The organism is Streptomyces sp. NPDC002520 (genome assembly GCF_053595235.1).
In genome coordinates this window covers 1-57,671 of sequence record NZ_JBSFXG010000023.1, presented here as the reverse complement: position 1 = coordinate 57,671, position 57,671 = coordinate 1, and the positions used below count along the sequence as shown (strand labels likewise).

The following is a 57,671-nucleotide window of genomic DNA, read 5'->3' as shown; positions in this document are numbered from 1 at the left end:
CACGTGCCGGCCGATGGCCGCGAGGCGCGTGTAGGCGACGAGGTCGAAGGTCGAGTAGTGCCAGCTGCGGGTGCGCGCGAGTTCCTGCGGCTGGCTGCCGTCGGCCGCGATCTGCGGGGCGATCCGCTTCGCCCGCGCGTCCAGCACGGTCCGCCGGGCCAGGGCGGTGTCGCCGGTGGCGTAGGCGAGGGCGGCGAACTGCATGTCGTAGAAGGTGCCGTGGTTGTTCGCTGCGGCACCCTCCTGCTTGCCGAAGTCGCTGTTCCTCAGCCAGCCGAGGAAGTCGGCGTTCCACGTGCCCATCGCGGTCCGGTCCTTCGCGCTCCAGCCGGGGGCGCCGGTGGCGAGGATCGCCTGGGCGTCGAGCACGCTCGTGTACGACTGAGAGAAGTCGATGATGCCGATGGCCCGGCCGTCGTACTTGCAGGGGATGAACTGGGCGTGGTCCAGGTCGGGGTTCATCCTGGTGGCCGGGTCCAGGAACCAGGTGCGCAGGATCTGCCCGGCCTTCTCGGCGTAGCTCCGCCTGCCCGTGTAGTACCAGGCGAGCGAGAGGTCGTACGCCGAGTCGAAGACCTTCTCGGCGTCCTGCCGGTCGGTGCCGCTGTCGACCTCGGGATTGCGCTGTCCGTCGCGCTGAACGTACGGGCAGCCCCAGGGATTGTCGGCGGTCGGGGTTGTGGTGGGCCACCAGTAGGGGGCCTGGCTCAGGTACTCGTGGACGTCGCCGCCGGGGGCGGGCTTCGGCTTGTCGACGACCGTCCACGGCCCCTGGTCCAGCCAGGCGTCCGCGCGGGCGGTCAAGCCCTGGACGGCGCGCCGCAGTCGAGCGTCGCCGTGATCGAGGCGGGCGCGGGTCTGCTGGAGGCGGACGCCGTCCAGGACGGCCGTCCGCGGGGCCGCGGGCGCCGCGTGCGCGGAGGGGACGAGCAGGGCTGCGAGGGTCACCACCGCGGCCAGCAGTCCGGCCGCACGGGATCTTCCACTCATCGGGCACTCCGATCGGATCCACTCGATCCAGATCCACCCGGCTCGGATCCACGAGGTGCGGATCTGCTCGGTGCGGATCTGCTCGATGTTGTCAGATATGTGAATGCTGTTCACGAGAGAGACCGTGTGAGCGTAGGGCCGCCAGGTAACCGTGACAATGGTCCGGACCGTCTTCACGTACAGAGAAAGCGAAACCCCACCATGGACCTCGGCGTGCGCTGGAATCTGCACGGTGGCGGGCGCACGCCCGCACCCGGAGCGGTGGTACGCCCCGACGAACGACTCTCCTGGCCGCGCACGATGGGCCTGGGCGCCCAGCACGTCGTGGCGATGTTCGGAGCCTCCTTCATAGCTCGGAGCTAACATCACTGGCATGCCGCAACCTGCGGGAGTCCCTGCAGCACCTCGACATCCTCACCAACTACGGCATCGAGGTCCGTGCCGCACGTGAGGACTTCGACGGCAAGACGACGATCGGCAAGTTCGCGATCGCCCAGATGCTGAATATCGCCGAGTTGGAGTCCAACCAGAAGTCCGACTCGTGGAAGGACACCATCGAGCGGCGCCGCCGGGCCGGCCTGGCGCACGGCTCCCGCGGCCGGTTCGGATACTTCCGCTGTGACGTCTGTCCTCCCCCGGAGCGCGGCAAGACGCTCCTCACATGCCCACGCTGCAAGGACGGGATCCTGAAGATCGACCCGGTGACGGGACCGATCCTGGCGTCCCTCTACCGGCGGTACGCGGCCGGTGAGTCGGTACGCGGAATGGTGCTGTGGCTGAAGGAGCAGGGTGTGAAGCACTACACCGGCACGGATATCGATGCCGGAGCCCTTTACCACATCCTCGACTCCGGCTTCGGTCTCGGCTTCGTCCGCTTTCACCGCCAACTCGGCCGCGATCAAGCAGAACTCGTCGAGGCAGTGTTGCCTGGTCCGGACGGTGGTCCGGCGGCCGTACCGGCGGACCACTGCCCTGTGGATCCTCTGCGGCTGCGGCTGACTGTCTTGACTCCGCTCAGATCCCAGGTGCATTCAGGTACTCCTCAACGATCGGCGCAAACTCGCCAGTCAGTGAGCCTTTCCCAGTAATGGATCACGACGGTGCGTGATCGTTCAGATGGTGCGGTCGTACTCGAGTTGGAGCAGGACGAGGGCTGCGGCGGCGATCTTCGTGATGCGGCTGGGGTCGAGGCTGACCCTGCGCAGGGCCTTGAAAGTCGTCTTGAGCAGGGAGTTGGCGCGCTCACAGACGCCGTGGATGCCGCGGATGACCTTGTTGTACGTCTGTTGCTCCTCGGTCGGCTCGCCTCCGGAGGGCTTCTTGTGCGGGTGGCGGAAGCCGTCGCCGACGTTCTCGTGGCCGAGGTCGACCAGGGTCGGCATGTCCAGCTCGGCCGCGATGCGGTTGAGTGCCTCGACCAGCCCGTGGTGGCGGGCGCAGGTGGTGTCGTGCTCCCGGCCCGGCCGTGCTGGCGAGACCCAGATGGGCCAGCCGTCCGGGGCGGCGATGACCTGTACGTTTCCGCCATGGTGCTTGTGTTTTCCGGACCACCAGAGGTCTGCGCCGTTGGGGCCCGGGGCGGCGACGCGGTCGGTGCGGATGACCGTTCCGTCGAGGTTCAGATGCCTCAGCCCGGCCGCCTTCGCACGCTCCAGCGCGCTGGACAGGTCCGGTGCTCCGGCGGCCAGGACGGCCAGTCCTTCATGGAGGTAGCGGTAGGAGGTCGAGGCCGACAGGCCGTTGTCACGGGCGAGTTGGGCCAGTCGGGTGCCGTCGATGAACCAGCGCAGCACGAGCACTGCCTGCTTGAAGCAGCTCAGCGCACGTCGCCCCTTGCGGGTCCCGGCCACGATCCGGTGGTCGCGCAGGAGGCCGGCCAGGTGCTCGGCGGTGGACCGCTTCACATCGAGCACAGCGGTGTATGTGACACTGGTCGGCACGTGAGGCCCCTCGGTCGGATCTTTCTGTCGCAAGATCGTTCCTACCAGGGGCCTTACGTCTGCCAGGACTTGGGGATGCCGCAGACCGCGCGACGCGCCTCGCGCTCACAGACGGTGGCGGACGGTTACTGGGAACAGCTCACTGTGACCTGCTAGGACTTCACACAAACTCCTGCCCCCTGAACGCGCTTACCCCCATGAACGACGAGGCCCTGGCTCACCGACACCAATGGGCCCGGTCCACCAATGGAGATGGTCTCTTAGCCAGCGGCACAGCAGTCCGTCCACAATCCGGTCCAGCCTCGGCGCCGGGGGTCCCGACTCTGCGGTCTGGTTGTGTCGGAGTCAATCGCCGGCGGGAATGGCCGACGGGAACAGCTCGCGCGGGAGCCCGGTTGCCGTCGTCGGGTTGGAGGGAAGGTTTGTGCACACTGTGCTGAAAGGAATGCTGGGCGCAACGTCCGCCCACTGCTCCTTGGTGGGGTTGGTCCCGGCCAGATGGCAAGCACGGCCATCCGGGTCGCGAACGGCTGCGCCGAGCGGGGCGATTCGCCATCTCGTGACGGTTTGCGTGTCGTAGGTCATCAGGTTGGAACTGTCGGCGGAGAAGGCGATTTCTCTCAGCCCTTCGCCGAGATCGACGTGGGCAAGCGTGTGCGGATTCGACGGTATGCCGACATCCCACAGCATTGCCTGGTTCTTGGAGCCGGGTCCTGCGATCATGCGGCTGTCGGGACTGAATGCGAATTGGCCGTCCTCTTCGGTGTCAGGCAATCGGCTCAGATAGCGCGGCTTGCTCGGCGACGAGATGTCGAACAATTGGATACCGCGGCCTATCGAGTCGAACAGCAGCAGTCGGCTGTCTGGACTGACGGCGACGGCGTTCCCCATGAGTCGCGAGTAGTCACCATCCGGGTCGGGAAGCGTTGCCAACCGTCGGGGAGCAAGCGGATCCGTCACACTGTACAAGTCCGTACCGATGGCGAGCAGTTTACCTCCGGGAATGAAGAGCGGGTCTCCGCCGTGGAGTTCTGCCTGTTTGATCCGGGTCATACGCACCGGGTTACCGCGACGGGAGATGTTCCACAGGGTGGTGGGGTGATGGAGGACGTTCGCGGCCATGAGCGTACCGTCAGGCGAGAACGCCAAGCCTGGCGCGGCGGCTTCCTCTGTGTCGATGTGAACCCGCGCCCACTGCTTCGGGTTGCCGGGGTCGGATACGTTCCAGACGGTTGTGGTCCCGGTCTGTTCAGTGATCGCCAAGAGATGGCCATCGGGCGAGAAAATACCCTGAGCCTCGAGGCGGTCCCAGTCGCCGACGCGAATCGTCGCGACGGTGTGGCTCGCCTGAGGGCCGTTCAGCGAGATGAGGTTCATCTGCTTTTCCCCGGTGGCCAGGGCCAGCAGTCTGCCGCGCGGGTGCAATGCGTGCGGGAGTACGGGCATGATCTGGCTGACGTACTTTACGGGTGTGCCGGGTGCCACCTGCCCGGTCCTCTGTGGGGTGAGCCGGTCCGTGATCGTCCAGAAGTAGAGCTGGCCGGCCGGGTCTGCGGTGACCACGGTGCTGCCGTCGGGAGAAAAGGCGGCGCTTTGAGCCTGCTGGCCGCTGAAGACGGCTGCTCTCGCCGGCTCCTGCCGGGCCGAGACGTCCCACAGGATTGCGGTGCGGTCCGTACTCGCGGTGACCAGGTAGCGTCCGGCCGTGTCGAAGGCAACCGACGTCACCGGCCCGCCGTGTGCGCTGAGGACGGCCACTCGGCTGGGATGAGCGGGATCTGAGAGGTCCCACAGGCGTGTCTGCGCGTCCTGTGAGCCGACCGCCAGCCTCGTTCCGTCCGCGCTGAAGGCGGCAGTCTGCGGAGCGTCGCCGGTGCCGGGAAGCCGTCCCAGCCTATGCGGTGCGGAGGGGTTGGCCACGTCCCACAGCTCCACTATGCCGTCCTGCCATCCCAAGGCCAGCAGATGGTGTCTGGCTGAGAAGGCGATCGTCTGGATGCTGCTCGGGCGGGTCGGGAAGGACGCCACCGAGCGGGCCTGGCCGGAGCCGTGACCGGTGGCCCACAAAGTGGCCGGCCCGAATCCGACCGGTGCTGTCACCAGCAGTGTGCCGTCGGTACTGAACCCCGCGGCTTCCAGGCCCCGCGCCAGGCGCTGATAACCTCGCGGCTTGGGTTCCGACCGGTCGGTGAGGGAGAATCGGCCCAGGATGCCGTTGCCCGCGATGAGCATCATGGAGTGATCGGAGACCCAGGTCCAGGGGAGTCCGAAGCCTTCCGTGTACGGACTCGGCGCCACGTCCGCGACGCGCCGCACCTGGCTGGAACCGGTCACTCTGAAGATCTCCGCGGTACCGATTCCCGTACCCATCACCAGTGTCCGCCCGTCCGGGCTATACGAAATCGGCGCTCCCCCGGTCATCCCCGCCTGTGCCGAGCCGGAGAACTGCGTTCCGATGAGCACATCGAGCAGTGTCGCGCGGCTTGTCCCGTCTCCGCCCGTACGGTGGTAGGCGGCGACTGCCAGCCACAGCGCGGCCCGGGGGTCCGAAGAGATCTCAGCGCGTGCCGCCGCCTCCAGCTGCCGCGTCTGCGCCTCCATCTGTCGTGTCTGCGCCGTCTCCCTGTTGTGCTGGGCGACGGCGTTGCGCTGCAGCGCGATCCCTCCCGCCACCAGCGCCATGACCAAAGCGATGACAACAGCACCCAGTGACTGCTTCAGCCTGCGGGTACGAGTGAGTTCCCGGGTTCGCTCGGCGTCCTCCGCGTCACGGCTGGCCGCGAGGAACTCGGCGTCCAGCGGACGCAGCGGCCTGCGCCTGCCCTCCTTGCGTGTCCAGTCCTCCGCATTGGCCAGTCGGACGCCTCGATAGCAGTAGGCCTGTTGACGCTCTGCGCGCTGCCACTCGTCCGCGGCATCCGCCAATTGCTGGCGGGTCACAAGCCCGGCTCGGTCCTCGGCTATCCACTGACGCAGTCTTGGCCACGCCCGCAGCAGGGCTTCGTGGGAGATCTGCGCGCCCGTCCGATCCTGGGTGATCAGACGGACGTGCACCAACCGGTCACCCACCAGACGCACCAACTGGCTCTCCAGGACGGAGCGACCGTGCGTGAGCTCGTCGAAGCCCGCCCGACGGCGTACCGCCTCTCCACTGCCGGCGCGTACGAGCACCATACTGAGCAGGAGATCACGCAGGACCTCGCGGCCCGGCTCGGCCAGTTCCTGGTAGATCCCCTCTGCGGTCTCGGTGACCGAGTCCCAGATCCCGCCCGTATCCGCGTAACCGGCCAGCGTCAGTGTCCCAGCGCTGCGCCGGAGCCATGTCTCGCGCAACACGTGGGCGAGAAAGGGAAGTGCGGAGCCCAGATCGCGGTGCCCGCCTTCCCTCAGGTCCCGCAGCAACAGATCGGTCAGACCGTGTTCGAGCCGCAGCCCTGCGACACGGGCAGGCTGCTCGATGGCGGCCCGCACGCCGTCCTCGTCCAACGGGGGCACGATGACCGACCGGTCGCGCAGCGCTTTGACCAGCGCGGGGTGAGACAAACAGTTCCCGTAGTGGTCGGCACGCAGCCCGAGGACAACGCGGGGCCCGTGCTCACCGCGGTCAGCGCACAGAAGCCGGATGAAGCGCTCCCGTTCGGATGCGTCCTGGCATTGTGTGAAGACCTCTTCGAACTGGTCGACCACCAGCACCTGGCACCGGGGACGTCCCGCGACAGGACTCGGTAACCGTCCGGCCGCCAGCTCCGGTTCGACCTCGGCATACGACCGGCCCGTGGCCTGTCCCCATCGCTCCCCGAATGCGCGCATCGGCTCCTGGCCCGGAGAAGCGATCAGTACGGCGGGCCAGGGCGTGGACGGATCGGCCTCGTACTTGCGTTCGAGACCGGCCAGCAGGCCGGCGCGCAGCACGGACGACTTGCCCACTCCGGAGGGGCCCAGCAAAATCAGCGGCGAAGCACCGGGGGGGCTCGCAGACCTTGTCGAGGAGATCGGCGACCAGATCGTCCCGGCCGAAGAACCGGTCGCTGTCCTCGGCCTGGAAGGGCTCCATGCCTGGATACGGGCAAGGAAGGTCGTCCGTCGGGTGAGGAGAGTTGCTGGATGTCCGCAGTGGCCTGCGATAGGCACGGTTGGCGGCGATGACGAGTTCGCCGGCGCGATCCTCGCTCAGTCGGTGCGGGCGCACGGCCGCATCCTGAAACCTGCGGTCCAGCGCCGCGTACAGGTAGTCCAGGGTCATCCAGGCGGGTGCTGCCGGATCCCCGTGTTCGAGCAGTTCCAGCACTGCCCCGGAGAACACTGTGAAGCGTTCGCTCGCGGGAGCGAACGACAGGGCGTAGTCGGAGGCAGAACTGAGCAGATAGCTGCCCTGGGGGCGGGCACTGGCAAGAGCTTCGTTCCGGCGGCCGCGCAAGGCTGCTTCCGCGAGCCCGGAGAAGCAGCAGTCCAGGACGACAACGGCACGAGCTGGACAGGTGCTGAGCAGGTTCCGGATCGACCGATACGGCACCGAGTGGGCGACCCGCTCGTAGGACGGGCTGGAATGTGTGGCCAGGTACAGCTCGTCTTGCGGGCCGAGCAGGCCGTGTCCGATGAAGTAGAACAGCAGCAGCCCTCGCGCGGTGGACGCCGCGTGTTCCACGGCTTCGACGACGACTCCGTCGTCCTCCGGATCGAGCAGCAAGGTGATACGCGAGGTGTCCATGCCGCATACCTCGTGCAGGACTCGGGCCACGTTCAGCGCCGTGTCACCCACGCTCGGCAGGTCCTCCAGGTCGGAGGCATTTTTGTGACGGCTCGTCCCGACCACGACGGCATACGCCGACTCGCCGGAAAAGTCGCTGGTATGGCGCATCGGGTGCGGATTCATCCTTCCCGGGTCCCGGTGTCCTGCCGCGTGCCTTCCTCGGTGCTCTGCTGAAGTTCCAGCGACGAAGCGACTTTCAGCACGAATTCGGATACCTGGCTGGCTGTCAGGTCCTTGACGCCCTCGGTGGTGACGGTGAACTGCGCACCGTCGGGCCGGGTGAAGGTCACCGTCTGCTTGCCTACACGGCTGCGCACCCAGGCCACGACCGCACTCGCCAGTACGGTGGCCACTCCACCCGGAATCAACAGAGCCGTGATGACTTCAGTCGACGCACCCATGGCGCCCGGGCTCGGCGTCCCTCCGGCACGAGTGATCACCCCGCGCAGATCACGCTGCCGACCCAGCCACGCCCTGAGGTCATGCGTGGCTGCGGCACTCGCTCCCGGCTGCTCCTCCTGAGCAGTGATCGTCAGCAACATCAGCAGCCCCCGCCTGTGCCAGCTCCGAAAACGCTCCCATGATAGGCGCGGGGAACACGAGAAGCATGACTTCACGGCATCGTAGGGCAGGGACCATCTCTGCGGGCCCGGGCAGCACCGGGTGCTCTGCCGCTCGGCGTCCGCGGCCCTGCGGAAGACCCGGCAGGGCCCGCTCGATCATCTGCTCCACCATACGGGGCTTGGTCTGGAAGCCCACCGTGTCGGGGACATGCGCGGCCCGGCACCGCTCCCGGTCCTCGGTCCACTCGCGAGGCAGTCAGGAGAGCTTCGCGCGATGCACCCCCGGCTCGCCGCCGCCCGCGCGGAATGGTCCACGCTGACTGACACGACGGCCAACACCGAGGCCGCGTAATCCCGCCGCGCCAAGACCACTCCGCAGCCGACGGCTCCAGCGCCATGCTCCGGCGGCTGCCGCGAACGCCCTGCTCATGGGCCCCAGTCGCCCCTCCGCCCCAGGGATTTTTCAGGGACTTTCAGTGCCGTCCGAGGGACTTCCGAGGGACTTTCCGCTGCCTGACGCGGCAAGCCCCCGAAAGACCAGAAAGAGCCTCCGACGCAGGTCAGAGGCCCTCTCCCAGGCAAAGCCGCAGGTAGGGGCAGACGAGTCAGGCTGTACGCCGGGTTCTGTGACCAGTACCCCCAGCGGCCCCGAGTCCGCATGTCAAACAGGTCACCCATCTCCCTGACAGCCCGCCAACCCTCAAGTACCGTTCCTCTTATGGATCATGAAGGTCCGTGGCGGTTCCCGCGGCCGCGTGCTCTGCCGGGGTCGGCACGTAAGGAACCATCGGTCAGCAGCAGTGACCGGTTCTTCCTCAACACCCTGGCGATCATGGGGATGCACCGAATCGAGAGCGCAGCCGAGCAAGCGGAGTCGCCCCGTGACGCGCTGATCGAAGTCGCGCTTACACCACGCCAGTGGCAGCACATCCTCCTTGTGCTGTCTCAGGACGGCAGCGACCGGTCCCGGGGCCTGCTCGAGGTCCTCTTGGGTGAGATGCTCCAAACGCGACCCCAGAAACAAAAACGGCAACGGGCGCGAACGGCGACTGAAACAGCCCCGCCCGCGCCCGGCACGTCTCCGTCAGCGCGCGTTCCCCTCCCTACGCAGCCGAGTCGTCGTACCTCGTCGTGCCCGCATCCAGCAGCGCTCCCTGCGGCGTACCTCCAACCTTGGAGAGCCAACGGAGGGCGTGATAGCCCGTGAGCACCAGGAGGGTGCCGAGGGCGATGCCGCTGAGCTCGAAGTTGCCGGTGATCTTCAGCGAAACGCCACCGATGCCGACGATGACACCGGCGGCGGCCGGCACCAGGTTGAGCGGTTGGCTGAAGTCAACCTTGTTGCGGACCCAGATCTGAGCACCGAGCAAGCCGATCATGCCGTAGAGGATGACAGTGATGCCCCCCAGCACACCGCCCGGGATGGCCGCGACGAACGCCCCGAACTTCGGGCACAGACCGAAGAGAAGCGCGAAGAACGCGGCACACATGTAAGCGGCGGTCGAGTAGACGCGGGTCGCGGCCATGACGCCGATGTTCTCGGCGTACGTGGTCGTGGCCGGGCCACCCGCAACCGTGGAGAGCATGGTGGCCGCACCGTCCGCGGCAATGGCGGTACCAAGCTTGTCGTCGAGGGGATCGCCGGTCATCTCGCCGACCGCCTTGATGTGGCCGGTGTTCTCAGCTACCAGAGCGATCAGGACAGGGAGGGCCACGATGATCGCCGACCCGCTGAACGAAGGCGCGTGCATGTCGGGGAAGCCGATCCAGGCGGCTTCCTTGACCGAGCTCAGGTCGAGACGCCAGTGGTCCACGACCTTGCCGCTGCCGTCAGCGGAGTGGATCTTGCCCAGGGCCAGGTCAAGGATCCAGGAAAGCGCGTAACCGAAGACCAACCCCAGGAAAATGGCGATACGTGACCAGAAACCACGCAGGACGACGAGCGCGAGGCCGGTGAACAGCATCGTGGCGAGCGCCGTCCACTGGTCTTGCGGCCAGTAGGTTCCCGCAGCCACCGGAGCGAGGTTGAAGCCGATCAGCATGACGACGGCGCCCGTCACCGCCGGAGGCAACACCGCGTGGATGACCTTCGCGCCCAGGAACTGGACCACGACACCGACCACGGCCAGGGCAAGGCCCACCACGAACAGCGCGCCGGTGATTTCCGCCGGCCCACCACCCTGGCTTCCGATGACAGCGGCGACACCGACGAAGGAGAGCGACGATCCCAGGTAGCTGGGGACTCGGCCGCGCGTGATGACCAGGAACAGCAGGGTCGCTACGCCCGAGGCCATGAGACCAAGACTCGGGTTGAGCCCCATGAGTACCGGGGCAACAAAACAGGCACCGATCATCGAGACGACATGCTGCGCGCCCAACCCGATCGTCCGGGTCCAGGTGAGCCGCTCGTTGGGCTTGACGACCTCACCTGGTTTCAGATGCCGGCCATCTCCATGCAGCTTCCACCCGAAACCTGACATTCAGCACTCTCCATTCGTGTACTTACCGAACGGAAAGTACAAGATCAACCGTCAACCATTCGCACCAGCCTGGTGCCGACCCCACCCGGACCCCCAGTCGCGTGACCTGGCCCGCTTGTCGCGGACCCGCCGGGTTCCACGTCGACAATGGTACGAGGGCTCGTTCGCGCACCCAATTCAGTGATGCAAACAGGTTGCGACGTTCGTGGCCCCCGTGCTCATGGGCCTGGACCCGAACCTGGCGATCATGATGTCGGGCGTGGCGACCGTGATCTTCCTGCTCGCCGCCCGCGCCGGGGGTTCCCTCGTTCCGGCGAAGCCCCGGGCCGGTCGGCGCGCGGGCCGGGGCAGGGCTGGGACGCTTCCCCCATGGCGCAGTTGGAGCACTTCACCACGCCCGTCGACGCCGTCCTCGCCCGGATGCGCGCGCTCGACGCGGAGCTGCCCGAGCGGGACGGCCTCGCCGTGTTCAACCGTGTCTACCTCGCCGTCACGGAGGAGGTCGACCGGCACCTGGCGGGCGGGGACTTCCCCGACCCCCGGGCGGCCTCGGCGCTGGACGTCCGGTTCGCCGGGCGGTACCTGGCGGCGGTGGACGCGGCCGCCCGGGACCACCGTCCGCCCGCCTGCTGGCGGCCCCTGTTCCAGTTACGCCGCCATCCCGGGGTACGGCCGCTGCAGTTCGCCCTGGCGGGTATCAACGCGCACATCGGGCACGACCTGGCGCTCGCCGTCGTCGACACCTGCGACGCGCTCGGCTGCGAACCGGCCGATCTGGAGGACGAATTCGACCGCGTCGGCGAGCTGCTCGTCGCGTTGGAGGAACGCGTCCGCGAGGATCTGATGCCGGGCCCCGACCTGCTCCAGATCGCCGACCCGCTCACGCATCTGGTGGGGTCCTGGAGCCTGGAGCGGGCCCGGGACGCGACCTGGGCGACGGCCAGGGCGCTGTGGGCGCTGCGCCGGTTCGAGGACGTCGTCGAGGAGTTCACCGAGCGGCTGGACGCCGCGGTCGGTCTCGCCGGCCGGATGCTGCTCACCCCACTCACCGACTGAACCGCCCGAGGTGGCCGGAAGCGGCCTGCGCGCGCCGTCCGCGGAACTACCCCGCGACGACCGTACGTTGATCGTCCACCAACCGATCGCAGAGGAGCAACGGAATGGCGACCCGGCTCGGCCTCAGTCTTCCCCAGATGCGGCAGTATTCCGTCGGCAGGGACGTGCCCGACGTGGCACGGGCCGCCGAAGAGATCGGCTACGACAGCCTGTGGGTCTTCGAGCGCGCCCTGTTCCCCGAGCCCGCCACCCAGGGCCTGTACGGCATCGAGGGCCTCCCCTGGCCCGACCAGTACCGCGGCGTGGCGGACCCGCTGGTCACCCTCACGCTGGCCGCCGCGGCGACCGAGCGGGTCCGGCTGGGCTCCAGCGTCCTGGTGGCCCCGCTGCACGTCCCGTTCCAGCTTGCCAAGTCCCTGGCCACGCTGGACGCGGCGAGCGGCGGCCGGGTGATCGCGGGCTTCGGCACGGGTTGGTCCCTCGACGAGTACGCGGCCTCGGCCGTCCGGCCCTTCGAGGAGCGCGGGGCGGTACTGGACGAGACCATCGAGGTGTGCCGGGCCGTCTGGGGTCCGGATCCGGTCAGCTTCGACGGGCGGATCGCCAAGATCGCTTCGGCGGTGGTCGGGCCCAAGCCCGCGCGGCCGATCCCGATCCTGCTGGCCGCGGGCAACCGCCGGGCCTGGCGCCGCCTGGTGGACCACGCCGACGGCTGGCTGCCCGTGGGCATGGGCGCCGAGCAGGTCGCCGACCAGTGGCGGCAACTGCGGGAGCTGGCCGAGGAACGCGGTCGCACGGAGCCGATCCAGACGGTTCTGCGGGTCAACACCGCCCTCCTGCCCAAGGCGTACGAGGGCGCGGACCGCCGGCCCTTCCAGGGCAGCGTGGACCAGATCGTCGAGGACCTGGTGGCGCACGCGCAGATCGGCCTGGACGAGATCCTCGTCGACCTCGCGGGCAGCACACGGGACGCCCAGGAGCTGAAGGACCGGGCCGCCGAGGTGTTCGAGAAGGCACGGGCCGCCGGGGTCTGAGGCCTGACCGCAAGGGCCTGGGCCCGGATCGGGCCCCGTGTCACCAGGGGCGGATCGGGTGCATCCCGGTCCGCCTGCCCTCCTCGTCCAGCAGATGCCCCATGCGCTTGACCGTGTGCAGGCCCACGATCCGGTCGGTCACCGTCAGCGTCGGCAGCCGTGAGCACAGGGCGGCCTCACGGCGCTGGATGTCACCGAGGTCGTGCACCCACAGGGTGGCGAAGATGTTCGAGGTGCCGGTGACGGCCGCGACCAGGCGGCACTCGGGCAGCGCGGCGAGCGTGCGGTGCGCGGTGGCGATGTCCCGCGCCGGCGTCCGTCCCAGCAGCGAGACCGGGACCGGGTGGCCGCTCAGGGCGGACGCCATGTCGCAGCGGAAGGCGAGCGCACCGCAGTCGGTCAGCCGGCGCAGCCTGCGGCGTACGGTCGCGGGGCTGGTGTCCGCCTGATCGGCGAGCACGGCGAGGCCGAGCCGCCCGTCGCGCACCAGGGCGTCGAGCAACGCCCGGTCGACGGCGTCGGGTTCGACGGTGGAAGCCGGCTCGCGGGCCCCCGCCACCGTGGCGCCGAGCGCGCTCAGCTGGGTCGGAGCGAGCGACCGCAGCCGCCACCGGCTGCCCTCCACGAACAGTGACGTGGCGAAGAGGCACGTCACCGAGACGAGCCCGGGCAGCGGCTCGAGGCGGTCGGTCACGAAGCGGGTCAGCGCGGGCAGGTCGGGCGCGAGGACGTCCAGGAGCAGATCGGCGCTGCCGGGCCCGGTGAGCTGGACGGTCGCGGCCTCCTCGAACGCGCAGAGCCGTTCGGCGATCCGGGCGCGGCTGCCGGGGCGGCAGCGCAGCAGCACGAACGCGGTGCAGCGCGTGTGCACGAACTCCCTGCCGGGCACCGCGGAGACCCACGCCAGACCCTCGCCGGTGAGCCGCTCCCAGCGTCGAGCGAGGGTGCCCGCGGTGACGCCGAGCGGCGGCGCCAGCTCGGTCCACGACGCCCGGGGCCGCAGCTGGAGCGCGTTGACGAGGGCGAGGTCCAGTTCGCTGACGGTGACCGTTTCTGGCATCAGTCCCGCACCCCGCGCATGTTTCCGTCGAAATCACGGCTCGGTTCGGCCGCCGCCCGCACAGTAGCCACCACTTTCGATGCGGGCAACCAGAAGGGAATCTCCTGTGCGCACAGACGGATCGGCCGGGGGCGGCGGCGGTCTCCTCGGCACCGGCCGCGGCATGCTCGGCGCGATGGCGGTGGTCGTCGTCTTCAGCGGCGTCGTCCAGGGCTACCTCACCCCGTTGCTGCCGGAGCTCGGCGGCCGGCTCCACCTCGGCGGTGTGGGCCAGAACAACCTCTATCTGCTGTCCCAGTGCGCGTTCGCGGTGCTCACACCGCTGCTCTCGCGCCTGGGCGATCTGTACGGGCACCGCCGGCTGCTGCGTGTCGCGGTCACGATGGTGGCGGCCGGTTCGCTGCTGATGGCCGTCGCACCGACGGTGACGACGCTCGCCGTGGGAATGGTGCTCCAGGGCGCGGTCGTCGGCTTCTTCCCGCTGCTCGCGGGAATCCTGCGGTCCCGGGCGCCCGAGCGCGGCCGGATCGGCATGTCGGTGCTGGTGGGCGCGCTGCTCATCGCGATCGGCGTCGGCGGCCTGGTCGCCGGTACGCTCAGCGAACGGCATGCGGCGGCGGGACTGTGGGTGGCGGTGCCGGTGGCGGTCGTCGCCGTCGTCGCCGGGTTCGTGCTGCCGGACAGCGACACGGAGCGCGGCGGCCGGTTCCACTTCGGCGCGGCGGCGCTGCTGACCGTCGGACTCGTCGCACTGGTCCTGGTGCTGGCGCAGGGCGAGGCCTGGGGCTGGCTTTCGGCGCGCTCGCTCGGCGTCGGGGCGCTCGCGGCACTCACCCTGGTGGCCTGGGTGGCGGTCGAACGCAGAGCCACGCATCCGCTGGTCAGTGTGCGGATGCTGCGCGACCGACGGCTCGCCTTGATCAGCGCGCACACGTTCTGCGCGGCGTTCGGCACGATCGGGTTCCTCGGCGCCAACGCCCTGTTCCTGGGCGCCGATCCGGACCGCACCGGCTACGGCATGGGTCTCGGGCCGCAGGCCATCGCCACGGTCTCCCTCGCGATGGTCGTGGCCGGCTTCGCCGGGTCCACCGCGACGCCGCGCCTGGCCCGCCGGATCGGCGACCGCGCGGTCCTCGCCACCGGCGGCGCCCTGATCGCGCTCGGTTTCCTCGGCATGGTCGTGTTCCACGCCACGCTCACCCAGTACGTCGTCTCGGCGCTCGTCGTGGGCCTGGCCACGGGCCTGTTCGAGTCGATCACCAGGACGCTGTCCGCGGAGGTGGTGCCCGAGCGGCAGACCGCGCTCGCCGTGGGCCTCAACGAACTGGCGCTGTCCCTGGGCGCGGCGATCGGCGCGGCCGTCATCGGCGCCCTGTTCGCCGCGCACCAGCACGCCGGTCACATCGCCCTGTCCGGCTTCGCGTGGAGCTGGGGCGTGTGCGCCGGCGTCGCGCTTCTCGGCTCCGCCCTCGCCCTGGCCTACGGCACCGCTGCCAGGCCGTCCACCGCGCCCCGCACCGACACCGTCGTCCCGAAGGAGGGCCTCGCATGAGCACCCGTACCGATGTGACCGACGCGGTCCTGAAGTGGTCCGACCGTCTGGTCGCGCTCAGCCACAGCCTGCACGCCGAACCCGAGACGGCGCTCGACGAGCATCGCTCCGCCGCGAAGATCGCCGACCTGCTGGACGCGGCCGGGTTCACGGTGACGCGGCCCCTCGCGTCGCTGCCCACCGCGCTCGACGCGACGTACGGCAGCGGGGATCTGGTGATCGCGTTCTGTGCCGAGTACGACGCCCTGCCGGGGATCGGCCACGCCTGCGGGCACAACGTCAACGGCGCGGCGGCGGTCGGCGCCGCGCTCGCTCTCGCGGCCGTGGCCGACCGGACCGGTGTCACGGTGCGGCTGATCGGCACTCCCGCCGAGGAGGACATCGGCGGCAAGGTGCTGCTCGTCGACGCCGGGGTCTTCGACGACGTGGCCGCCGCCATGATGGTGCACGCGGCGGCCGAGGACACGGTCGGCGCGTCCTCGCTGGCGATCGGCGCCTGGGACATCACGTACCAGGGCAGCCCCGCGCACGCGGCGCTCGCTCCCTGGGACGGCATCAACGCACTCGACGCCCTGACGGTGGCGCAGACGGCGCTCGGTCTGCTCCGCCAGCATCTGCCGCCGGGTTCGCTGGTGCACGGCATCGTGACCGACGGCGGTTCGGCGCCGAACGTCGTACCGGACCTCACCCGCGCCCGCTACGAGGTGCGGGCCCCGAGCGTCGAACAGCTCAGGGCCGTGCAGGCCCGGGTCCGCGCCTGCTTCGAGGCGGGTGCCCAGGCCACCGGCGCGCGGCTCCGACTGGAGCCGCACGGGCGGGACTTCGCGGATCTGCGCCAGGACCCGTTCCTCACCCGTGCCTACACCGACGCCGCAAGCGCCCTGGGCCGCGTCCCGCAGGCCCGGCACGGACAGACCATGGCGTCCACCGACATGGGCAACGTCTCGCGCCTGGTGCCCGCGATCCACCCCACCGTCGGCTACGACACGGGCGGCGCGCTCCAGCACACGGCCGAGTTCGCGGCGTTCGGGACGTCACCGGGCGCGGATCGCGCGGTCCTGGACGGGGCGCGGGCCCTCGCCCTGACCGCGGTGGCGGCGGCCACGGATCCCGAGCAGCGCCGCCGGCTCCTCGACGGCGCGGCCGACCGCCGCGCCGCCGGCCGGCGCACCGCCGACTGCGCCTAGTCCTCGGGCAGTTCGACCAGTCCGCTGAGCCGGATCGGTGAAGTCCGGTGCGCAACCGCGCCCCGAAAGGGGCGCGGGGAACTGCGCGGCCGGCCAGAGACGGCCCGCAGCTCCCGCACCGTGCTTCCCGCGGAGCGCTCAGTCCTCGGGCAGTTCGACCGGCGCGATCTCGTCGTAGACGTCGCCGGGGCCGGGGTTCGTCGCGTCGGTGGAGCCGCCCAGCTGGTGCATCACACCCCACACCGCGTTCAGCGCCGTCTGCACCGCGCCCTCGGCCCAGCCGGCCGTCCACGAGATGTCGTCGCCGGCGAGGAAGATGCCGCGCCGGTCCTCGGGCAGCCGGTCCTGCATGAAGTGCGTGAACAGGCGGCGCTGGTAGCGGTAGTGGCCGGGCAGGTTCGCCTTGAACGCGCCCATGAAGTACGGCTCGTTCTCCCAGGACACGGTCACCGGGTTGCCGATGATGTGCTTGCGGATGTCGACGTTTGGATAGATCTCGCCGAGCGACTTCAGCATCACGTCGAGGCGCTCGTTCGCGGACAGGGGCAGCCACTTGAGGCTGTCGTCGCACCACGTGTACGAGAGGCACATGACGGCCGGCTTGTCCGGCCCGTCGTCCAGCAGGTAGGTGCCGCGCGTCATCCGGTCGGTGAGCGTCATCGACATGACGTCCCGCCCGGTCGGATTTCCCCTGTCGTCGACGGCCTTGTCGAGCCAGAACGGCCGGTCCACGGGCACGAAGAGCTTGCTGGACTCCATGTAGTGGGTCCGCTCGATGGCCGTCCAGTGGTCGATCGGGAAGAGCGCGTCGTCGCACTGCACCTTCGACAGCAGCATCCAGGACTGCGCGGTGAAGATCGCGGCCTGGTAGGTGCGGATGTCGCCCGCCGCGTCCGTCACCGTGATGCGGTTGCCCGCGGTGCGGGCGAGCCGGGTGACGGCGGGGCGCGGGGCTCCGCCCTGGTGCAGGGACTGCAGCGACGTGCCGTACGCCCAGTGCACGATCTTCTCGGGCTCGCGCTCCCACAGCCGCAGCGGCAGCTGCTGCGAGCCGCCGACGATGCCGCGGTGGTGGTCGTCGGCCTCGGTGTAGACGACGCGCAGGATCTCCAGGATGGAGTTCGGGAAGTCGGTGTCCCAGCCGCCCGTGCCGAAGCCGACCTGGCCGAAGATCTCGCGGTGCCGGAAGGACTTGAAGGCCTCGGAGTCGCAGAGGAAGCCGTAGAAGGTCTGGTTGTCGAGCTTCTCGACCAGCTTCGCCCAGATCTCGCGGATGCGCGGGACGTCCCGCTCGCGCATGGCTCGGTTCATGTCGGAGAAGTCGGCGCCCTCGTCGAGGCACTTGTTCCAGGCCTCGGCTACGTCGCGGTAGACCTGCGGCAGGTCGTCGACCGTCTCGGCGTAGTGCGACTCGCCCTTGAGGTCCACGACGGTCGAGGGGGTCGCCTCGGCCAGCGGGTTCGGGAAGGGCCTGGTCTCCAGGCCGACCAGGTCGATGTAGTGCTGGAGGGCGGTGGAGGACGGCGGGAAGCGCATGGCGCCCATCTCGGCCGTCAGCGACTCGTCACAACCGTCGAAGCCGACGGTGCGCAGCCGGCCACCGATCTGGTCGGCCTCGTAGACGACGGGCTTGAGGCCCATCTTCATCAGCTCGTAGGCGGCCACGATGCCGGACAGACCGCCGCCGATGACCGCGACCTCGGTGCCGTGTTCGGTCGCGGGGACCTGACCGAGGCCCGCCGGGTGGGCGAGGAAGTCGTCGTAGGCGTAGGGGAAGTCCGGGCCGAACATGGTGATCGGCGGCTGCTGCTCGTCGGCGTGCTCGACGGCGTTGGGCACCGTGGACGTCATGGGGTACGGACTCCTTGCGCGAAGTGAAAGAGGGGGGAAGCCGGGGAAGCCTGGGGGGAGGGAAGGTGCGGCGACAGCTCAGACGAGCGACCCGTACAGACCGGGGCGGCGGTCCTTCAGGTACGGGTTGGCCTCGCGGGAGGTGGCCAGGAAGACCGGGTCGACGTCGGCGAGCACCAGTTGTTCGGTGCGGCCGGCGCGGGCGCGGGCGACGCCGTCGGGGCCGGCGAGGGTGGACAGTCCGAAGAAGTCGAACTCTCCCTCCTGGCCGACCCGGTTGGCGTACGCGATGTACATCTGGTTCTCCCAGGCCCGCACCGGCACCAGGGACTCGGCGACGAGCTGGAACGGGTGCATGTTCGCTGTCGGCACGACGAGCAGGTCGGTGCCGGCCAGGGCATGGGCGCGGACGAGTTCCGGGAACTCGACGTCGTAGCAGATCATCAGGCCCACGGTCATGCCGTTCAGCTCGGCCTGGACGACCGGCTGCTCGCCCGGCGTGAAGTGGTCGCGCTCGAGGTCGCCGAAGAGGTGGGTCTTGCGGTAGTTCGCGAGCCGGGTGCCGTCGGCGGAGATCAGCTGGGCCGAGTTGTGGACGGTCTCGCCGTCGCGCTCCGGGTAGCCGTACGCGACGGCCAGGCCGTGCCGGCCGGCGATCTCGGCGATCGCGTCGGCGGAGTCGCCGTCGGCGGGCTCGGCGAGGCGGGCGATGTCGTCGCCGATCGCGTACCCGGTCAGGAACATCTCCGGCGCGGCCAGCAGCGCGGCACCCGCGGCGGCGGCACGGCCCGCGGCCTCGTCGAGGACCTCGAGGTTCTCGGCGACGGAGCCGGGACGGCCGGAGCTCTGGAGCAGGGCGGTGCGCATGCGTGTTCCTCACCGGACTGGAGGGGTTTTGGGGTCGTTTAGAAGGTACGGTCGGCGCGCTCGACCGGACAAGAAGGAGCCGTTGCGCGCCGGTGCGCGGTTCGTTGCGTGGGTGAGGGCTCGGACGACGATTCGTTGCGCGCCCTCACTTGCGGTTCCCGGGGGGCCTGAGGCGCAGGTCACAGGGTGGGGTGCCGGGTGTGCGGGGATGGTGGTCGCCGTTCACCGAGGGCGGTGCGGCTCACGGGCACAACGGCAGGTCAGCGGGCCTGCGCGGCCCGCCTCCCCTCGCCTACAGCTGCTTCAGCCGGTGCACGATCTCCCGCAGCAGTTCCGGATCGGCGGCGGGGCCGCCGCCGGACGCGCGGCGGGGCTCGTCGATGCGGACCAGGCCGGCCTCGGCGAGGTCGCCGAGGAGCACACGGACGACGGTCAGGGGCAAATCAGCGTCCGCCGCCAGCTCGACCACCGGGCGCGGGCCGCGCCGGACGTGGTCGAGCAGGGTCGCCCCGGCGTGGTCGAGGCCGGGGCCGGCCGCGTCCGTCTCCAGTGCCGTCACCCGGGACATCAGGTCGATGGCATGCCGGTCCGAGGGCCGGGTGCGACCCCGGGTCACGGTGTAGGGGCGCACCATGGACCCGGTCTCGTCCTCGTACCAGTGCTCGTCGTTCACCGCGGTGTCAGGGGGTCGTGCGGGTGGCGGCGTCCAGGTGGCGGCCGAGGCGGCGGACGAGCAGGGCCATCTCGTGGGCGAGCTGTCCGACGTCGGTCCGCGCCTCGCTGAGCACGGCGAGGCGGCTGCCGTGTCCGGCCGGGGTGACGAAGAGGTAGGCGTCGTCCAGCATGACCATGGTCTGCCGCACCTCCCCCGCGTCGAACCGCTCCCCCACCGAGCGGGCCAGCCCGTGGAAGCCGGAGCAGACGGCGGCCAGGTGCTCGATGTCCCGGCGGCGCATGCCCTCCGAGCAGCTCAGCGGGAGGCCGTCGGCGGTGAGGAGCACGGCTTGGCGGACGTGGTCGGTGCGCGCCACGAGGTCGTCGAGCAGCCAGCCGAGATCCGTTCCGGGCGCTCCGGCGGGCACGGCCGGGTTCTCGGGGGTGCGGTCGTCACCGTACATGGTCGGTGTCGGTCCCTTCGTCGGCGTTGGCGGTCGTGTGGTCGGCGTCGGTGGTGGAGTGGTCGGCATGGGGGCGCGCGCGGCCGGTGTCGGGGCGCGCGCCGTCGGTGTCGTCGGTGGGCGCGGGCAGGCCCCTTCGGCCGCGGTCCAGTCCGCGTTGGAAGGCGCCGAAGATCGCCCGCATCTCCTCGGGGTCGACCGCGCGTTCCGCGGCCGCGTCCCGCGGCGGCGGGTCGTCGCGCAGCTCACGGACGAGGGAGGCCTGGCGGGTCCGGGCGGGCAGGGCGGGGGCGTCCGGGGCGGCGTTGTCGTGCCTCGGGACGCCGGGCACGGCGGACATGCCGCCCGCGCCGGAACGGGGCGTCGATCGTCTCCGGGCCGGCAGCTCCATAACGGGCGCGTCCCGCTCGGCCGGCGCCGGGGCGTGCGGCACCGGCTCTCGCACCACAGCCTCGGCGTGCCGCTCGACGGCCACGGCCGGAGCCTCGACGGCCACGGCCGGAGCCTCGACGGCCACGGGCGGGGCCTCGGCGGCCACGGGCGGGGCCCCGACGACCACGGCCCGAGCCTCGACGACCACGGCCGGAGCCTCCCCGGAAAGCTCCTCGGCGGCCGTCGCCAGGACCGTCTCCGGAAGCAGCACCACCGCGGTCGTGCCGCCGTACGGCGAGTCCCCGAGGCTGACCTCGATGCCGTGGCGGGCGGCGAGGCGGCCGACGACGTAGAGGCCGAGGCGGTCGTGGCGGGTGGGGTCGAAGGCGTCGGGGTCGGTGAGGGTGCGCCGGGCCTCCTCACGCTGCTCGGCGTCCAGGCCGAGCCCCCGGTCGTCGATCTCCAGGACGAAGCCGCTGCCGACGCGTCCTGTGCGGAAGGTGACCTGGGTGTGCGGCGGCGAGAACACCGTGGCGTTCTCCAGGAGCTCGGCGAGGAGGTGCACGACGTCGGCGACGGCGTCCGCGGCGACACCGATCTCCGGCATCCGGGGCACCACCACGCGCGCGTACTCCTCGATCTCGCCCACCGCCGAGGCGACGACGTCCGCGACGGGCACGGGCCTGCGCCACCGCCGTCCGGGTGCCGAGCCGGACAGGATGATCAGGCTCTCCGCGTGCCGGCGCATCCGGGTGGTGAGGTGGTCGATGCGGAACAGCTGCCGCAGGACGTCCGGGTCCTCGGTGCGCCGCTCCAGGGTGTCGACGAGCTTCAGCTGCCGGTGCACGAGCGCCTGGTTGCGGCGCGCGATGTTGAGCAGCACCGCGAACAGGCCCCGGCGCAGGCCGGCCTGCCGGACGGCGGCCTCGACGGCGGCGAGCCGCGCGGTGTTGAAGGATCGCCTGACCTGGCCGATCTCGTCGTCACGGGCCGCGTCGGTGGCGAGCGGCGGCGCCTCGGCGAGGGCGTCCACCTCCTCACCGGCGCTCAGCCGGCGCATCACGTCCGGGAGTTGGCGGGCGGAGAGCAGGTCGGCGGCGTCGCGCAGGGCCTCCAGGCGGCGGGAGATGCGCCGGGCGCCGCGCACCGCGAACCAGAGGGACAGGGCGACGGCGGCCAGTCCGGCACCGCCGACGACGGCGGCCTTGGTCAGCTCGCGGTAGGCGAAGTCCCGCCCGCGCGCGGCCGAGTTCTCGGCCGCGCGGGTGCACAGCCGCATGTAGCGCTTGACGGCCCGGTCGCTGGTCGAGCGCCAGGTGTCCGCCGCGACGGCCTGACCGGCGCCCGCGGCACCGGCCCGCAGCAGCGCGTCCTCTCCCCCGGTGAGCGAGCGGTACAGGTCGCCGTGCTGGAACTCCTCGAACAGGCCGCGCGAGTCGGCCGGCAGGTCCGGTACGTACGTCCGCTCGAAGACGCGACGGTCCTCGATGGTCGCGGTGAGGCTGTCGTACTGCCGGTCGGTCAGGGTCCCGGCCGCCCGTGCCCCGGCGACCAGGGCGTCCTCCCGGGACACGAACTCCCGTACCCGCACCAGCTCGACGACGACCTGTGCCTCCCGGGCCAGCTGCCCGGCCTGGAGCGCGGTGAGCGTGGACTGCACGTCGAATCCGGGCTCGACGAGCGCGCTGTACGCGTCGACCGCGCGGTCCCAGGTGATGCTCCGGGACAGCACGTCCTGGCGCAGCTTCTCCAGCTTTCCGGTGGCGGCGACCACGGTGTCCAGGGCCTGCCGCTGCCGGTCCGTGAGCCGGTCGCGGTCCCCGCCCCGTACCGCCTGCCGCATGGCCTCTACGGCCCGGTCGGTACGGCGCTGCTGCCCGAGCAGGTCGCCCGCCGCGGCCGTGTCGAGCCGGGCGCCCAGGTAGGCGGCGGACAGCCGGCGTTCGATCTGGATCTGCCCGATCGCGGTGTCCACGGGGGTGCCGAAGTCCTCGTACACCCCTTGGAGCCGGATCAGGGCGCGCAGTTCGCCGGTGACGGACACCATGGCGAAGCTCCACAGGCCCATCAGCGCGACCGCGGGGGCCAGGGCGAGTGCCACGATCCGGGTGCGGACGGTGGTGGGACGGCCGACGGACCAGCGCATGGGATACCTGCCGGGTTACCAGTCAGTAGAAAGTGCGGCACAACCTACGGGATCGTCACCTGGTCCGCAATGGTGACCTGCGGTAATGCCAGGCCACCTCGGGGATCGCGGCCGCGCTCAGGGCCTCGGTGGCGCGAAGCGGGTGACGACGTCCGCGTGGTCGCAGGGCCCGTCGTCGTCCGCGACGTCGGGCCAGGGGCGCGGGGTGCCGGTGACGGGCGTGCGCGCGTCCCGCTCCTGGAGCCCGACGACGTCGGCGCCGCTCTCCGAGACGGCCTTGACCTGCTTGGCGCGATGGTCGTCGACCTCGCTGCCGCCGAGCCACAGGTTCCAGCTCATGACCGCAGTTCGGGCACGGCCATCCCCCGCAGTTCCTCGGTCGTCACCCCGACGAGGGTGTCGCGCAGGGTCCGCCCGGGTGCCGCGTCGATCGGCGCGAGGGACGGTACGGCGAGCACGGCGCACCCGGCGGCCTCGGCGGAGGCCACACCGGTCTCGGTGTCCTCGACGGCCACGCAGCCGGCCGGGTCGACGCCGAGGTCGCGGCAGGCGGCGAGGTAGGGGTCGGGCGCCGGTTTGGTGCGCTCGGTGTCGTCGGCGGTCACGGAGACCGCGAACCGGTGCGCGCCGAGGGCGTCGAGGACGACGTCGGCGACCGCGCGCGGGGACGCGGTGACCAGGGCGGTGGGGATGCCGCCGGCTGCCAGCGCGTCCAGCAGGTCGAGGGCGCCGGGGCGCGGCACGATCTCGGTGCGGACCCGGTCGGCGAACTCGCGGTGCAGTTCGGCCGCGAGGGCCGCCTCGTCCCGGCCGCTGCCGGCCGCGAGCCAGGCGGCGGTGTGCTCGACGGGACGGCCGAGCACCTCCGGCTGGTCGGCCTCGCTCAGCGGGCGCCCGGCGACCTGCTCGACCGCCTCCCACCACAGGTGCTCGGTGTCGACGAGCGTGCCGTCCATGTCGAACAGGACCGCCTGGAGCGGGAGTCGGGTGTGGGAGGTCACGTGGTTGTCTTCCTTCACTTGAGTCTTGCGAGGAGGCCCTGGCATGCAACGCCCGGAAAGATCGCGTTCTGCGAAATCCGGAGCGGAGCGCCTCGGTCTCCGCCGGGCCGGCGCGGCCGGTCCGCGAGCCCTTCGAAGGCACGAACCGGCTTGCCCGGGGACACGGTTGCGGTTGGCGTCGACCGGGCCGGCGTCACCGGGGTCCTCCCGGTGCGGGGCCTTGTCACCGGTCCCGCGCCCGTCAGGGCGGACGGGACCTCGATGCCACGGCCGGCGGCGGCCGCGGGGCGCGACGAGGTGTGATCTGCCGAGCGTGCCCGTCGGATCACGACCCAGAAGGTGACGTCCGGGTACGTTCGGCCACCAGCACCGGCCGCTCCGGCAGTGACACGCTGACGGCGGCTCCGGCGCCGAGCCCGGCGGCCTCGTGCGCGGGCAGGTCGGCCTTGGCCTCGGTGCCGTCGGCGAGCCGTACGGTGACCCGGACGACGGCGCCGAGGAAGGCGGTGGCGGCGACCCGCCCGGTGCCCCGCTCGTCGGCGCGCACCTGGACGGCCTCGGGCCGCACCAGCACGTCCACGTCCCCGTCCGGCACCTCGGCGTCGGCGGGCAGCCGCTGCCCCAGCACCTCGACGGTGCCGTCCTTCAGCTCGCCCGGGATCCGGCTCATCGTGCCGACGAACTCGGCGACGAAGGCGGTGGCGGGGCGGCCGTACAACTCGGCGGGTACGGCGCACTGTTCGAGCCGGCCGGCGCGCATGACGGCGACCCGGTCGGCGACCGAGAGGGCCTCCTCCTGGTCGTGGGTGACGAAGAGGGTGGTGATCCCGAGTTCCTGCTGGAGCCGGCGGATCTCCTCGCGCAGGGTCAGGCGCACCTTGGCGTCCAGCGCGGACAGCGGCTCGTCGAGCAGCAGGACGCGCGGGCGCAGGGCGAGGGCTCGGGCGAGGGCGACGCGCTGCTGCTGGCCGCCGGAGAGCTGGTGCGGGTAGCTCTCCCCCTTGTCGCCGAGACCGACCAGCTCCAGCAACTCGGCCGCGCGGGCGCGTCGTTCGGCCGTACGGACCTTACGCATGCGCAGCCCGAAGGCGACGTTGTCGACGGCGTTCAGGTGCGGGAAGAGGCTGTACGACTGGAAGACCATCCCGGCGTCGCGACGGTGGGCCGGGACGCGGGTGATGTCCTCCCCGTCCACCAGCACCGCACCGGAGTCGGGGTGTTCGAACCCGGCGAGCATGCGCAGCGCGGTGGTCTTGCCGCAGCCGGACGGGCCGAGCAGCGCCAGGAACTCCCCCGGGCGGACGGTCAGGTCAAGCCCGTCGAGGGCGACGGTGGCCCCGAACTCCCGGCGCAGTCCCCGGAATTCGACAGTGGCGGCCTTCTCGGCGGCGGCCTTCTCAAGCGTGGTGACGGTCATGGTTCATCCCCGGGAGGAAGCGGTTCGGGTACGGCCGCCGGCACCGGCGAGCGCGAGGAGCAGGGCCCAGGTGACGAGCAGGCTGAGCACGGACACGGCGACGGACATCTGGGCCTGCGAGCCGCCGACGTTGTAGATCCACACGGCGAAGGGCGCGTAGCCGAGCAGGTGGGAGACGGTGAACTCGCCGAGCACCAGCGCCAGCGTGAGGAAGGTCGCGTTCAGCAGTGCCCCGCGCAGGTTGGGCAGCACGGCCCGCACGAGCGCCTGCGGCCAGGAGGCGCCGCAGCTGCGGGCGGCCTCGACGAGGGTGCGCACGTCGATGGCGCGCAGGCCCGCGTCCAGGGCGCGGTACACGAACGGCAGCGCCATCACGACGTACGCGAGGACCAGCACGACGGGGAAGTTCTCGTCCTGGATCACCACGAACGTCTGGAACAGCGGTGTGCGGGAGAGATGCTCGGGGCCCCACTTCAGCACGGTCACGATGCCGGCGACGAAGGCGATCGGCGGCACCACCAGCGGCAGCGAGCAGACCACCTCGACGACGGGCCTCAGCTTGGGTGCACCGAGCCGCAGCGCGACCACGGCGGGCACCATGAGCAGCAGGACCAGCACGATGGTCGCCACGGCCAGCTCCAGCGAGAGCAGCAGGCTGGAGGTGAAGCCGGCCGTGGACAGGATCTTGGTGTAGGCGTCGAAGGTGACGCCCCGGCCCGGCACGTCGACCGTGAAGATCACGGACGCGGCGAGCGGCACCAGGAAGTACAGCGCGGCCAGGCCGAGGACGGCCCGGCGCCAGGGGGTCAGGCGTCGAGCCATCGGGCGCTCCGTCGTTGCAGGGGCAGGTACACGGCCATCACCAGGCCTGCCACCAGCACCATGTCGAGGCTGAGGGCGAGGGCGACGTTCTCCTGGCCGACGAGCACGTTGCCGGAGAGGGCGTCGGCGATCTGCAGCGTGACGAGCGGGACCGCGCTGCCCACCATCGCGGCGGCGGTGGCGTAGGCGGCGAAGGCACTGCCGAACAGCAGGACGAAGCCGCCGAGCAGGGAGGGGGCGAGGACGGGCAGGGCCACGTGGCGCCAGTACTGCACGCCGGTGGCGCCGTTGTTCAGCGCGGCCTCCCGCCACTGGACGCGCAGGCCGTCCAGGGCCGGGGTGATGGTGAGGACCATCAGCGGGATCAGGAAGTACAGGTAGACCAGGACCAGGCCCCAGAAGCTGTAGAGGTCCCAGCCCTTGTCCGTGAGGCCGAGGTGCACGGTCAGGACGCCGGCGTTGCCGAGGGTGGCGACGAAGGCGAAGGCCAGCGGGACGCCGCCGAAGTTGGCGAGCACGCCGGAGGCGGTGAGCACGGCCTCGCGCAGCGCGCGGGAGCGGGAGCTGACGACGGCCTGGGCGAGCGGCAGCCCGATGAGGGCGCCGAGCGCGGCGGAGATCGCCGACAGCTTGACGCTGCCGACCAGCGCGGTGAGGTACGGGCCCTGCAGCGAGGTCGAGAGGTTCTCGGCCGTGTAGGAGGTGGCGCCGGTCGTCTGGTCCTTGACCGTGAAGGCGCCGTTCAGGATGGCGAGGGCGGGCAGGCCGAAGGCGACTGCGGTGAACACCAGCAGCGGCACGACGGCGAGCCAGCCGGGGGCGCGGCGCCGTCGCTTCGCCGAAGCGACGGGCGCCACGTCCGCTCGCGGGAGAGCGGTGGTCATCCGGAGACGGCCTTGCCCCAGCCCTGAGCGATGACCGTCTTGGCCTTGCTCTGCTGGTCCTCGGTCGGGAAGGTGGGCGTGCCCGTGACTTTCGGCAGCTTGGCGGCGGCGTCCTTGTCGAGGGTGCCGGCCTTCTCCATGGAGGTCATCAGCGCCGGGCGGGCGAAGCCTCCCAGCCACAGGTTCTGGCCCTCGGCGCTGTACAGGTACTCCTGCCACAGGCGGGCGGCCGCCGGGTGCGGAGCGTCCTTGTTGATGGCCTGGGAGTAGTACTGGGCGTACTGGCCGTCGGCCGGGATCGCGACCTTCCAGTCGACACCCTTGGACTTGAACTCCTCGGCGTAGCCGGCGTTCAGGTAGTCCCAGTCGATACTGACGGGCGTCTCGCCCTTCTCGATGGTGGCCGGGGTGGACTCGACCGGCGTGTAGTTGCCGTTCTTCTTCAGCTTGGCGAAGAAGTCCAGGCCGGGCTGGATGTCGTCGAAGGAGCCACCGCCCGCGAGGGCCGCCGCGTAGACGCCGCCGAAGGCCGAGCCGGACTTGGTCGGGTTGCCGTTGAGGGCGACCTGGCCCTTGTACTGCGGCTTGAGCAGGTCCTTGAAGGTGGTGGGGCACACCTTGACCCGCTTGGCGTCGCAGCCGATGGAGATGTAGCCGCCGTAGTCGTTGTACCAGCGGGCCTGCGGGTCCTTCTGCCCCTCGGGGATGTCGGTGTAGGAGGCCACCTTGTAGGGCGCGAGCAGGCCCTGCTGGGCGGCGCTGAGCGCGAAGGAGCTGCCCAGGTCGAGGACGTCGGGGGCACGGTCCTGGCCCTTGCGGGAGGTGACGGCGTTGATCTCGTCCTGGCTGGAGCCGTCGGGGCTCTCGTCCTCGATCTTGATGCCGTACTTCTTCTGGAAGCCGTCGATGACGGCGCCGTAGTTGGCCCAGTCGCGGGGCACCGCGATGATGTGCAGCCCGCCCTCCTTCTTGGCCGCCTCGACCAGGGCGTCAAGACCGCCGAAGTCGGCGGCGGAGGTGGCGGTGGCGGCGTTCTTGCCGTCCTTGGTGGTCGACGCGTTGTCGGTGGCGGCGCCGCAGGCGCTCAGGGCGAGCGCGGCTACGACGGCGAGGGAGCCGCCGAGGACGGCGTTTCTCGGCAGGGACACGGTCACGGTCTCTCCAGGGGTGCGCACGGGGTTCGATGCGGTGTGAGAAGTGCGGAGAACTTGTCTGAACAAGTTGGCCTCAGTACGCCCGGTCGTGATGTCCTGTCGGTAAACGCCCGAGAAACGGCAACCCCTTATTCCCTGCACAGTTCCGGCTGACACGGATCAACGCGATTGTCGATTAGGCTGGTCACGCTGTGCACAGCAACTTGAGCAGAGGGGAAGCATGACCGCGCGACACGAGGAGATCGCCGACGAGCTGCGGCGCGCGATCGACCGCGAGGAGTACACGGTCGGCAGCCGGCTGCCCTCGGAGTCGGAACTCGCGGCCCACTACGGCGTGTCCCGCGGCACCGTCCGCCAGGCCGTCGCCGCCCTGACCGCCGAGGGCCTGATCGGCTCCCGCCAGGGCGCCCGCCGCGTGGTGCTCGCAAGCCGGCGCAGCCAGAGCTTCGAGGAACTGCGCAGCTTCGCCCAGTGGGCGCGGGCCATGGGCCGCGAGGCCACCGGCCACGTGGTGACGCAGGAGTACCTCCCGGCCACCCAGGAGGACGCCGTACGCCTTCAACTGGCGGCCGGGACACCGGTGTTGCACGTCCTGCGGGTGCGCGGGCTGGACGGCGAGCCGGTCCTGCTGGAGCGGACCGTGTACGCCGACTGGATCTCACCGGCGGTGAAGGCCATCGAGCCGGACTGCCCGTCCGTCACCCAGCGCCTGTACGACGACACGGGCCTCGTCTTCGCCTACGGCGAGCACATCATCGACGCGGTCGCCTGCGGCGCGCAGGACGCCGAGTTGCTGGGGGTGCGCCGTACGAGTCCGCTGCTGCGGGTACGACGGGTCACCACGACCCGCGAGGGGCGGCCGGTGGAGTGGTCGGACGACCGGTACCGCTCGGACGCGGTGAGTTTCAGCGTCCACAACTCGATCGGCAACAACGCGCTCGCGCGCAAGGCCCCGGAATAGAGCTCGGGGGGCTGTTCGTCGCCGGGTGCGGGTGAAGGGGCGCGGGGAACTGCGCCAACGGCCCAAGCGGACCCGCACCCGGCGACCGCCAGGACCCCCCGAGCTGGAATCCGCCCTTACCCCGGGGCCCCCGAAGAGAACCTCCGGAGCAACGGCGAAAGCACCAGCACGGACTTCGTGCGCTCGACGAACGGCTCCCCGGCGATCCGCTCCAGCACCCGCTCGAAGTGACGCATGTCGGACGCGAAGACCTGCGCGATCGCGTCCGCCTCGCCGGTGACGGTCGAGGCGGCCACGACCTCCTGGTACCGCTCCAGCCCCCGCTGGATGGTCTCCGGCGAGGTGTTGCGACGGCAGTGGATCTCGATGTAGCCCTCGGTCTCCCAGCCGAGCGCCGCCGGGTCCACGCGGACGGTGAATCCGGTGATCGCCCCGGTGGCGCGCAGCCTGTCCACGCGCCGCTTGACGGCGGGCGCGGACAGGCCGACGAGCTGCCCGATGTCCGCGTAGGAGCGGCGGGCGTCCTCGGCGAGGGCGTGCACGATGCGTTCGTCGAGATCGTTCAGCACAGGGGGCGGTTCACTTCTTCGGTTCGGTCACTTCTCTGCCGTCACCGCGAGACCCTCACCGGCCGCGAGACGGGAACGGCGATAGCCGTACACGAAGTAGAACACGAGCCCGACGGCCATCCAGACACCGAACACGATCCAGGTGACCGTCGACAGGCTGCCCATCATCCAGACGCAGAACGCGAGGCCCAGCGCGGGCAGCACCGGCGACAGCGGCACACGGAAGGTGCGCTGCATGTCCGGACGGGTCCGGCGCAGCACCACGACCGCGATGTTGACCAGCCCGAAGGCGAACAGCGTGCCGATGCTGGTGGCGTCGGCGAGCTGGCCCAGCGGGATCGCGGCGGCGAGGACACCGCAGAACAGGGACACGATCACCGTGTTGGCGCGCGGCGCACCGGTCTTCGGGTGGACCTTGGAGAAGACCTTGGGCACCAGGCCGTCGCGGGACATCGCGAAGAGGATGCGGGTCTGACCGTAGAGCACGGTCAGGACGACGCTCGCGATGGCGATGACGGCGCAGAACGCGAGCAGGGTGCCCCAGAAGCTCTGCCCGGTGACGTCCGTCATGATCTGCGCGAGCGCGGCCTCGGAGTCGTTGAACTTCCGCCATGGCTTCGCACCGACGGCGACGGCCGCGACCAGCACGTACAGGGCCGTCACGATGACGAGGGACAGCATGATCGCGCGCGGCAGGTCGCGCTGGGCGTTCTTCGCCTCCTCACCGGCGGTGGAGGCGGCGTCGAAGCCGATGTAGGAGAAGAACAGCGTGGCGCCGGCGCCGCTGACGCCCGCCATGCCGAGCGGCATGAAGTTCGCGTAGTTGCCGGACTTGAAGCCCATGAAGCCGATGGCGCAGAAGAGGATCAGCGCGCCGATCTTCACGCACACCATGACGGTGTTGGCGCGCGCCGACTCCTTGGCCCCGCCGAGCAGGAACACCATCGCGAGGACGACGACGATCAGGGCCGGCAGGTTGAAGATGCCGCCGTCGCCGGGCGGCGCGGCCAGCGCCTGCGGGATCGTCACGCCGATGGTGCCGTCCAGCAGCTCGTTGAGGTACTCGCCCCAGCCGACGGCCACGGCGGCCACCGAGACGCCGTACTCCAGGAGCAGGCACCAGCCGCAGACCCAGGCGATCAGCTCGCCCATCGTTGCGTACGCGTACGAGTACGAGGAGCCGGAGACCGGGATGGTGCCCGCCAGCTCGGCGTAGGACAGCGCGGAGAACAGCGCGGTGAGGCCGGCGATCACGAAGGAGAGGGTGACGGCCGGTCCGGCCTTGGGGACGGCCTCGCCGAGGACGACGAAGATGCCGGTGCCGAGGGTGGCACCGATGCTGATCATGGTCAGCTGCCACAGTCCGAGGGAACGCCGCAGCGTCCCTCCCTCGCCCTGGCCGCCCTCGGCGACCAGGCGTTCCACGGGCTTGCGACGCATGAGGCGCGCGGCGACGCCCGGGGACGCGGGGGCGGCCGTTCTCTCGTTGTGCGGGGGTGCGCCTTGGTCGAGCACTCGCTGGCTCCTTATCGCTGCCGGTCGGACGCGCGGGGACCGGCGGACGCCTGCCAGGGCAGGAACACCGCCGAGCGGAGTCCCCGCCACGCTATGTACAGCGCAGCACCCTACGAGGAGCGGCTTCACGCGCGTAATGCAGCAACCTTGCACATACCCGCATGATCATTGCGTTCATCGGGCCGGAATGCCCATTCATTGCGTACGGACCGCGCACTGTTGCACACCGGCCTCATCAGCCCCATTTCTCCCCCTTGTACCACCTCCCCGAGCGGGCATCTCGGAGCACCGGCCCGACAACGCCGACGGCCCCCGTCGCTCCCGGGAGCGGGATCGACGGGGGCCGTGCGGACGGGGACTCTGGCGGGTCAGTTCCAGCTGGCGTGCAGCGGCTTGCCCTCGGCGTAGCCGGCCGCGCTCTGGATGCCGACGACGGCCCTGTCGGCGAACTCCTCCAGGGAGTTGGCGCCGGCGTAGGTGCAGGAGGAGCGGACACCCGCGATGACCGAATCGATCAGGTCCTCGACACCCGGGCGGGCCGGGTCGAGGTACATGCGGGAGGTGGAGATGCCCTCCTCGAACAGCGCCTTGCGGGCCCGGTCGTACGCCGACTCCTCCGAGGTCCGGTTGGCCACCGCGCGCGCGGAGGCCATGCCGAACGACTCCTTGTAGGGGCGGCCGTCGGCGTCCTGCTGGAGGTCGCCCGGCGACTCGTAGGTGCCCGCGAACCAGGAACCGACCATCACGTTGGAGGCTCCGGCCGCGAGGGCCATGGCCACGTCGCGCGGGTGCCGGACACCGCCGTCGGCCCACACGTGCTTGCCGTACTTCTTCGCCTCGGCGGCGCACTCCAGGACCGCGGAGAACTGCGGGCGGCCCACGCCGGTCATCATGCGGGTGGTGCACATCGCGCCCGGACCGACACCGACCTTGATGATGTCCGCACCGGCGTCGACGAGGTCCTTGACGCCCTCGGCTGAGACGATGTTGCCGGCGACGATCGGCACCTGCGGGTCGAGGGCCCGCACCACCTTGATCGCGCTGATCATCGACTCCTGGTGGCCGTGCGCGGTGTCGATGACGAGCGTGTCCACGCCCGCGTCGAGCAGCTGCTTGGCCTTGCCAGCCACGTCGCCGTTGATGCCGACGGCGGCGGCGATGCGCAGCTTGCCCTGCGCGTCGGTGGCCGGGGTGTACAGCGTGGCGCGCAGGGCGCCCTTGCGGGTCAGGATGCCGGCGAGCCTGCCGTCCTTGTCGACGGCCGGGGCGTAGCGCCGGTTGTGCGTGTCGAGGGTGTGGAAGGCCTCGCGCGGGTCAATGTCCGCGTCGACCAGCAGCAGGTCCTTGGACATGACCACTTCGAGCTGGGTGAAGCGGTCGACCCCGCTCAGGTCGGCGTCGGTGACGACGCCGAGGGGCCGGCGGTCCTCGTCGACGACCACACCGGCGTTGTGCGCGCGCTTGGGCAGCAGGGCCAGGGCGTCGGCGACGGTCTGGTGCGGGGCCAGCACGATCGGGGTGTCCAGTACCAGGTGACGCCCCTTCACCCAGGAGATCACGTCGGTGACGACGTCGATCGGGATGTCCTGCGGGATGACCACCAGGCCGCCGCGGCGGGCGACGGTCTCGGCCATGCGGCGACCGGCGATCGCGGTCATGTTGGCGACGACCAGCGGGATGGTGGTCCCCGTGCCGTCCGGCGAGGAGAGGTCCACGCCCTGACGCGAGCCGACCGCGGAGCGGCTCGGCACCATGAACACGTCGTCGTACGTCAGGTCGTACGCAGGCTGGATGTCATTGAGGAAACGCACGTGCCGCACATCCCAGTCGATCAGAGGTGACCCCCCGACGGGTGCGCCAGGGGGAAAAGAGCACGTACTTCAGTGTCCCATGCCGGGGGCGCTGTCAGGCCCTGACAGAACATCCAGGCTGGTCAAAGATGCCTTAGGAGGATCCTCCAAGGGCCAGGACGACGGCCAGGGCGGGGGTGCGGTCCACCGCCTCGGCGAACACGTCCTGCGCGGTGCGCCACTCCTCCTGGTTCTCCTCGGCGAACGGCCGCCAGCCCCGTACGACGATCAGCAGCCCCTGCTCGACGGCCCTCTCGGGCCACACGGTGTGGTCGGACAGGGAGTCCACCAGCGCGTCCCAGTTGCGGCCGAACCAGTCGGGCAGCGCGAGGGCGCTCGCCACGCGGTCCATCAGGCCCGCCTTGCCGGTGACGTCCTCGAGGTCGAGTGTGACCGTGAGCCGGCCCGTCAGGTCTTCGCTCATCTCAGCACCGCCCGGAACGAGTTGTAGTGATCATCGCTGTAGTAGATCTCCCGGCCCTGTCCGGTGACGATCCGCCGCGCCCCGCGGTCGCGGGATCCCGGGGTCGGCACCGTGTACTCGTGGTAGTAGCCGCGTGGGTGTTTCGGGAGGTGCCCCTCGAAGTTCCCGAAGACGATCCCGTCCCGGGCGTACGGGAAGGGCCCGCCCTTGTCGATGAGGTCCAGGGTCGTGCGGGCCTCGGCCGGCAGCCGGGACACCTGGACGGTGGCCATCCCCTGGGCCCAGCCCGGGGCGGAGGCGTCGGCGGAAGCCGTCGGGGTGCCCGTGTGCGACGAGCACCCCGTCAGCAGGACGGAGAGACAGACGAGGAGCCCCGCGAGCGCCCGCGGGACGCGACGCAGGACCGGTCGCAGGACGGGTGGCAGAACCGGTGGCAGGACGAACCGCAGCAGCATGCCGCCGATGCTGCCACGGCCGTCCCCGCACGGTTTCACCGCGACCCGCCGCCGGACACCGCCCGCTGCGTCCGGTTCCCGCCGGAACCCCTCAGGCTCCGTCGGGGTCGGCGCGGCTGAGCGCCGGCCTCGGTGTCGGCCCCGCCGTCATCAGGGCGTCGGCGGCCGAGGTGTCGGTCACCAGGCTGGTGACCAGCCCGGAGCGCAGCACCGCGTCGATCGCCGGCGCCTTGCGCTGACCGCCCGCGATCGCCACGACCTCCGGGATGCGGCGCAGCTGGTCGGCCTTGACCGTGATGCACCGCTCCCCCAGATCCCGCCCGATCCTGCGCCCCTCGGCGTCGAAGAGGTGTGCGGACATCTCGGCGGCGACACCGAGCGAGGCGTAGTGCGCCCGCTCCTCGTCGCTGAGCATGTCGTGCACGGTCGAGATGCCCGGCTCCCACGAGCCGATCGAGACACAGGCGACCGTGACCTTGTCGAAGTACTCGAAGGCCCGGGCGATCCCGGTCTGGTTGCGCAGGGCCGCCGCGGTGGCCGCGTCCGGCAACAGCATCGGCGCGTAGATGGGGTGGGCGTCGCCGCCCGACACCTGGGCGGCGCGGCGGACCGCCTCCACCGAGCCGCGCTCGGCGGTCCCGGCGTCGTACACGCCCGTCAGCTGCACCACCGTGCACGGCGGCAGCCGGTCGAGCGCCGCAGCCATGTGGATGGTGGACCGGCCCCAGGCCAGCCCCAGCACGTCCCCCTCGTTGACGAGTTCGCCGAGCAGGTCGGCGGCGACCTCCCCGAGGTTCTCGGGGTCGGGGGTCTCCTCCGCCTCGGCCGGGGACTCGACCACGACGGCGTGCCGCAGGCCGTACCGGGCACGGAGCGCGTCGGAGCGCTCGGCGTCCAGCTCGGCCGGCACGCGGATCTCGATACGTACGAGATCCCGTTCGAGGGCGGTCTCCAGGACCCGGGCCACCTTGAAGCGGCTGACGCCGAACTCCTCCGCGATCTGGATCTTGGATTTCCCCTCGAGGTAGAAGCGGCGGGCCATGGCCGCCGCCTGCACCAGCTCAGCGGGTCCCATCCGCATGGCTGACCGGCCCGCCGACATACCCGACACGGCGATCTCCTCACTGCTGTTCACACTCTGGATTCGCCGTTCATCCTTGCAGATTCGGCGCGACTGATCTGCCCTGATGGGGGCCGTTCTCTCAACCGTTCACGTTGTCGTGGCTCAGTGGTCGCATGCCCAGGACGCCTTGGCGGTCGCCGTCTCGGCCTGAGCGCGCAGTGCCCGGACCGCCTCCGCGGGGTCCTCGGCGCCGTACACCGCCGAGCCTGCCACGAACACGTCCGCTCCGGCGTCCGCGCACCGCTCGATCGTCGACGCCGAGACACCGCCGTCGACCTGCAGCCACAGCTGGAGACCGTGCTTGCCGATCAGCTCACGGGTGCGGCGGATCTTCGGCAGCATGATGTCCAGGAACGCCTGGCCGCCGAAGCCCGGCTCGACCGTCATGACCAGCAGCATGTCGAGTTCCGGCAGCAGGTCCTCGTAGGGCTCGATCGGCGTCGCGGGCTTCAGCGCCATGGAGGCGCGGGCGCCCATGGCGCGGATCTCCCGGGCGAGACGCACGGGCGCGGCCGCCGCCTCCACGTGGAAGGTCACGGACGAGGCACCGGCCTCGACGTACCGCGGGGCCCAGCGATCGGGGTCCTCGATCATCAGGTGGCAGTCGAGCGGAGTGTTCGTGGCACGGGCCAGGGACTCCACGACCGGCACGCCGAGCGTGAGATTCGGGACGAAGTGGTTGTCCATGACGTCGACGTGGAGCCAGTCGGCTCCCTCGACCGCCTTCGCCTCGTCCGCGAGGCGGGCGAAGTCGGCGGACAGAATGCTGGGGTTGATCTGCGCGGCCATGACCCAAGCCTGCCATGCCCTGCCGGGGTAGGCCGAGTCTGGGGTGGTCGCGATCGTGCGTGAACTGCGGCGCCGTCGTGGCTGGTCGCGCCCACGCGGCGGAGCCGCATGTCGATACGGCCCCGCGCCCCTGGGTCGGCTGCCCCTGGCGGTGGTTCAGCCGGTTCGGCGGATCAGGGCCAGGTACATGGCGTCCGTGCCGTGCAGGTGGGGCCACAGTTGTATGTCGGGGCCGTCGCCGAGGTCGGGGACGCCGGGCAGCAGGGGGCGGGCGTCGACGAGTTCGGTGTCCGGGTGCTGCTTGAGCATGTCGGCGACGACCGCCCGGGTCTCCGCGAGGTGCGGTGAGCACGTGGCGTAGCCGACGATCCCGCCGACCCGCACGGAGTCCAGGGCGGTGCGCAGCAGGGCGCGCTGCAGCGGCGCGAAGTTCTCCAGGTCCTCCGGGCGCCGGCGCCACCGTGCCTCGGGGCGCCGGCGCAGCGCGCCGAGCCCGGTGCACGGCACGTCCATCAGCACCCGGTCGAAGGTGCCGGGCCGCCACGGCGGCCGGGTCCCGTCGGCGGCGATGACCTGGTACGGCCCCGGGTTGCCGGCCAGGGCCTTGGCGACGAGACCGGCCCGGTGCGGCTGCTTCTCGGAGGCGAGCAGCGTGGCCCCGCGCTCGGCGGCGAGGGCGGCCAGCAGCGCGGCCTTGCCGCCGGGACCGGCGCACCCGTCGAGCCACTTCTCGTCGGGACCGTCGAGGGGGGCGTTCGCGAGCGCGAGGGCGACCAGTTGGCTGCCCTCGTCCTGCACGCCGGCCCGTCCCTCGCGCACGGCGTCCACGGCACCCGGCTCGCCGCCCTCGGTGAGCCGCACGGCGTACGGCGACCAGCGCCCCGGCACCGCGGCGTCCTCGCGCAGCAGTTCCTCGGTGGTGGCCCGGCCCGGCCGCGCGACCAGGGTGACCTCGGGCCGCTCGTTGTCGGCCGCCAGCAGTTCCTCGACATCGGCACGGCCGCCGCCGAGGGAGTCCCAGAGCGCGGAGACGACCCAGCGGGGATGCGAGTGCACGACGGCGAGGTGGTCCTCGGGGTCCTCGTCGTAGGGCGGCGCGACCTTCTCCAGCCACCCGTCGAGGTCGTGCTGCGCGACCTTGCGGAGCACCGCGTTGACGAACTTGGCCCGTCCGTCGCCGAGCACGACCCGCGCCAGCTCGACGGAGGCGGACACGGCGGCGTGCGTCGGGATCCGGGTCCCGAGCAACTGGTGCACGCCCAGGCTCAGCACGTCGAGCACCGGCGGGTCGACCTCGCGCAGCGGCCGGTCCACGCACTTGGCGATCACGGCGTCGTAGGTGCCCTGCCGGCGCAGCGTCCCGTACACCAGCTCGGTGGCGAGGGCCGCGTCCCGCGCGTCGAATTTTTCGGGTCCCTCCTTCTCCCGGGCCTTGCGCAGCAGCGGCGGCAGCACGAGGTTGGCGTACGCGTCGCGCTCGTCCACCGCGCGCAGCGCGTCGAAGGCGAGGATGCGGACGGGGTCCTTCTGGGGACGGCGGTAGGGCTTGGCGGGCCTGCGCGGCCGACGGGACTGCTCGCTCACGAAAAAGGTGCTCCGGATGTGAAGAAGGGGATGCGCCTTCCAGCCTACGTCGGCCGCGTCGGCGCGCCCTCACCGCCGCCTCGCGGGGGCTCAGCCGCCGAGCGTCTCGCCCTCCGCGATGCGCACCCCGCGCGCCCAGTCGGCGGCCCGCATGGGCTTCTTGCCCTGCGCCTGCACCCAGAGCAGCTCGACGGCGTACGACCCGGTGCCCACGTGCACGCTGTTCTTGCCGACCGCCAGCTGTCCCACGGCGAGGTCGGTACGCTCGGGCACGGGCGTGACCTGGATGAGCTTGAGGCGCTCGCCCCGGAAGGCGGTCCAGGCGCCGGGCGCCGGCGTGCACCCGCGCACGACCCGGTCGACCCGCAGCGCGGGCGCGGCCCAGTCCACCTGGGCGTCCTCGACGGTGATCTTCGGCGCGAGGGTGATGCCGTCGGCGGGCTGTGGCACGGCCTTCACGGTGCCCTCCTCGATGCCGTCCATCGTCGCGGCGAGCAGCCCGGCACCGGCGAAGGCGAGCCTGGTGAGCAGGTCGCCGCTGGTGTCGGTGGGCCGGATCGTCTCGGTGACGGTGCCGTAGACGGGCCCGGAGTCGAGTCCCTCCTCGATGAGGAAGGTGGAGGCACCGGTGATCTCGTCCCCGCCCATGATGGCGTGCTGCACGGGCGCGGCTCCGCGCCAGGCGGGCAGCAGCGAGAAGTGCAGGTTGACCCAGCCGTGCGCGGGGATGTCCAGCGCCACCCTGGGCAGCAGCGCGCCGTAGGCGACGACGGGGCAGCAGTCCGGGGCGATCTCCGTCAGCCGCTCCAGGAACTCGGGGTCCCGCGGCCGGACCGGCTTCAAGACCTCGATCCCGGCCTCCTCCGCCCGCTCGGCCACAGGGGACGCGACCAGCCTGCGGCCCCGCCCGGCCGGCGCGTCGGGCCGCGTGACGACGGCGGCCACCTCGTGCCGCCCGGAGGCGATCAGGGCGTCCAGGGCGGGAACGGCGACCTCGGGGGTACCGGCGAAGACAAGCTTCATGGGTGGGTTGGGGCCTCTCGGGCGGGATCGGACGGGCAGCGCACAAGTCTATGACGACGTACGGAACGAGGTCCGGGCCACCGGGACCTCGCCGAGCCGCTCCGCCGGCGGGCAACGGGTGGTGTGCGACGGGGAGGACGGCGTGCGCATATGCCCGTACGCCCCCACCCCGTGACCAGCGGAGCGCAAACGCGTTGGTCAAGAAAGAGTTGACCACATCGGGCCGCTTTGGCGGCCCAATTCCTTTCAACGCCGGCTCGAGAGGCTTGTTCATGGCCGACCACGCAACCCACGACGCCCAGGCCCGGGCCAGCCTGCACTTGCTGGTGCGGGACATCGAGCGGGTCCGCCGGCAGGTGGACGCGCTGCGCACGCTCACCGCCCAGTTGGGCAACGTCTACCGCCCGCGCCGCTCCGGCCCCTCCACGGGCTTCGTCGTCTACGGACGCGCCCCCGCCCCCACGGTCCGCCTCGCCCAGGAACTCCGGGACAGTGTCGAGACCCTGGTCACGGCCGCCGTTGACTTCGACCGTTCGCTCGGCTTCTCGTGGGACGCCGTGGGCTCGGCCCTGGGGGTCACCAAGCAGGCGGTGCACCGCCGTTACGGCGCCCGCCGCGCCGCAGCCCAGGCAGCGGCCGAGACCGAGCCGTCGACCGAGCCGTCGGACACCCGCACGGCCAACGTGAACACCGGCCTGCCGACGGTGCCGACCGTCCCCTCGGCCCGCTCCATGCCGACGCAGCCGACCGCCGGCAGCACCGCGCTCCGTGACGACGCCATGCCCACCGCACTCCCCGGCCCCCGCAACGGCTGACCGCTCTCCTTCCGCCCTCCCGGAACCCGCCGGGAGGGCAGCCGTTCATCCCGCATCACACCCCGCCCCCTGACGACCGATCGCCGACTGCTGCCGCCACCACCGCCACCGCTCCCGCGGTTGCCGGCCAGGACCGGACCGCCGCCGGTCGAGACCGCACCATCGTCGTCGGCCACGGTCGGAGCACCGGCCGAAGCCGGACCACCGGCCATCAGCCGACGCCAGGCCGACAACCGATGCGGCCCGATCACCGCCGACCGCGCCGACCCACCAGCCCGAGCCGGACCACCGGCCATCAGCCGACGCCAGGTGGACAGCCGAAGTCGCGCCTGAGGGCGTCCGCAGCGGTCGTCGGCCCCTCAGCCGATGTCCGGCGGGTCGACGCGCACCCTCACCGGCTCCGCACTCCCCCGGGCCATCCGCGCGGCCTGAGCCGTTTTGAGGGCGGTGGCCAGCGCGGCGCCGCTTCCCGGGGGCACCCGGACGAGGATCCGCTCCCAGTGCTCGCCCGGCGGGGGCGCTCCGGGTCTGCGGGGGCGTCCGGGCAGGGTGGGCGGAATCGGCACCGGCCCCAACACCTCGGCGTCGGAGGGCAGTTCTACGGCTCCCAGGAACTCGGCGACGGCCTGCGCCGTCCCCGACACCGCCGCCATCCGGGACACCGGCGGGAATCCCAGTTCGGCCCGCTCGGCCAGTTCCCGCACCGCGTACCCGACGGGGTCCCACCTCACGAGTGCCTGGACCGGGCGCAGTGTCGGCTCGGCGACGACGGCGACGGTCCCCCCGTCGCCCTGGGGTCGTACGAGCGCGGCCGCCGCGATCCACCGGCGCAACGCGTCCTCGCCGGCCCTCAGGTCCGGACGCCCGAGCATGGCCCAGCCGTCGAGCAGCAGGGCGGCCGCGTAACCGCCCTCGGCCACCGGCTCGGCGCCCGGGGTGCTCACGACCAGCGCGGGGGCGTCCGGCACGGTGTCCAGCACGTGCTCGCGCCCCGACGTGCGCACCGGCACGGCCGGGAAGGCGCGGCCCAGTTCCTCGGCGGTCCGGCGCGCGCCGACGATCTGTGCCCGGAGCCGGAAGCCGCCGCACTCCGGGCAGTGCCAGGAGCCCTCCTCACGCCCGCACCAGTCGCACCGCAGCGCGCCCGCGTCCTGCGCCTGGAGCGGTCCGGAGCAGTGCCGGCACCGCGCGGGCGCCCTGCACTGGGCGCAGGCCAGGCGGGGCACGTAACCGCGCCGGGGCACCTGCACCAGCACCGGTCCGTGCCGCAGCCCCTCCCGGACCACCTGCCAGGCGAGGGTGGGCAGCCGGGCGGCGCGGGCGGCCTCGTCGCGTGCGAGGTCGTCGTCGCCGACGGTCCGCACCAGGGGCGCGGTCCGTCGTACCTGCTCCCGCCCGGCGACCAGGGGCCGCGCCCAGCCGCTCTCCACGAGCTGCGCGGCCTCCACCGTGCAGCTCCAACTCCCCAGCAGAAAGCCGCACTTGTCCAGAGCGGCCCGCAACAACAGCACATCGCGCGCATGAGGCTGAGGGGCGTGCAGCTCGCTGTGGCTGTCGTCGCCGTCGTCCCAGATGACCACAAGTCCCAGGTCGCGCACGGGCGCGAACATGGCCGCCCGGGTCCCGACGACGGCACGCACGGACCCCCTGCTGACGGCGAGCCACTGCGCGTACCGCTTCTCGGGCCCCGCGTCGGCGGTGAGCAGCGCGTGCCGGCCCTCGCCGAGCAGCGCGGTCAGCGCGGCGTCGACCCGCGCGGCGGCCCGCCCGTCCGGTACGACGACGAGCGCGCCGCGTCCCGAGGCGAGCGTGGCGGCGACGGCGCGGGCCAGTTCCTCGCTCCACTGCGGACCCGGCAGCGCGTTCCACACCGCCCTGGGCGCTCCCCCGGAGGCCAGCGACTCCAGGAAGGCGGCTCCGTGCTCGTACCGCGCCCACGACCCGGCGTCGGGCGCGGACGGCGGCGGCAGGGGCTCGGGGGACGGCCGCCGCTCGGCACGCGCGCTGCGGGGCGGCACGGCGAGCTGGAGCACATCGGCGAGGCTTCCCGCGTACCGGTCCGCGACGGCCCGCGCGAGCCCCAGCAGTTCGTCGCTCAGCACGCGCTCGGGCGACACGACCTGCGCGAGTGCGGCCAGCGGGCCCGAGTAGTCCGACTGGGCACGCCGCTCGACGAGGAACCCGTCGATGAGTCCGCCGCCCTCACGGCGGCCGTCCCGCACCCGGTGCCGCCCGGCCCCGAACCGCACCCGCACCCTGACCCCGGGCTGCGCCTCGGCGTCCAGCTCCTCGGGCACCGCGTAGTCGAAGTACCGGTCGAGATGCAGGGCACCCTTGTCGACGAGCACCCGCGCGACGGGAAGCTCCTTCGCGAGCGCGGCCCCCCGCCAGGTCCGCGGCTTGGCCCGGGGCACCTTGGCTCCCCGCACACTCTCCCGAATGAGCGCGAGCTGCTCCGGCGGCGCCCCTTCGGCCCCGCCGTCCCCTGGCACGTTCTCGCTGCTCACGCTTGCATTCTTACCAAACGGCACTGACAACCGTGCCGCCCCACCGATGCCCGCCCTGGTTCACCGGGTCCCGGACGACGCCTGCCGGCGCCTCCGTCTGCGGTCTCCCGAGATCAATTCGACAGCGGTCAGCACATTCCGGATTCACCGCACGCACAAGGCGCACTCCACCGAAGCAACGCGGTCCCGCACCGGGAGATCATCAACGTATCCTCACGCAAGCCCGCCCTGCCAGCCATTTCACCGGCCGATTCAGCCTCCCCACCCCACTCGCGCTTGCCGCCAGGGACCTGCTGGCGCTGGCGGCACGCTTCGCCGAGTTCGCGGGCTGGCCCATGAGGACGAGAGCGCGCTGATCGCCGATCAGATCGCGATGGCGGTCGCGCCCGGGACGAGGCGGCGGCCGACGAGATCCGCCGCCGCTTCGGCGTCCCGTCCACACCGCCGCAGACGAACGACACCAGCCCCGTGCCACCAGGAGACGGGGAAACAGGTGACGAACAGCACGAACAGGACGGCCCCGAGGAACCCGACGGACCCGGCCGACAGGACGGACCCGAGGAACCCGGCGGAGCGCCTCACAGACCCTGAGCAACGCCGAGGCCCGGCCCCCGCAAAGGGAGACCGGGCCTCGGCGAGTGAAGCTGCGCGGGCTTAGAGGCCCGCGGCCTCGCGCAGGGCGTCCACGCGGTCGGTGCGCTCCCAGGTGAAGTCGGGGAGCTCGCGGCCGAAGTGACCGTACGCGGCCGTCTGGGCGTAGATCGGGCGGAGCAGGTCGAGGTCGCGGATGATGGCGGCCGGGCGGAGGTCGAAGACCTGGTCGATCGCCTTCTCGATCTTCTCGGGGTCGACCTTGTGGGTGCCGAAGGTCTCGACGAAGAGACCGACGGGCTCGGCCTTGCCGATGGCGTAGGCGACCTGGACCTCGCAGCGGGCGGCCAGGCCGGCGGCGACGACGTTCTTGGCGACCCAGCGCATGGCGTAGGCGGCCGAACGGTCGACCTTGGACGGGTCCTTGCCGGAGAAGGCGCCGCCGCCGTGGCGGGCGAAGCCGCCGTAGGTGTCGATGATGATCTTGCGGCCGGTGAGGCCGGCGTCACCCATCGGGCCGCCGATCTCGAAGCGGCCGGTCGGGTTGACCAGCAGGCGGTAGCCCTCGGTGTCCAGCTTGATGCCCTCGTCCAGGAGCGCCTTCAACTCGGGCTCGACGACGAACTCGCGGATGTCGGGGGCGAGCAGGGACTCCAGGTCGATGTCGGAGGCGTGCTGCGAGGAGACGACGACCGTGTCGAGGCGGACGGCCTTGTCGCCGTCGTACTCGATGGTGACCTGCGTCTTGCCGTCCGGGCGCAGGTAGGGGATGGTGCCGTTCTTGCGGACCTCGGACAGCCGCTTCGACAGGCGGTGCGCCAGGAAGATGGGCAGCGGCATCAGGGTCGGCGTCTCGTCGGAGGCGTAGCCGAACATCAGGCCCTGGTCGCCGGCGCCCTGGCGGTCCAGCTCGTCCTCATCGCCCTCGACGCGGGACTCGTAGGCGGTGTCGACGCCCTGCGCGATGTCCGGCGACTGCGCGCCGATCGACACGGAGACGCCGCAGGAGGCGCCGTCGAAGCCCTTCTTCGAGGAGTCGTAGCCGATCTCGAGGATCTTGTTGCGGACCAGGGTCGCGATGTCCGCGTAGGCCTTGGTCGTGACCTCGCCGGCCACATGCACCAGGCCGGTGGTGATCAGCGTCTCGACGGCGACCCGGGAGGTCGGGTCCTCGCGCAGAAGCGCGTCGAGAATGGTGTCGCTGATCTGGTCAGCGATCTTGTCGGGGTGACCCTCGGTCACGGACTCCGAGGTGAACAGGCGACGGGACACAACGCTCCCTGGGGTTGCAGCGGCTGCTGGCTGATCATTTGCGGACGGACACGGGGCTGCGCCCGGCCTCGTCCGAGAACAGTTTACGGGTCGCGCTCGGCCGTCGGCCCACCCGTCTCGCCTCTCGGGAGCGCTGTGACCTGCGGCACGCGCATTCTGCAGGGTGCCTGGCGGCCTTGGCCAGACCCCGCGCGCCTCGGCGCGCATCACGGAAAAGCCGCCCAATGGCCGAATCCGACCGGCTCCAACGGCCCAACGAGGTCAGCCCAGGCGGGCGGCCACGAGGTCCCAGACCGTGTCGGCGAGGGCCTCCTTCGGACCGTGCGGTACGGGGGTCTCACTGCCGTCTGCACCCAGCACCACGGCCTCGTTCTCCTCCGAACCGAAGGTCTTGCGCTCCCCCACCTCGTTGACCACGAGCAGGTCGCACCCCTTGCGGGCGAGCTTGACGCGGCCGTTGGCGAGGACGTCGTCGGTCTCGGCGGCGAAGCCGACGACGATCTGTCCGGGCCGGGCGCGGTCGGCCGAGATCTCCGCGAGGATGTCCGGATTGCGCACCAGGACGATCGGGTCGGGGTCCTGGCCGTCCTTCTTCTTGATCTTCCCGGCCACGTAGACGGCCGGGCGGAAGTCGGCGACGGCGGCGGCCATGACCACGGCGTCGGCGTCCGCCGCGGCCTTGACGACCTCCTCGCGCAGCTGCATCGCGGTGCCGACCGGGACGACGTCGACGCCGGCCGGGTCGGGCAGAGCGGTGTTGGCCGCGATCAGGGTCACCCGGGCACCGCGCGCGGCGGCCGTGCGGGCGAGGGCGTAGCCCTGCTTGCCGGAGGAGCGGTTGCCGAGGAAGCGGACGGGGTCGAGCGGCTCGCGGGTGCCGCCGGCGGAAACGACGACGTGGCGGCCCTTCAGGTCGGGCTCGGTGACACCCCGGGCCAGCACCCGCCGGCAGGCCTCGAAGATCTCGGCCGGGTCGGGCAGCCGGCCCTTGCCGGTGTCGACACCGGTGAGCCGGCCGACGGCGGGCTCGATGACGACGGCGCCGCGGCGGCGCAGCGTGGCCACGTTCTCCTGGGTGGCCGGGTGCTCCCACATCTCGGTGTGCATCGCGGGCGCGAAGACGACGGGACAGCGGGCCGTGAGGAGGGTGTTGGTCAGCAGGTCGTCGGCGAGGCCGTGGGCGGCCTTGGCGAGCGTGTCGGCCGTGGCGGGGGCCACGACGACGAGGTCGGCGTGCTGGCCGATGCGGACGTGCGGGACCTCGTGGACGTCGTCCCAGACCTCGGTGGAGACCGGGTTGCCGGACAGGGCGGACCAGGTGGCGGCGCCGATGAAGTGCAGCGCGGAGGCGGTGGGCACCACGCGCACGTCATGGCCCGACTCCGTGAACCTCCTCAGCAGCTCACAGGCCTTGTACGCGGCGATCCCGCCACTGACCCCCAGCACGACCCTCGGCTTGTCCGCCATCTCTCGCCATCTCCCCGGCTCGGCAACGTACGAGAACATCACACACCACAGGCCCGGCAGCATGACTGCCGGGCCTGTGGATAAGTCAACCGCAATCCGAAAGTACTACTGGACCGGGCCCTCGATGGCCTCGGAGGTCAGCAGTCCGGCGTTGATCTCACGCAGGGCGATCGAGAGCGGCTTCTCGTGGACGTGGGTGTCGACGAGCGGACCGACGTACTCGAGGAGACCCTCACCGAGCTGCGAGTAGTACGCGTTGATCTGGCGGGCACGCTTGGCCGCGTAGATCACGAGGCTGTACTTCGAGTCGGTGGCCTCGAGAAGCTCGTCGATCGGCGGGTTGATGATGCCCTCGGGCGCGGTGATGGAAGAGGACACGCTCTACCTTCCGATGGATGGGAAAGATTCAGTCGGTGTGACCGGTCTGCGCACATGTACGTGCAACGGTCACGATCACACAACGTCCATCAAGGCTAGCAGCTCGCGAGCCACGTCCTTGACAGAGGTGTTGACCAGGGTCACGTCGAACTCCGGCTCGGCCGCCAGCTCGGTCCTGGCCGCCTCCAGGCGACGCTCGATGACCTCGGGCGGCTCGGTCCCCCGGCCGGTGAGCCTGCGCACGAGCTCCTCCCAGGAGGGCGGAGCCAGGAACACCAGCTGGGAGCCCCCCATGGACTCACGGACCTGCCGGGCGCCCTGGAGGTCGATCTCCAGGAGCACGGGCTTGCCGTTCTCCAGCCGCTCCTGCACGGCCGCGCGGGGCGTGCCGTACCGGTTGCCCGCGAACTCGGCCCACTCCAGCAGCTCGCCGTTGGCGATCAGCTTGTCCATCTCGTCGTCGGTGACGAAGAAGTAGTGGACCCCGTGCTGCTCACCGGGGCGGGGCTTGCGGGTGGTCGCCGAGACCGAGAGCCAGACCTCGGGGTGTTCCTTGCGCATATGGGCGACGACCGTGCTCTTGCCGACCCCTGAGGGGCCGGAGAGCACGGTCAGCCGCGGACGTTCACTCATGCAGCGATTATTCCAGTAATCCCGGGGTGCCCGGGACTCCCGGTCCGGAGGAGACCGGACTCAGGAACCGGTGCTGCCGAACTCACGCTCCAGGGAAGCGATCTGGTTGGAACCGAGACCGCGCACGCGGCGGCTCTCGGAGATGCCCAGACGCTCCATGATCTGCTTGGCGCGGACCTTGCCCACGCCGGGCAGCGACTCGAGCAGCGCGGAGACCTTCATCTTGCCGATGACGTCGTTCTCCTGGCCCTGCTTGATGACCTCGTGCAGGGAGGCGCCGGAGTGCTTGAGTCGATTCTTGACCTCGGCCCGCTCCCGGCGAGCCGCGGCGGCCTTTTCGAGCGCGGCTGCGCGCTGTTCAGGGGTAAGGGGCGGAAGAGCCACGCCTACGTCACCTCGGATGTCGAACTGTCGGATACGGACCGGTGAGGAACCTAGTCGCCCCACACCTGGGGAGCCACGAGCAACACGCTTGCCCGTTCTCCCCCACTGCTTGGAGGGCGTGGGAGGTGCCCCCACTGCTCGGAGACTAGCGGCCAAGTCCGCCAGAGTCAGCGAGAACAGCGGAAAAGTCCTGGTCAGCCTCCGCCAGCTCGGACATTTCAGACATATTGCCCTCGATTTGAGCATGTATTCACACTCAAGTCGTCCCGCCGCCGCCTGCCGGAACGCGTGCGGGCGGGATCAGGCATCCGCGACGGCGGCCCGGATCTCCTCCGCGAAGCGCTCCGTGACCGCTCGCAGCGCCGCGACGTCGGGACCGTGACGCAGAACACCCCGGCTGACGTTCGGCACCACGTTGCGCGCCGCCGACCCGAACACCCGGGGAAGGTCGGCCGCGGTCGCCCCCTGTGCCCCGACTCCGGGGGCGAGGAGCGGACCGTTGATGTCGAGGTCGTACGAGGACAGGTCGCCCACCGTGGCGCCGACGACCGCGCCGAAGGAGCCCAGCGGCTCCTCGCCAGCGTTCTCGGCGGCCAGGTGCGCGAGCATGGTCGCCCCGACGGTGCGCCCGTCGGCGCGGACCGCGTGCTGGACCTCCGGGCCCTCCGGGTTCGACGTCAGGGCCAGCACGAACAGGCCGGTACCGGTCTCCCGGGCCAGCGCCACGGCGGGGCTGAGCGATCCGTAGCCGAGGTAGGGCGAGACGGTCAGGGCGTCGGAGAACAGCGGGGCGTCCTTGTGCAGGAAGGCCTCGGCGTACCCGGCCATGGTCGAGCCGATGTCGCCGCGCTTGGCGTCCATCACGACGAGGGTGCCGGCCGCGCGGGCCTCCTGGACCGTCTTCTCCAGGACGGCGACGCCCCGGGAGCCGAACCTCTCGAAGAAGGCGCTCTGCGGCTTGACGACGGCGACCCGGTCGGCCACCGCCTCGACGACCGTGCGGCTGAACCGCTCCAGACCGGCGACGTCGTCGTTCAGACCCCACTCGGCGAGCAGGGAGGCGTGCGGGTCGATGCCGACGCACAGCGGGCCGCGCTCGTCCATCGCGCGGCGCAGCCGGGCACCGAAGGGCTCGTACGAGGTCATGCGGGCTTCCTCACGTCGGCGCCGACCGCGTCGGCGAGGGTGGCGTAGGGGCTGGTGCGCAGGCGCGCCGCGAGGCCCTTGTGGATGGCGCGGGACCAGAAGGGGCCCTCGTAGACGAAGGCGCTGTAGCCCTGGACCAGGGTGGCGCCGGCCAGGATGCGCTGCCAGGCGTCCTCGGCGGTCTCGATGCCGCCGACGCCCACCAGGGCGATCCGGTCGCCCACGCGCCCGTACAGGCGGCGCAGGACCTCCAGGGAGCGCTCCTTGAGCGGGGCGCCGGACAGGCCGCCGGTCTCCTGCACGAGCACGGGTGCGGACCGCAGGCCGAGGCCCTCGCGCGCGATGGTCGTGTTGGTGGCGATGATCCCGTCCAGGCCCAGCTCGACGGCCAGGTCGGCGACGGCGTCGATGTCCTCGTCGGCGAGGTCGGGGGCGATCTTCACCAGGAGCGGCACGCGGCGGTTCGCGACCGTGCGGTCGGCGGCCTCGCGCACGGCGCTCAGCAGCGGCCGCAGCGCCTCGGTGGCCTGGAGGTTGCGCAGGCCGGGCGTGTTCGGCGAGGAGACGTTGACGACCAGGTAGTCGGCGTACGCCGCGAGGCGCTCGGCTGACTTCACGTAGTCGGCGACGGCCTCCTCCTCCGGCACGACCTTGGTCTTGCCGATGTTGACGCCCACGACGGTCCTGAAGACGGGCTCCCGTGAGGCCAGGCGGGCGGCGACCGCGAGCGAGCCCTCGTTGTTGAAGCCCATGCGGTTGATCAGCGCCCGGTCGGCGACGAGGCGGAACAGCCGCTTCTTGGGGTTGCCGGGCTGGGCCTCACCGGTGACCGTGCCGATCTCGACGTGGTCGAAGCCGAGCATCGACATGCCGTCGATCGCGACGGCGTTCTTGTCGAAGCCGGCGGCGAGTCCGAAGGGGCCGTGCATGCGCAGGCCGAAGGCCTCGGTGCGCAGCTCCTTGTGGCGGGGCGCGAGCACGGCCGCGGCGAAGGTGCGCAAGCCGGGGATCCGCACGGCGAGGCGGATCCAGCGGAAGGCCAGGTAGTGGGCCTTCTCGGGGTCCATCCGCTTGAAGACGAGGTTGAAAAAGATCTTGTACATGCGTGTCCTCATGAAGAGGGGGACACCGTTTCCGGTGCCCCCCTCAGGGCTGCTAGTCGCGGGCCGCGGTCAGGTGTTCCGCGTGTTCCTGGAGCGAACGCACGCCCACGCCGCCGTGGTTGAGGGCGTCGATGCCCTGGACTGCCGCGGCGAGCGCCTGGACGGTCGTCAGGCACGGGACCGAGCGCGCCACCGCCGCCGTACGGATGTCGTAGCCGTCGAGGCGGCCGCCGGTGCCGTACGGGGTGTTGACGATGAGGTCGACCTCGCCGTCGTGGATCAGCTGGACGATGGTCCGCTCGCCGTTCGGGCCGGGGCCCTCGGACTGCTTGCGGACGACCGTGGCGTTGATGCCGTTGCGCTTGAGGACCTCGGCCGTGCCGGAGGTGGCCATCAGCTCGAAGCCGTGCGCGACCAGCTCACGCGCGGGGAAGATCATCGAGCGCTTGTCGCGGTTGGCGACCGAGATGAACGCGCGGCCCTTGGTGGGCAGCGGGCCGTAGGCACCCGCCTGCGACTTGGCGTAGGCCGTGCCGAAGACGGAGTCTATGCCCATGACCTCGCCGGTGGAGCGCATCTCCGGGCCGAGCACGGTGTCGACGCCGCGGCCGTGGATGTCGCGGAAGCGGGTCCACGGCATGACGGCCTCCTTGACGGAGATCGGCGCGTCCAGCGGCAGCTCGCCGCCGTCGCCGTTCGCCGGGAGCAGGCCCTCGGCGCGCAGCTCTGCGACGGTCGCGCCCAGCGAGATGCGGGCCGCGGCCTTGGCGAGCGGCACCGCGGTCGCCTTCGAGGTGAAGGGGACCGTGCGCGAGGCGCGCGGGTTGGCCTCCAGGACGTAGAGGATGTCGCCGGCCATCGCGAACTGGATGTTGATCAGGCCGCGCACGCCGACGCCCTTGGCGATCGCCTCGGTGGAGGCGCGCAGGCGCTTGATGTCGAAGCCGCCGAGGGTGATCGGGGGCAGGGCGCACGCCGAGTCGCCGGAGTGGATGCCGGCCTCCTCGATGTGTTCCATGACACCGCCGAGGTACAGCTCCTCGCCGTCGTACAGGGCGTCGACGTCGATCTCGATCGCGTCGTCCAGGAAGCGGTCGACGAGGACCGGCCGGGAGGGGCTGATCTCGGTCGACTCGGCGATGTAGGAGGCGAGGCGGGTCTCGTCGTAGACGATCTCCATGCCGCGCCCGCCGAGGACGTACGACGGCCGGACCAGGACCGGGTAGCCGATCTCGTCGGCGATCGCCTTGGCCTCGGCGAAGGTCGTCGCGGTGCCGTGCTTCGGCGCGGGCAGGCCCGCCTCCGCCAGGACGCGGCCGAAGGCACCGCGGTCCTCGGCGGCGTGGATCGCCTCGGGCGAGGTGCCCACGATCGGCACGCCGTTGTCCTTCAGGGCCTGCGCGAGGCCGAGCGGGGTCTGGCCGCCCAGCTGCACGACCACTCCCGCGATCGGGCCGGCCAGGGACTCGGCGTGGACGATCTCCAGCACGTCCTCGAGCGTCAGCGGCTCGAAGTACAGGCGGTCGGAGGTGTCGTAGTCCGTGGAGACGGTCTCCGGGTTGCAGTTGACCATCACGGTCTCGTACCCGGCGTCGGACAGCGCGAAGGAGGCGTGGACGCAGGAGTAGTCGAACTCGATGCCCTGGCCGATGCGGTTGGGACCGGAGCCCAGGATGATCACCGCGGGCTTGGTCCGGGGCGCGACCTCGGTCTCCTCGTCGTAGGAGGAGTAGAAGTACGGTGTCTTCGCGGCGAACTCGGCGGCGCAGGTGTCGACCGTCTTGTAGACCGGGCGGATGCCGAGGGTGTGCCGGACCTCGCGGACGACGTCCTCGCGCAGGCCCCGGATCTCGGCGATCTGCTGGTCGGAGAAGCCGTGCCGCTTGGCCTCGGCGAGCAGCTCACGGGTCAGCTCGGGGGCCTCGGCCAGCTCGTCCGCGACCTCCTTGATCAGGAAGAGCTGGTCCACGAACCACGGATCGATCTTCGTGTACTCGAAGACCTCCTCGGGCGTGGCGCCCGCGCGGATGGCCTCCATGACCGTGTTGATCCGGCCGTCCGTGGGCCGTACGGCCTCGCGCAGCAGCTCGACCTTGTCGCCGCTCGCGCCGACGAAGGTGAACTGGCTGCCCTTCTTCTCCAGCGAGCGCAGCGCCTTCTGGAAGGCCTCGGTGAAGTTGCGGCCGATGGCCATGGCCTCGCCGACCGACTTCATGGTGGTGGTCAGCGTGGAGTCGGCCTGCGGGAACTTCTCGAAGGCGAAGCGCGGGGCCTTGACGACCACGTAGTCGAGCGTCGGCTCGAAGGAGGCCGGGGTCTCCTGCGTGATGTCGTTCGGGATCTCGTCGAGGGTGTAGCCGACGGCCAGCTTCGCGGCGATCTTGGCGATCGGGAAGCCGGTCGCCTTGGAGGCGAGCGCCGAGGAGCGGGAGACGCGTGGGTTCATCTCGATGACGATCACGCGACCGTCCTCGGGGTCGACCGCGAACTGGATGTTGCAGCCGCCGGTGTCGACGCCGACCTCGCGGATGACGGCGATGCCGATGTCGCGCAGGATCTGGTACTCGCGGTCGGTCAGCGTCATCGCGGGCGCGACGGTGATCGAGTCGCCGGTGTGCACGCCCATGGGGTCGAAGTTCTCGATGGAGCAGACGACCACGACGTTGTCGTGCTTGTCGCGCATCAGCTCCAGCTCGTACTCCTTCCAGCCGAGGATGGACTCCTCCAGGAGCACCTCGGTGGTGGGCGAGAGGGTGAGGCCCTGGCCGGCGATGCGGCGCAGTTCCTCCTCGTCGTGGGCGAAGCCGGAGCCGGCGCCGCCCATGGTGAAGGAGGGGCGGACGACGACCGGGTAGCCGCCGAGGGTCTCGACGCCCTTGAGGACGTCGTCCATGGAGTGGCAGATCACCGAGCGGGCGGACTCGCCGTGGCCGATCTTGGCGTTGACGGCCTCGACGACGCCCTTGAACAGGTCGCGGTCCTCGCCCTTGTGGATCGCCTCGGGCTTGGCGCCGATCAGCTCGACGCCGTACTTCTCCAGCACGCCGTTGTCGTGCAGCGCGATGGCGGTGTTCAGGGCCGTCTGGCCGCCCAGGGTGGGCAGCAGGGCGTCGGGGCGCTCCTTGGCGATGATCTTCTCGACGAACTCGGGGGTGATCGGCTCGACGTAGGTGGCGTCGGCGATCTCCGGGTCGGTCATGATCGTCGCCGGGTTGGAGTTGACGAGGATCACGCGCAGGCCTTCTGCCCTGAGCACGCGGCACGCCTGGGTGCCGGAGTAGTCGAACTCCGCGGCCTGGCCGATGACGATCGGGCCGGAGCCGATGACCAGGACGGACTGGATATCGGTGCGCTTAGGCACGCTGGCCCTCCATCAGGGAAACGAAGCGGTCGAACAGGTAGGCGGCGTCGTGCGGGCCCGCTGCCGCTTCGGGGTGGTACTGGACGGAGAAGGCCGGCTGGTCGAGCAGCTGCAGCCCCTCCACGACGTCGTCGTTCAGGCACACGTGCGAGACCTCGGCGCGGCCGAACTTCGTCTCGCTGACCTTGTCGAGCGGCGCGTCAACGGCGAAGCCGTGGTTGTGCGCGGTGACCTCGACCTTGCCGGTCGTACGGTCCTGGACCGGCTGGTTGATGCCGCGGTGGCCGTACTTCAGCTTGTAGGTGCCGAAGCCGAGGGCGCGGCCGAGGATCTGGTTGCCGAAGCAGATGCCGAACAGGGGCGTCCGGCGCTCCAGGACGGCGGTCATCAGCGCGACCGGGCCGTCGGCCGTGGCCGGGTCGCCGGGGCCGTTGGAGAAGAAGACGCCGTCCGGGTTCACGGCGTAGACGTCGTCCACGGTGGCGGTCGCCGGGAGGACGTGCACCTCGATGCCGCGCTCGGCCATGCGGTGCGGGGTCATGCCCTTGATGCCGAGGTCGATCGCGGCGACGGTGAACTTCTTGTCACCGATCGCGGGGACGACGTAGGCCTCCTTGGTGGCGACCTCCTCGTAGAGGCTCGCGCCCTTCATGTGCGGCTGGGCCTGCACGCGCTGAAGCAGCTCGGCCTCGGCGGCGATCGCCTCGCCGGAGAAGACGCCGGCGCGCATGGAGCCGCGCTCGCGCAGGTGGCGGGTGAGGGCCCGGGTGTCGATCCCGGAGATGCCGACCACGCCCTGGGCGACCAGCTCGTCGTCCAGAGAGCGCGTGGCGCGCCAGTTGGACGGCACGCGCGCGGGGTCGCGCACGACGTAGCCGGAGACCCAGATGCGGCTCGACTCGTCGTCCTCGTCGTTCCAGCCGGTGTTGCCGATCTGCGGGGCCGTCGCGACGACGATCTGGCGGTCGTACGACGGGTCGGTCAGGGTCTCCTGGTAGCCGGTCATGCCGGTGGAGAACACGGCCTCGCCGAAGGTCTCCCCCACGGCCCCGTAGGCGCGGCCGCGGAAGATGCGGCCGTCCTCCAGGACGAGTACGGCGGGAACCTGGGCGGTTCCCCTGGTGGAGGTCGTCATCGTGCGCCTTCCGTGTCGTTGATCATGTGGTTCAGGGTGTCGACCCACTCGGTGTGCTCCGCCGCGTGGTCGGAGCGGAAGCCGGAGTCGATCTCCTTGTCGCCGAGCGACCAGGTCACCACCAGCAGTCCTCCCTCGGTGAGGACCTTGCCGGCGATGCCCTTGTCGAGCCGGGCTCCGCGCAGGGCGGCGGCCGGGACGAAGAAGTCGCTCGCTCCGGGGCGCTCGACCTCCAGGCCCGCGTCCGTCAGGGTGAGCTCGACCCGGCTGCGGGTGCCGAGGCCGTGGGCCACGATGCGGTCCAGCCACTGCCCGGCGGTGGTGGAGCCGTGGTAGCGGCCGCTCAGCCTCAGTTTCGCCGGGCCGGTCTCCTCCGGCATTCCAGGCAGCTCGGGCAGGTCGCTCTGGAGGGTGCCGCGCCACTTCCAGCCCTCGCGCATCAGCCAGTAGACGAGCGCGACGAAGAGGGCGAGGCCGACGAGCCAGCCGATGCGGTCGCCCCAGTCGGTCACCGCGGCGGACTTCTTGTCGGCCGCCAGTTTGCTGGTGAGTCCGGCGGCCAGCAGAGTTGCAGGTGTCACGTGAGCTTCCCGTCGATGAGCGTCGCCTTGCCCCGCAGCCACGTGTGGGTGACTCGGCCCGGCAGCTCGCGTCCCTCGTACGGAGTGTTGCGGCTGCGCGAGGCGAAGCCCGCGGGGTCCACCTGCTCACGGTATGCCGTGTCGACGAGGGTGAGGTTGGCGGGCTCGCCTGCCGAGACGGGCCGTCCGTGCCCCTTCGCCTGTCCGATCCGGGCGGGCGCCACGGACATGCGGTCGGCGACGCCGGCCCAGTCCAGCAGGCCCGTCTCGACCATGGTCTCCTGGACCACCGACAGGGCGGTCTCCAGACCGACCATGCCCATGGCCGCGGCGGCCCACTCGCAGTCCTTGTCCTCGTGGGGGTGCGGGGCGTGGTCGGTGGCGACGATGTCGATCGTGCCGTCGGCGAGCGCCTCGCGCAGGGCCAGCACGTCGCGCTCGGTGCGCAGCGGCGGGTTGACCTTGTAGACCGGGTTGTAGGTGCGCACCATCTCGTCGGTCAGGAGCAGGTGGTGCGGGGTCACCTCGGCGGTGACGTCGATGCCGCGGGACTTGGCCCAGCGGACGATCTCGACGGAGCCGGCGGTCGACAGGTGGCAGATGTGGACGCGGGAGCCGACGTGCTCGGCGAGCAGGACGTCCCGGGCGATGACCGACTCCTCGGCGACGGCCGGCCAGCCGCCCAGGCCCAGCTCGGCGGAGACGACGCCCTCGTTCATCTGGGCGCCCTCGGTCAGCCGCGGCTCCTGCGCGTGCTGGGCGACGACACCGCCGAAGGCCTTCACGTACTCCAGGGCACGGCGCATGATCACGGCGTCGTCGACGCACTTGCCGTCGTCGGAGAAGACGGTGACGCCCGCCGCCGACTCGTGCATCGCGCCCAGCTCGGCGAGCTTCCTGCCCTCCAGGCCGACGGTGACGGCGCCGATGGGCTGCACGTCGCAGTAGCCGTGCTCCTGGCCGAGCCGGTAGACCTGCTCGACGACACCGGCGGTGTCGGCGACCGGGAAGGTGTTGGCCATGGCGAACACGGCGGTGTAGCCGCCGGAGGCGGCGGCTCGGGTGCCGGTGAGGACGGTCTCGGAGTCCTCGCGGCCCGGCTCGCGCAGGTGAGTGTGCAGGTCGACCAGGCCCGGCAGCAGCACCTTGCCGGCCGCCTCGACCACCTCGGCGCCGTCGGCGCTCAGTCCGACGCCGACCTCGGCGATCGTCTCGCCGTCGATCAGCACGTCCTGCGCCTCGCCGCCGAGCACCTTCGCACCACGGATCAGGATCTTGCTCATGGGTCTTACTTCTCCTCGTTGGTGCGGGCGTGACTGACGGCGGGTTCGTTGCCGCCCAGCAGCAGGTACAGGACGGCCATCCGGATGGAGACTCCGTTCGCCACCTGCTCGACGACGGTGCAGCGGTCGGAGTCGGCGACCTCGGCCGTGATCTCCATGCCGCGGACCATCGGGCCGGGGTGCATCACGATGGCGTGCTCGGGCATCTTCGCCATGCGCTCGCCGTCGAGGCCGTAGCGCCTCGAGTACTCGCGCTCGGTCGGGAAGAACGCGGCGTTCATGCGCTCGCGCTGGACGCGGAGCATCATCACCGCGTCGGACTTGGGCAGCGTGCTGTCGAGGTCGTACGACACCTCGCAGGGCCAGGTCCCGACGCCGACGGGCAGCAGGGTGGGCGGGGCGACGAGGGTGACCTCGGCGCCGAGCGTGTGCAGCAGGTCGACGTTGGAGCGGGCGACCCGGCTGTGCAGGACGTCACCGACGAGGGTGACCCGCTTGCCGGACAGGTCCTGGCCGAGGCCGGCATCCCGGCCGATCAGACGGCGGCGCATGGTGAAGGCGTCCAGCAGGGCCTGGGTGGGGTGCTGGTGGGTGCCGTCGCCGGCGTTGATGACGGGGGCGTCGATCCAGCCGGAGGTGGCGAGGCGGTACGGGGCGCCGGAAGCGCTGTGCCGGATGACGACGGCGTCCACGCCCATCGCCTCCAGCGTCTGGGCGGTGTCCTTCAGGGACTCGCCCTTGGAGACGCTCGACCCCTTGGCGGTGAAGTTGATGACGTCCGCGGACAGCCGCTTCTCGGCGGCCTCGAAGGAGATCCGGGTGCGGGTCGAGTCCTCGAAGAAGAGGTTGCAGATGGTGCGGCCGCGCAAGGTCGGCAGTTTCTTGATCGGCCGGTCGGCGACCCGGGCCATCTCCTCGGCGGTGTCGAGGATCAGGACGGCGTCGTCGCGGGTGAGGTCGGCGGCCGAGATGAGATGACGCTGCATCTGTCAGGCTCCGTAAGGCAGTTCAATCGGGAGGATAAGGGCAAACCGGGGCGCGTGTCGGCATGCCGAAGCAGCCGTGCGCGCCTGACTTGCTACTGGCCGGCCGGCTTCACACCGAGGAGCACGGTGTCTCGACCGTCCTCCTCGGTGAGCTGGACCTTGACCGTCTCCCGCAGCGACGTGGGGAGGTTCTTGCCGACGTAGTCGGCGCGGATGGGCAGTTCGCGGTGGCCGCGGTCGACCAGGACCGCGAGCTGCACCGCGCGCGGGCGCCCGATGTCGTTCAGGGCGTCGAGGGCCGCGCGGATGGTGCGGCCCGAGAAGAGCACGTCGTCGACGAGGACGACCAGACGGCCGTCGATGCCGTCACCGGGGATCTCGGTGCGGGCCAGCGCACGCGGCGGGTGCATGCGCAGGTCGTCGCGGTACATGGTGATGTCGAGCGAGCCGACGGGGACCTTGCGGTCGGTGATCTGCTCCAGCTTGACGGCGAGTCGCTGGGCGAGGAAGACACCCCGCGTCGGGATGCCGAGGAGCACCACGTCGTCGGCGCCCTTGGCGCGCTCGACGATCTCGTGGGCGATGCGGGTCAGAACACGTGCGATGTCGGGACCCTCGAGGACGGGCCGGGCATCGGACGTGGACGGGTTCGCGTGCGTGTCCATACGAAACGGACCCCCTTCTCCGCCTCACTGGACGGACCTTAAAGGACGTCGGAATTGCGCCATCTACGGTAGCAGGTCGTTCGGGGGCCCCGATCACCCCCCTTTCACCCGGTCGGCCCAGTCGACCCTCGCCACCACGGAAGAGTCGGTGTGGACCATTCGGCTTGACGCATGAGAGTCACGCTGCGTAACCTCACAGTGAGTTACCAGCCGCGCGGCGGGATCACCGCCGATCGCGTCGACACAGTGTCCGGGGAGCTATATGTCCAGCGAATACGCCAAACAGCTCGGGGCCAAGCTCCGGGCCATCCGCACCCAGCAGGGCCTTTCCCTCCACGGTGTCGAGGAGAAGTCCCAGGGTCGCTGGAAGGCCGTGGTGGTCGGTTCGTACGAGCGCGGCGACCGCGCCGTGACCGTGCAGCGTCTTGCCGAGCTGGCCGATTTCTATGGCGTTCCCGTGCAGGAGCTGCTGCCGGGCACCACGCCGGGCGGCGCCGCCGAGCCGCCGCCGAAGCTGGTCCTGGACCTGGAGCGGCTGGCCACCGTGCCGGCCGAGAAGGCGGGCCCCCTGCAGCGCTACGCGGCGACGATCCAGTCCCAGCGCGGCGACTACAACGGCAAGGTGCTCTCGATCCGCCAGGACGACCTGCGCACCCTCGCCGTCATCTACGACCAGTCCCCCTCGGTCCTCACCGAGCAGTTGATCAGCTGGGGCGTCCTGGACGCGGACGCGCGCCGCGCGGTGGCCACGCACGACGAGAGCTGAGCCGCTCCGCACCAGCGCAGAAACGTGCCGCCGGGGTCAGCCACACCAACGCGGTCCTGGC

At 71.1% G+C, this 57,671-nt stretch carries 47 protein-coding genes and 4 pseudogenes (1 of these 51 running past the window's edge); 9 read left to right on the top strand and 42 right to left on the bottom strand.

Features of this window, described 5'->3' with window-relative positions; genetic code table 11:
• Positions 1–990: the 5' portion of an alginate lyase family protein gene (locus ACWD5D_RS28075; RefSeq protein WP_451375607.1), read on the bottom strand. Its footprint begins 270 nt before the window's first position; the window shows 990 of its 1,260 coding nt (coding positions 1–990); the start codon lies at positions 988–990; its stop codon lies beyond the left edge, outside the window.
• Between the two features lie 201 nt (positions 991–1,191).
• Here ACWD5D_RS28075 and ACWD5D_RS28070 point away from each other — a divergent pair.
• Positions 1,192–1,344, top strand: a pseudogene (locus ACWD5D_RS28070) (nitrate reductase); the annotation flags it as partial.
• The gene (locus ACWD5D_RS28065; RefSeq protein WP_451375606.1) at positions 1,278–2,078 is read left to right on the top strand and encodes a recombinase family protein; all 801 of its coding nucleotides are present in this window, start codon (positions 1,278–1,280) and stop codon (positions 2,076–2,078) included. The pseudogene ACWD5D_RS28070 and the gene ACWD5D_RS28065, both read left to right, overlap by 67 nt.
• A 24-nt stretch (positions 2,079–2,102) precedes the next feature.
• Here the strand turns inward: ACWD5D_RS28065 and ACWD5D_RS28060 are convergent, their stop codons facing one another.
• The 6 genes and pseudogenes from ACWD5D_RS28060 to ACWD5D_RS28035 all read right to left on the bottom strand — a co-directional run bounded on the left by ACWD5D_RS28060 (position 2,103) and on the right by ACWD5D_RS28035 (position 10,723).
• On the bottom strand, positions 2,103–2,930 hold the full coding sequence (locus ACWD5D_RS28060) for an HARBI1 family protein (protein ID WP_451375536.1): 828 nt from the start codon (positions 2,928–2,930) through the stop codon (positions 2,103–2,105).
• 345 nt (positions 2,931–3,275) lie between these two features.
• Positions 3,276–6,842, bottom strand: a complete 3,567-nt coding sequence (locus ACWD5D_RS28055) for an nSTAND1 domain-containing NTPase (protein ID WP_451375535.1) — start codon at positions 6,840–6,842, stop codon at positions 3,276–3,278.
• Positions 6,843–6,909: 67 nt separating this feature from the next.
• Positions 6,910–7,788 (bottom strand): annotated as a pseudogene (locus ACWD5D_RS28050) (caspase, EACC1-associated type); the annotation flags it as partial.
• Positions 7,789–7,799: 11 nt separating this feature from the next.
• Positions 7,800–8,222 (bottom strand): effector-associated constant component EACC1, encoded by a 423-nt coding sequence (locus ACWD5D_RS28045; protein ID WP_451375534.1) that lies wholly within the window; start codon positions 8,220–8,222, stop codon positions 7,800–7,802.
• 166 nt (positions 8,223–8,388) lie between these two features.
• Positions 8,389–8,499, bottom strand: a pseudogene (locus ACWD5D_RS28040) (transposase); the annotation flags it as partial.
• An 847-nt stretch (positions 8,500–9,346) separates the two neighbouring features.
• Entirely contained in the window at positions 9,347–10,723 is a 1,377-nt protein-coding gene (locus ACWD5D_RS28035; protein WP_451375533.1) for a uracil-xanthine permease family protein, read from the bottom strand.
• Between the two features lie 369 nt (positions 10,724–11,092).
• Between ACWD5D_RS28035 and ACWD5D_RS28030 the strand changes: the two genes are divergently transcribed.
• Both ACWD5D_RS28030 and ACWD5D_RS28025 read left to right on the top strand, forming a co-directional pair.
• Complete coding sequence (locus tag ACWD5D_RS28030) at positions 11,093–11,779, top strand: DUF5995 family protein (RefSeq protein WP_451375532.1); 687 nt, start codon at positions 11,093–11,095, stop codon at positions 11,777–11,779.
• Positions 11,780–11,883: 104 nt separating this feature from the next.
• Positions 11,884–12,813: an LLM class F420-dependent oxidoreductase gene (locus ACWD5D_RS28025; protein ID WP_451375531.1), complete on the top strand. Its 930-nt coding sequence runs from the start codon at positions 11,884–11,886 to the stop codon at positions 12,811–12,813.
• Between the two features lie 40 nt (positions 12,814–12,853).
• On the opposite strand, the gene ACWD5D_RS28020 is transcribed toward ACWD5D_RS28025, so the two are convergent.
• A complete protein-coding gene (locus ACWD5D_RS28020) occupies positions 12,854–13,873 on the bottom strand; it encodes an Lrp/AsnC family transcriptional regulator (RefSeq protein WP_451375530.1) in 1,020 nt (339 codons plus the stop codon).
• A 106-nt stretch (positions 13,874–13,979) separates the two neighbouring features.
• Here ACWD5D_RS28020 and ACWD5D_RS28015 point away from each other — a divergent pair, with 106 nt between their 5' ends.
• Positions 13,980–15,425, top strand: a complete 1,446-nt coding sequence (locus ACWD5D_RS28015; RefSeq protein ID WP_451375529.1) for an MFS transporter — start codon at positions 13,980–13,982, stop codon at positions 15,423–15,425.
• A complete protein-coding gene (locus ACWD5D_RS28010; protein ID WP_451375528.1) occupies positions 15,422–16,612 on the top strand; it encodes an amidohydrolase in 1,191 nt (396 codons plus the stop codon). Before ACWD5D_RS28015 ends, ACWD5D_RS28010 begins: the two co-directional genes overlap by 4 nt.
• A gap of 138 nt (positions 16,613–16,750) precedes the next feature.
• Here ACWD5D_RS28010 and ACWD5D_RS28005 read toward each other — a convergent pair whose 3' ends face one another.
• The 10 genes and pseudogenes from ACWD5D_RS28005 to ACWD5D_RS27960 form a co-directional block, all read right to left on the bottom strand.
• A complete protein-coding gene (locus tag ACWD5D_RS28005; protein ID WP_451375527.1) occupies positions 16,751–18,463 on the bottom strand; it encodes a flavin monoamine oxidase family protein in 1,713 nt (570 codons plus the stop codon).
• A 78-nt stretch (positions 18,464–18,541) separates the two neighbouring features.
• A complete protein-coding gene (locus tag ACWD5D_RS28000; protein WP_451375526.1) occupies positions 18,542–19,330 on the bottom strand; it encodes a carbon-nitrogen hydrolase family protein in 789 nt (262 codons plus the stop codon).
• Between the two features lie 292 nt (positions 19,331–19,622).
• Positions 19,623–20,003, bottom strand: a complete 381-nt coding sequence (locus ACWD5D_RS27995) for a DUF742 domain-containing protein (protein WP_451375525.1) — start codon at positions 20,001–20,003, stop codon at positions 19,623–19,625.
• Between the two features lie 7 nt (positions 20,004–20,010).
• Positions 20,011–20,448: a roadblock/LC7 domain-containing protein gene (locus ACWD5D_RS27990; RefSeq protein ID WP_451375524.1), complete on the bottom strand. Its 438-nt coding sequence runs from the start codon at positions 20,446–20,448 to the stop codon at positions 20,011–20,013.
• Positions 20,438–22,966, bottom strand: coding sequence for a sensor histidine kinase (locus ACWD5D_RS27985; RefSeq protein ID WP_451375523.1), 2,529 nt, complete (start codon positions 22,964–22,966; stop codon positions 20,438–20,440). Before ACWD5D_RS27985 ends, ACWD5D_RS27990 begins: the two co-directional genes overlap by 11 nt.
• 234 nt (positions 22,967–23,200) lie before the next feature.
• A pseudogene (locus ACWD5D_RS27980) lies at positions 23,201–24,012 on the bottom strand (HAD-IA family hydrolase); the annotation flags it as partial.
• Positions 24,013–24,292: 280 nt separating this feature from the next.
• A complete protein-coding gene (locus ACWD5D_RS27975) occupies positions 24,293–25,384 on the bottom strand; it encodes an ABC transporter ATP-binding protein (RefSeq protein ID WP_451375522.1) in 1,092 nt (363 codons plus the stop codon).
• Between the two features lie 3 nt (positions 25,385–25,387).
• Complete coding sequence (locus ACWD5D_RS27970; RefSeq protein ID WP_451375521.1) at positions 25,388–26,206, bottom strand: ABC transporter permease; 819 nt, start codon at positions 26,204–26,206, stop codon at positions 25,388–25,390.
• Positions 26,191–27,090 (bottom strand): ABC transporter permease, encoded by a 900-nt coding sequence (locus ACWD5D_RS27965; protein ID WP_451375520.1) that lies wholly within the window; start codon positions 27,088–27,090, stop codon positions 26,191–26,193. The genes ACWD5D_RS27970 and ACWD5D_RS27965 overlap by 16 nt, the downstream gene beginning before the upstream one ends.
• The gene (locus ACWD5D_RS27960; protein WP_451375519.1) at positions 27,087–28,244 is read right to left on the bottom strand and encodes an ABC transporter substrate-binding protein; all 1,158 of its coding nucleotides are present in this window, start codon (positions 28,242–28,244) and stop codon (positions 27,087–27,089) included. Before ACWD5D_RS27960 ends, ACWD5D_RS27965 begins: the two co-directional genes overlap by 4 nt.
• Before the next feature lie 220 nt (positions 28,245–28,464).
• Here ACWD5D_RS27960 and ACWD5D_RS27955 point away from each other — a divergent pair, with 220 nt between their 5' ends.
• On the top strand, positions 28,465–29,205 hold the full coding sequence (locus ACWD5D_RS27955) for a GntR family transcriptional regulator (RefSeq protein ID WP_451375518.1): 741 nt from the start codon (positions 28,465–28,467) through the stop codon (positions 29,203–29,205).
• Positions 29,206–29,321: 116 nt separating this feature from the next.
• Here the strand turns inward: ACWD5D_RS27955 and ACWD5D_RS27950 are convergent, their stop codons facing one another.
• From ACWD5D_RS27950 to fmt, 9 genes are all read right to left on the bottom strand, one after another.
• Positions 29,322–29,774 (bottom strand): Lrp/AsnC family transcriptional regulator, encoded by a 453-nt coding sequence (locus ACWD5D_RS27950; RefSeq protein WP_393876293.1) that lies wholly within the window; start codon positions 29,772–29,774, stop codon positions 29,322–29,324.
• 27 nt (positions 29,775–29,801) lie between these two features.
• Positions 29,802–31,289: an amino acid permease gene (locus ACWD5D_RS27945; protein ID WP_451375517.1), complete on the bottom strand. Its 1,488-nt coding sequence runs from the start codon at positions 31,287–31,289 to the stop codon at positions 29,802–29,804.
• A gap of 368 nt (positions 31,290–31,657) precedes the next feature.
• The gene (locus tag ACWD5D_RS27940) at positions 31,658–33,100 is read right to left on the bottom strand and encodes a GuaB1 family IMP dehydrogenase-related protein (RefSeq protein ID WP_451375516.1); all 1,443 of its coding nucleotides are present in this window, start codon (positions 33,098–33,100) and stop codon (positions 31,658–31,660) included.
• Between the two features lie 133 nt (positions 33,101–33,233).
• Positions 33,234–33,563 carry a barstar family protein gene (locus ACWD5D_RS27935; RefSeq protein WP_451375515.1) on the bottom strand — a complete coding sequence of 110 codons (330 nt, stop codon included), beginning with the start codon at positions 33,561–33,563 and terminating at the stop codon, positions 33,234–33,236.
• Positions 33,560–34,018 carry a ribonuclease domain-containing protein gene (locus ACWD5D_RS27930; RefSeq protein WP_451375514.1) on the bottom strand — a complete coding sequence of 153 codons (459 nt, stop codon included), beginning with the start codon at positions 34,016–34,018 and terminating at the stop codon, positions 33,560–33,562. Before ACWD5D_RS27930 ends, ACWD5D_RS27935 begins: the two co-directional genes overlap by 4 nt.
• 91 nt (positions 34,019–34,109) lie before the next feature.
• Complete coding sequence (locus tag ACWD5D_RS27925) at positions 34,110–35,153, bottom strand: sugar-binding transcriptional regulator (RefSeq protein ID WP_451375513.1); 1,044 nt, start codon at positions 35,151–35,153, stop codon at positions 34,110–34,112.
• A gap of 90 nt (positions 35,154–35,243) precedes the next feature.
• Positions 35,244–35,930 carry a ribulose-phosphate 3-epimerase gene (gene rpe / locus ACWD5D_RS27920; RefSeq protein ID WP_451375512.1) on the bottom strand — a complete coding sequence of 229 codons (687 nt, stop codon included), beginning with the start codon at positions 35,928–35,930 and terminating at the stop codon, positions 35,244–35,246.
• Between the two features lie 156 nt (positions 35,931–36,086).
• The gene (locus ACWD5D_RS27915; RefSeq protein WP_451375511.1) at positions 36,087–37,514 is read right to left on the bottom strand and encodes an RsmB/NOP family class I SAM-dependent RNA methyltransferase; all 1,428 of its coding nucleotides are present in this window, start codon (positions 37,512–37,514) and stop codon (positions 36,087–36,089) included.
• 90 nt (positions 37,515–37,604) lie between these two features.
• Positions 37,605–38,537, bottom strand: coding sequence for a methionyl-tRNA formyltransferase (fmt, locus tag ACWD5D_RS27910; RefSeq protein WP_451375510.1), 933 nt, complete (start codon positions 38,535–38,537; stop codon positions 37,605–37,607).
• A gap of 272 nt (positions 38,538–38,809) precedes the next feature.
• Between fmt and ACWD5D_RS27905 the strand changes: the two genes are divergently transcribed.
• A complete protein-coding gene (locus tag ACWD5D_RS27905; protein WP_451375509.1) occupies positions 38,810–39,352 on the top strand; it encodes a hypothetical protein in 543 nt (180 codons plus the stop codon).
• Between the two features lie 359 nt (positions 39,353–39,711).
• Here the strand turns inward: ACWD5D_RS27905 and ACWD5D_RS27900 are convergent, their stop codons facing one another.
• From ACWD5D_RS27900 to pyrR, 15 genes are all read right to left on the bottom strand, one after another.
• A complete protein-coding gene (locus ACWD5D_RS27900; RefSeq protein WP_451375508.1) occupies positions 39,712–41,859 on the bottom strand; it encodes a primosomal protein N' in 2,148 nt (715 codons plus the stop codon).
• Between the two features lie 363 nt (positions 41,860–42,222).
• Positions 42,223–42,441, bottom strand: coding sequence for a hypothetical protein (locus ACWD5D_RS27895; protein WP_451375507.1), 219 nt, complete (start codon positions 42,439–42,441; stop codon positions 42,223–42,225).
• 72 nt (positions 42,442–42,513) lie between these two features.
• Positions 42,514–43,722 carry a methionine adenosyltransferase gene (gene metK / locus ACWD5D_RS27890; protein WP_451375506.1) on the bottom strand — a complete coding sequence of 403 codons (1,209 nt, stop codon included), beginning with the start codon at positions 43,720–43,722 and terminating at the stop codon, positions 42,514–42,516.
• A 261-nt stretch (positions 43,723–43,983) separates the two neighbouring features.
• Entirely contained in the window at positions 43,984–45,189 is a 1,206-nt protein-coding gene (gene coaBC, locus ACWD5D_RS27885; protein WP_451375505.1) for a bifunctional phosphopantothenoylcysteine decarboxylase/phosphopantothenate--cysteine ligase CoaBC, read from the bottom strand.
• 105 nt (positions 45,190–45,294) lie between these two features.
• Positions 45,295–45,567, bottom strand: a complete 273-nt coding sequence (rpoZ, locus tag ACWD5D_RS27880; RefSeq protein WP_030810584.1) for a DNA-directed RNA polymerase subunit omega — start codon at positions 45,565–45,567, stop codon at positions 45,295–45,297.
• A 75-nt stretch (positions 45,568–45,642) separates the two neighbouring features.
• Complete coding sequence (gene gmk, locus ACWD5D_RS27875; protein WP_451375504.1) at positions 45,643–46,200, bottom strand: guanylate kinase; 558 nt, start codon at positions 46,198–46,200, stop codon at positions 45,643–45,645.
• Between the two features lie 60 nt (positions 46,201–46,260).
• Entirely contained in the window at positions 46,261–46,584 is a 324-nt protein-coding gene (locus ACWD5D_RS27870; RefSeq protein ID WP_003977346.1) for an integration host factor, read from the bottom strand.
• A gap of 300 nt (positions 46,585–46,884) precedes the next feature.
• The gene (gene pyrF / locus ACWD5D_RS27865) at positions 46,885–47,730 is read right to left on the bottom strand and encodes an orotidine-5'-phosphate decarboxylase (protein ID WP_451375503.1); all 846 of its coding nucleotides are present in this window, start codon (positions 47,728–47,730) and stop codon (positions 46,885–46,887) included.
• Positions 47,727–48,833, bottom strand: a complete 1,107-nt coding sequence (locus tag ACWD5D_RS27860; RefSeq protein WP_451375502.1) for a quinone-dependent dihydroorotate dehydrogenase — start codon at positions 48,831–48,833, stop codon at positions 47,727–47,729. Before ACWD5D_RS27860 ends, pyrF begins: the two co-directional genes overlap by 4 nt.
• Before the next feature lie 52 nt (positions 48,834–48,885).
• On the bottom strand, positions 48,886–52,194 hold the full coding sequence (carB, locus tag ACWD5D_RS27855; protein WP_451375501.1) for a carbamoyl-phosphate synthase large subunit: 3,309 nt from the start codon (positions 52,192–52,194) through the stop codon (positions 48,886–48,888).
• Positions 52,187–53,329, bottom strand: coding sequence for a glutamine-hydrolyzing carbamoyl-phosphate synthase small subunit (gene carA, locus ACWD5D_RS27850; protein WP_451375500.1), 1,143 nt, complete (start codon positions 53,327–53,329; stop codon positions 52,187–52,189). The genes carB and carA overlap by 8 nt, the downstream gene beginning before the upstream one ends.
• The gene (locus ACWD5D_RS27845; protein WP_451375499.1) at positions 53,326–53,910 is read right to left on the bottom strand and encodes a PH-like domain-containing protein; all 585 of its coding nucleotides are present in this window, start codon (positions 53,908–53,910) and stop codon (positions 53,326–53,328) included. The genes carA and ACWD5D_RS27845 overlap by 4 nt, the downstream gene beginning before the upstream one ends.
• A complete protein-coding gene (locus ACWD5D_RS27840; protein WP_451375498.1) occupies positions 53,907–55,193 on the bottom strand; it encodes a dihydroorotase in 1,287 nt (428 codons plus the stop codon). The genes ACWD5D_RS27845 and ACWD5D_RS27840 overlap by 4 nt, the downstream gene beginning before the upstream one ends.
• A 5-nt stretch (positions 55,194–55,198) precedes the next feature.
• Entirely contained in the window at positions 55,199–56,179 is a 981-nt protein-coding gene (locus ACWD5D_RS27835) for an aspartate carbamoyltransferase catalytic subunit (protein WP_451375497.1), read from the bottom strand.
• Positions 56,180–56,271: 92 nt separating this feature from the next.
• The gene (pyrR, locus tag ACWD5D_RS27830) at positions 56,272–56,844 is read right to left on the bottom strand and encodes a bifunctional pyr operon transcriptional regulator/uracil phosphoribosyltransferase PyrR (RefSeq protein ID WP_451375496.1); all 573 of its coding nucleotides are present in this window, start codon (positions 56,842–56,844) and stop codon (positions 56,272–56,274) included.
• Between the two features lie 262 nt (positions 56,845–57,106).
• Between pyrR and bldD the strand changes: the two genes are divergently transcribed.
• Positions 57,107–57,610, top strand: a complete 504-nt coding sequence (gene bldD, locus ACWD5D_RS27825; protein ID WP_210875293.1) for a transcriptional regulator BldD — start codon at positions 57,107–57,109, stop codon at positions 57,608–57,610.
• Positions 57,611–57,671: the final 61 nt, after the last annotated feature.

Bases quoted from the DNA above. Each gene is read 5' to 3' on its own strand.
- ACWD5D_RS28045 (WP_451375534.1), bottom strand. From the start codon at position 8,222: ATGTTGCTGACGATCACTGCTCAGGAGGAGCAGCCGGGAGCGAGTGCC.
- ACWD5D_RS28035 (WP_451375533.1), bottom strand. From the start codon at position 10,723: ATGTCAGGTTTCGGGTGGAAGCTGCATGGAGATGGCCGGCATCTGAAA.
- ACWD5D_RS28030 (WP_451375532.1), top strand. From the start codon at position 11,093: ATGGCGCAGTTGGAGCACTTCACCACGCCCGTCGACGCCGTCCTCGCC.
- ACWD5D_RS28025 (WP_451375531.1), top strand. From the start codon at position 11,884: ATGGCGACCCGGCTCGGCCTCAGTCTTCCCCAGATGCGGCAGTATTCC.
- ACWD5D_RS28020 (WP_451375530.1), bottom strand. From the start codon at position 13,873: ATGCCAGAAACGGTCACCGTCAGCGAACTGGACCTCGCCCTCGTCAAC.
- ACWD5D_RS28010 (WP_451375528.1), top strand. From the start codon at position 15,422: ATGAGCACCCGTACCGATGTGACCGACGCGGTCCTGAAGTGGTCCGAC.
- ACWD5D_RS28005 (WP_451375527.1), bottom strand. From the start codon at position 18,463: ATGACGTCCACGGTGCCCAACGCCGTCGAGCACGCCGACGAGCAGCAG.
- ACWD5D_RS28000 (WP_451375526.1), bottom strand. From the start codon at position 19,330: ATGCGCACCGCCCTGCTCCAGAGCTCCGGCCGTCCCGGCTCCGTCGCC.
- ACWD5D_RS27990 (WP_451375524.1), bottom strand. From the start codon at position 20,448: ATGTACGGTGACGACCGCACCCCCGAGAACCCGGCCGTGCCCGCCGGA.
- ACWD5D_RS27985 (WP_451375523.1), bottom strand. From the start codon at position 22,966: ATGCGCTGGTCCGTCGGCCGTCCCACCACCGTCCGCACCCGGATCGTG.
- ACWD5D_RS27975 (WP_451375522.1), bottom strand. From the start codon at position 25,384: ATGACCGTCACCACGCTTGAGAAGGCCGCCGCCGAGAAGGCCGCCACT.
- ACWD5D_RS27970 (WP_451375521.1), bottom strand. From the start codon at position 26,206: ATGGCTCGACGCCTGACCCCCTGGCGCCGGGCCGTCCTCGGCCTGGCC.
- ACWD5D_RS27965 (WP_451375520.1), bottom strand. From the start codon at position 27,090: ATGACCACCGCTCTCCCGCGAGCGGACGTGGCGCCCGTCGCTTCGGCG.
- ACWD5D_RS27955 (WP_451375518.1), top strand. From the start codon at position 28,465: ATGACCGCGCGACACGAGGAGATCGCCGACGAGCTGCGGCGCGCGATC.
- ACWD5D_RS27935 (WP_451375515.1), bottom strand. From the start codon at position 33,563: ATGAGCGAAGACCTGACGGGCCGGCTCACGGTCACACTCGACCTCGAG.
- ACWD5D_RS27930 (WP_451375514.1), bottom strand. From the start codon at position 34,018: ATGCTGCTGCGGTTCGTCCTGCCACCGGTTCTGCCACCCGTCCTGCGA.
- rpe (WP_451375512.1), bottom strand. From the start codon at position 35,930: ATGGCCGCGCAGATCAACCCCAGCATTCTGTCCGCCGACTTCGCCCGC.
- fmt (WP_451375510.1), bottom strand. From the start codon at position 38,537: ATGAAGCTTGTCTTCGCCGGTACCCCCGAGGTCGCCGTTCCCGCCCTG.
- ACWD5D_RS27905 (WP_451375509.1), top strand. From the start codon at position 38,810: ATGGCCGACCACGCAACCCACGACGCCCAGGCCCGGGCCAGCCTGCAC.
- coaBC (WP_451375505.1), bottom strand. From the start codon at position 45,189: ATGGCGGACAAGCCGAGGGTCGTGCTGGGGGTCAGTGGCGGGATCGCC.
- gmk (WP_451375504.1), bottom strand. From the start codon at position 46,200: ATGAGTGAACGTCCGCGGCTGACCGTGCTCTCCGGCCCCTCAGGGGTC.
- pyrF (WP_451375503.1), bottom strand. From the start codon at position 47,730: ATGACCTCGTACGAGCCCTTCGGTGCCCGGCTGCGCCGCGCGATGGAC.
- ACWD5D_RS27860 (WP_451375502.1), bottom strand. From the start codon at position 48,833: ATGTACAAGATCTTTTTCAACCTCGTCTTCAAGCGGATGGACCCCGAG.
- carA (WP_451375500.1), bottom strand. From the start codon at position 53,329: ATGACGACCTCCACCAGGGGAACCGCCCAGGTTCCCGCCGTACTCGTC.
- ACWD5D_RS27840 (WP_451375498.1), bottom strand. From the start codon at position 55,193: ATGAGCAAGATCCTGATCCGTGGTGCGAAGGTGCTCGGCGGCGAGGCG.
- ACWD5D_RS27835 (WP_451375497.1), bottom strand. From the start codon at position 56,179: ATGCAGCGTCATCTCATCTCGGCCGCCGACCTCACCCGCGACGACGCC.
- pyrR (WP_451375496.1), bottom strand. From the start codon at position 56,844: ATGGACACGCACGCGAACCCGTCCACGTCCGATGCCCGGCCCGTCCTC.
- bldD (WP_210875293.1), top strand. From the start codon at position 57,107: ATGTCCAGCGAATACGCCAAACAGCTCGGGGCCAAGCTCCGGGCCATC.